Here is a 56745-nt window from a genome sequence, read left to right as displayed (position 1 = left end):
ACCTGGGGCAGCGCGCGCCGTATGGCTTTGCTGGCCGCTATCGCCGAACAGGGCTCGATTTCTGCGGCCGCTCGCCATATTGGCATCAGCTATAAAGCGGCCTGGGACGCCATCGACATCATGAACAATATGGCCGGCGAGCCCCTGGTGTTGCGCAGCACTGGCGGCCATCGCGGCGGTGGCGCCACCCTGACACCCAAAGCCATCGAGTTGCTAGAGCTGTACCAAACCTACGACCGGCTGCATCAGCGTTTCATGAACCGCATCGGCCGCCTTATGCCTTCCGTGGCTACCCAGATGGAGTTACTTCAAACCATGATTATGCAAACATCAGCTCGTAACCAACTGCCCGGCATTGTCACCACCATCAAGACCGGTGCCGTCAACGATGAGATTCATGTTGATATTGGCCAGGGCCAAACCGTTGTGGCGTCCATTACACGAGAAAGCACGGAAAACCTGGGCTTGCGCGAAGGGCAGAAAGTTTTGGCCTTTATGAAAGCGTCCTCGATCATGATTGGCACGGGCGACACCCGTAATTCCTTGTCGGCCCGTAACCAGTTGCCCGGCACCATTACCGATGTGATTACTGGCGCAGTGAATGCAGAGGTACGTTTGGAACTGCCCCAAGGACTGACCCTGACAGCCAGCATCACCTTGGACAGCACACAGCGTTTGCAGCTGGAAGCAGGCCAATCCGCTTATGCGCTATTCAAGGCATCCAGCGTGATGATCGCTACGCTGTAACAAGGTCCAGATCGGCGCTGGTACAGCACTCGATAATGCGACCATCGCGAATGCGATAGACCTCTTGGGCCAAGGCCCTGGCATCTTCAGGATCGTGCGTGATCAAGATAGTAGGAATGTCGATCTGGCTTTGCAATTGAGCCAGTTCGGCCCGCAAGCGGGTACGCAAATCCTGATCCAGGGCCGCCAAGGGCTCGTCCAGCAAGAGCAGTTGTGGCTTGATCGCCAAGGCACGCGCCAAGGCACAACGCTGCTTTTGCCCACCCGATAGCTGGGCAGGGTAGCTGTTCAGCACAGACTCCAACTGAAACGCCTCTACCCATCGCTGGGCAGCCGCAGGCATGTCCCGCACCGAGCGATTGAACAAGCCCGTATTCAAACCAAAGCAAATATTTTGTGCGGCAGTCAGATGCGGAAACAGCCCGTAGTCCTGAAACAGATAGGCCACCCGGCGCTCGCGGGGCTTCAGGTTGACGCCCTTTTCAGAATCAAAATAGACCTGATCACCAATTTGAATACGGCCATGATCAGGCCGTAACAAACCCGCCACACTTTGTACCGTCAAGGACTTGCCCGAGCCCGAAGGCCCGTACAAGGCAATATGCCGGGCTTCGGTTTGAATCTGGATATTCAACTCGAAGTGACGGGATTCACTGATTACGGTGCGTTGAATCTGTACATTCAGGCTCATTGCATCCCTCTTTTACGACGTACATGGCGTGGTGACAGGGCACTGGTGCTCCACAAAACCAGCACGCAGGTAATCGAAATAATCGCCACCAGCACCAAAGCCTGCTGATCCTCACCCGCCTGCACCGCCTCATAAATGGCAATAGACATAGTCTGAGTCCGCCCAGGTATGCTGCCTGCAATCATCAAGGTGGCCCCGAACTCGCCCAAAGCGCGTGCAAAGGCCAACAAGACACCCGCCATAATGCCACGCGCCGCCAAAGGCAGACTGACACGAAAAAAGATGGCCAAGGGCCTCAAGCCCAATACGCTGGCGGCATTTTCCAGACGCGTGTCCACATCCTCAAACGCCGCACGGGCGGCTTTCAGAATCATGGGGAAGGCCACCACCGTTGCGGCAATAACCGCCCCCTGCCAGGTAAAGACCAACTCAATCCCTATGCTGGACAGCCACTGACCCAAGGCACTACGCCGACCCAACAAAACCAGCAGGTAATAGCCGATCACAGTGGGCGGCAAAACCATGGGCAAGGTCAAAATCGAGTCGAGCAGGTCACACCAGCGCGACTGCCAACGCGACAAGGCATAAGCAATGCCTATGCCCAGCACGCAAGCGAACAAAGTCGCCCAAGCGGCGACCTTGAGCGACAACCACAAGGGAATCCAAAGTGAAGTCATCCTGCTATCAAAATCCTATCTATCAAGGTTTGGCAAAACCGTATTTTGCCAGCACTTGTTGACCGGACTCGGACATAACGAAATCCTGGAAGGCCTGAGCCTTGTCATGACGACCTTCACGCTGGACCAAAGCGATCGGGTACGTAACCGGTTCTGTGGTCTTGAGCACTTCCAGCACGTCTACTTTGTCTTTCATGATGGCTGCGTCGGTAGCGAATACAAAACCGGCTTCCACTTCGCCACGAGCCACGTAATCCAGCACCTGACGCACGTTCTGACCCAATATTTCGCGCTGTTTAACCGCCTCCCACTGACCCGCTTTTTCCAGGGCAGCCTGGGTGTAACGGCCAACAGGCACAACAGCCGGATTCCCCAAAGCCACGCGTTTGACTTCCGGTTTGCCCAGATCGCCAGCATTAGTCACTTTGGCGGGGTTGTCGCTAGGCACAATCAGCACAACCTGATTCTGCACAAAATTCTTGCGGGTGGCAGGATCCACTGCCTTGGCTTCCTCGGCCTTGTTCATGGCTTTCTGGTCTGCCGAAGCAAACACATCGACTGGCGCACCATTGACGATCTGCTGCAGCAAAACGTCCGATGCCGCAAAACTGGTCAACACTTTGGTGCCAGGATTGTCTGCCTCAAACTGACCGGCCAATTCCTTGAACGCATTAGTCAGACTGGCGGCAGCGGCTACAACCAGCTCATCAGCTTGGGCAGTACCTTGCAAAAACAGGGATAAAGCAGCGACGGATACGACACGTTTGAACATTATTTTCTCCTCCGGGACAGGTGTAACGAATGAGTATAATCAGGAAATATATATAGGTATATAGCGTATGGCCCGTAAACAGCTGAATGAAGCTCATCATCCTGGAGTGATAGCATGATGGCTTTCCCGCTCTGCTCCCGTAATAAAGCTCCCTGTAACTTCGGCTTTATGACTCCCCCATCCCCATGACGCAAGCCAGCCTGATTTCTGATTTCATCACCATGCTCTGGTTACAGGACGGCCTGGCCGCCAACACGCAGCAAGCGTATCGGCAGGATCTGGAGCGTTTGGCTGAATGGGCCCAAGCAGAACGTGCAGACAAAACCCTGGATCAATTGGGCCCCAGCGACTTGCGAGAATGGATGGCCAGCCAGTCCGGCCACAGCAAAGCCAGCACCGCCAATCGCAGGCTAGCCACCTTGCGCCGCTTTTACGATTGGACGGTACAGGAAGGCATGCGTCAGGATGACCCTTGCCTGGAGCTGAGCAGTGCCCGCCAGGCCCCGCGCGTTCCGCACACCTTATCCGAAGAGCAGGTAGAACGCCTACTGGCGGCACCAGACATACATAATCCCTTGGGGCTACGCGATCGCTGCATGCTGGAAACCTTGTATGCCAGCGGCTTGCGCGTCACCGAACTAACAGAACTGCCCTTGCAAAACCTGAGTCTGAGCGACGGCGTACTACGCATTGATCAGGGCAAAGGCGGCAAAGACAGACTGGTTCCTTTGGGACAGGAAGCCCTGCACTGGATCGAACGCTATATGCAGGAATCCCGTCCAGCCTTGCTGGGCCAGCGACGCAGCGACTTTGTATTTATTACCGGGCGTGGCACTTGCATGAGCCGCCAATCCTTTTGGCTGATCGTCAAAAAACACGCCGTCCAGGCCGGAATACTGGCGCCCCTGTCTCCCCACGTCTTGCGTCATGCCTTTGCCACCCATTTGCTCAATCACGGAGCAGACTTACGCGTGGTGCAAATGCTGCTGGGGCACGCCGACATTTCTACCACTCAGATTTATACTCATGTGGCCCGTGAGCGCCTGAAAGCCTTGCACGCTGCCCATCATCCACGCGCCTGAGCGCACAACACCGATATGGCTAAAGAAAAACACGTTAGCGAAACACCAGCCACGCAATGGCTGCGTAAAAATGGCATTGCCTTTACCGAACATAGCTACAACTATGTCGATCATGGAGGAGCCATGGAAGCGGCGGCCCAGTTGGGCCTGGACCTGCACCGGGTGGCCAAGACCCTGATCATGGAAGATGAAAGCGCCAAGCCCTTAATCATCGTGATGCACGGCGACCGTGAAGTCTCTACCAAGAATCTGGCTCGTCAAACCGGCGCGAAAAAAATCGCGCCCTGTAAACCGGATGTAGCCCAACGCCATTCTGGTTACATGGTTGGCGGCACCTCGCCTTTTGCGACCCGCAAGGCGATGCCTGTGTGGTTGGAAGAGGAGCTGCTGGAGTTCGACACTATTTATATCAACGGTGGTCGACGTGGTTATTTATTGGGTATTAATCCCCAGGTTCTGATCGACAAGCTAGGGGCGCGCCCAGTACAGGCCGGCCTGGAAAAAGGCTGATCTCATTGAGCGGCAAATATCAAAAAGACGGAGCTGCCAGCCCGTCTTTTTTACGCCCTTCACAGCTTGAACCATCAAACACAGCACTGAACAGCCCGCAATTTCCATCCGCACCTGGTGGCACTGAGTAGCGGCGTTCTACAACACTGTCCGCCCAGTCGCTTCCCACAAGACAAGGTGATTGCAGCTCCATCGCGTTTCGCCAGATAATTCAAACCTGAATAATAAGAGGGGACCCCATGTTTCAATCCTTGCGCCAGCCCGCTGTTATGACGGTGACTCTGGCAGCCGCTGGCATCTTGATGGTCACCATGGGGATACGCCAATCCTTTGGTCTGTTCATTGGCCCAATTGATAAGGCCACAGGCATGGGCATTATGTCCATCAGTTTTGCCATGGCCGTTGGCCAGCTTGCCTGGGGTGCGATCCAGCCTATTGCCGGTGCGTGCTCCGACCGTTGGGGTCCCGACCGTGTTCTGATCGCTGGCCTCTTGATCCTGGCTTTAGGCTGCGCCGTCACCCCCTTTATCGGCACGGGTTTAGGTTTGACGTTGACCCTGGGCCTATTGGCCAATATCGGTTCAGGCGCTGCCAGCTTTTCCACCTTGATTGGTGCTGCCGCCCAGCGCTTGCCAGACCATGCTCGTGGTCAGGCTTCAGGCTTGATCAATGCGGGCGGCTCCTTCGGGCAATTTGTTTTTGCTCCCCTTGTTCAAAAACTGATCGCCTTGGTAGGCTGGATGTCTACCTTCTGGGTGTTGGCTTTGACTGCCCTGCTGACCTTACCCTTGATCCGCAAGCTAAGCCCACGCGAACACAATAAAAAAACCACTGTCGCCGCCGCACCCGTAGCCAGTGGCCCAGGCTTAAAACAAACCCTGAAAACAGCCATGACAGACCGCAGCTATTTGTTGCTGAGTCTGGGCTTTTTCACCTGCGGTTTTCACATTGCCTTTCTCGTCACGCACCTACCGGGGGAAATTGACCTGTGCGGACTGCCCCCTTCGGTAGCCAGCTGGTCACTGGCATTGATCGGTCTAGCCAATATTTTTGGCAGTATCGCTGCCGGTTCCTGCATTGCCCGCTGGCGCAGCAAATACGTGCTGGCGCTGATGTATGCCTCGCGAGCCGTGCTGATTCTGTGGTACTTGATGATGCCCAAGACAGATCTGGTGTTCTACATCTTTGCCATTGGCCTAGGCCTGACCTGGCTAGCCACCGTGCCGCCCACCGCCAATATCGTTGCCAAGCTGTTTGGCACGCGCTATCTGGCCACGCTGTTCGGCCTGGCGTTGTTCTCCCACCAGATTGGCGGCTTTCTGGGGGCCTGGTTAGGTGGCATTTCACTGACCCGCTTTGGCGACTACAGCTGGATGTGGTGGGCTGATATTGCCTTGGGCGTGATGGCAGCTATCGTCAACCTGCCTATTCGCGAAGCCAAGATTAAGATGCAGACGGCTTAGGCGATCAAGCCAGGGCTGAACCTTACGCAAGAATATTCACGCTACAGCCGCAAAGCTCAACAGCCCCGCCATCATGCTTTTCCAGCACCTGGATAAATGTCCAAGCTCCTGGAAATAGCTGATCACCGGCGGGGCTTTTGTTAGGCGTAAACATAAGTCCTTTTTACACGGGATTAAGAAACTATCTCAGCCTAAAGGCGGCAATCCTAGAACATGGTATTGCTATTGGCCGCCTGTTCCGGCACGGCCTGAATCACATCCCAGTGCTCCACAATCTTGCCGTTTTTCACCCGGAAGATATCAATCACCGCCTGCCCGCGATCTGCCTTGCCATTGGTCGAATGCACGTGCAAATAGACCAGATCGCCATCCGTCGCGCTACGCACAATGCGGGCACGGGACTGCGGATTGTCTTTGAAGTAGCCACCAAAATAGCCCACAAACGGGGACTTGCCATCAGGCACTTCGGGGTTGTGCTGAATATAGTCCTCAGCCACCACCGTCGCAGCTTGCTCTACCTCGTGCTTATTAAAGAAGCGATCGTAAAAATCGACCACCAGCTTGCGATTGCTTTCCTCCTGAACCAGATTGCGCGCCTGTGAATCCGCAGCCGACGCTACATTTGTGCCCAACAAGAAAGAGCCCGCCAACAACACTGGAGATACCCATCGGATTATGCCTTTCATCAGTCAAACCCCTAGTTAATAACCTACTGTGAATCGCTGGCGCGAGTGTGAAGGACGCTCAATCTCGTCCACCAAGGCGATAGCGTAATCCTCATAAGAAATCTTGCTGCCCTGGTCTGAGACTAGCAGGCTGTCCTTACCAAGACGGAACTTGCCCGTGCGCTGTCCAGGACCAAACTCCGCCGAGGGAGACAGGAAAGTCCAATCCAGCTCCTGCTCCTTACGCAACTGATCCAGGAAAGCAATGCCGCCCAAGGCCTCCGTACGGTACGCGTCCGGGAAGGCGGGCTGATCAATCAAACGCTGGCCGGGAGCCACTTCAAGGCTGGCTGCACCGCCCACAAGCAGATAGCGCTTCACACCTGCAGCCCGAACCGCCGTGATCAGTTTGGAGGGATCGGTAGACACAAAACGAACTGCGCTAATCGCCACATCGTGCCCTTGCAAGAGCGCGATCAAACCGTCCAGATCATTCACATCACCTTGAACAGCAGTGACATGGGGCAGGCTGGCAATTTTTTCAGGATGGCGGGCAATCGCTGTCACCGTATGACCACGATCAGAGAGTTCTTTCAAAAGGCGCGAACCGACTTCGCCAGAAGCACCTATCAATGCAATACGAGACATAACAGCTCCTTGTGTGCTCAAATTAAGACCTGGTCTATAAAGTAGACCATTAAACGTAATGCTAGATAGTTTTTTGACAGTCCACAAGAAGTCACGCAGGCCATACCAGGTCACACGGAAGTGACTATTGAACCCAAGAAGGCGATGACAAATGTCCTCATCAAGCGCAGCAGCACTAGTTTCCAGTCCACTACAGGAAGAGTTTGAGCAACCCTGTCCTATTCGTGACGTGCTGGATCGAATTGGCGACCAATGGAGCCTGCTGATCCTGGAATCCCTGGCGCCGGGCACCCTGCGCTTTAACGAGCTGGGCCGGGAAATTGGGGATATTTCCCGCCAAATGCTCTCGCGTACGCTCAAGCGACTGGAAACTGATGGATTTGTACAACGGACCTTGTATGCGGAAGTGCCCCCGCGTGTGGAGTACACGCTGACCGAACTGGGACAATCCTTTCTGGTGCCCATGAGGGAACTGGTGAAATGGGCGGATGTACATCATGCGCGTATTTGTCAGGCGCGCCGGGAGTCACAAGCAGAGTAATTGTTTACCCAAGTGCAGCCTGCCTTGTTGGCAGCTACGGCTTGCCTCTTACTATCTGCCATAGAAAAAGCCGCTATCACGCGGCTTTTTCTATGGGTAGGCGCAAGGAGTTCAAGCCGCACTGGCTGGCAAACCAAACACCCGGTCAAAGGTCCAACTGAAGATAAAAGAGTAGATCAGGAAGAACACCAAAATGGCCACTTCCATCCGTAGGGCTTCCATCAAACCGACCTGATACCACCACATATACAAAGGCACGATGGCAAGTACCAGACCAGCCTCAAAGCTGACTGCATGCACGCCGCGTCGCAACAGGCTGCGACCCTTGACACTTTGACGGGATTCCCAATGCTCGAAAGCCGTGTTGAACACATAGTTCCAAACAATCGCAATAACCGAGATTGCGACGGCAATCGGTGCGGACTCGGACGCCTCGCCACCGGCAAAGTACGCCAGCAGGAACGAGGAAAAAACAATGGCAAAAAATTCAAATAAACCCACGTAAAAAGCGCGGCGTTTCCAACCTTGGAGTGTCATGACTAAGCTGCTTATGCGCACGCCCCACAGCCCCACATCAAGGAGCCCGGAGAACGTTACGATTAAAAATACGATGGCGGGCCCAGCAGGAATCGAACCTGCAATCTTCCCTTAGGAGGGGAAAGTTATATCCATTTAACTATGGGCCCGGTGGGCTTTCTGTGGAGTGGGCCTATAAGGCCAGACGCCACATACACCGCAGGAATACAAGCTTTTTCCCGCCAGGTGCAGCCGGAAGTGCCACAGCAAAAGGACTGTTCGAAGCCCTTACCCTACTGCTGCGCGCTTCTCAGAAAAGCAGCCGCAAAGTGTACCAGCTAGACCGCAGGGACGAAAGGATTGAAACAGCGAAACAAACCACCCCGCATTGCATGAAAAAAACCCCACAAGAGCAACGCTCATCCTGACGGTTCAAGCAAGCTTCAAAACCCACACCCACATCCCAAAAAACAGGTACTAAAACGGCCAATCCCTGCCGAACGTCACCCAAAAAACCCACCTAAACCCAATCGGCATGCCGTCCCCAACGCCTTCTAGGACAAACCCCAATCTAAATATGTTGTTAATATATTTATAAAATATTAAGATGCTTTCCATGCTCTCGCCCTGGCCGCTGGCCTCAGACAGAGCTGGACTATAAAAAAACCACCGGAGACAAATATGAAATCCAAACTTGGTGCATCACGAATTGCTGGTTTGTTTTTGTTATGCGGTATGGCCTCGGTACAGGCCGCTGATATCAGCTGGCGCGTCCCCACTTCTGTACCGGAGGGCTCACCCTTTTATCAGAACTTCCTGGAGCGTTTCGCCAAGAACGTGAAGCTCATGACAGGAGACCGGGTTGAAATCCAACCCTTTGGGGCGGGGGTCATTGTTCCAGCCCTTAAAGTATTTGAGGCGGTAGAAACAGGTGTAGTCGAAGCTGGACACTCAACCTCCAGTTATCTGGTCAATCAAGATCCGGCCAATGCCATTTTTGCGGGCTATCCCGGCGGCATGGGGCCTGATGCCTATCGCGTCTGGCTGTACGAAGGCGGCGGCAAAGAAAAGCTGCAGGAGCTGCGCTCCAAAAACGGCCTTAAAACCATGATTGTCGGTTTGGGTTCCACTGAAGTGCTGGCCCACTCCAACACCCCCATTCGTAATGCAGAGGACTTGAAAGGGCTGAAGTACCGTACCTCCGGTGCCTGGGCCGACGTAATGAAAGACTATTTCGGCGCTGTTCCCACGGTTGTGCCGCCTGGCGACACCTACACCCTCTTGCAGCGCAAAGGCGTCGATGCCGTGGAATGGGCCACGCCGTCCTCCAATACTCCCGAAGGTTTTCATCAGGCCGCCAAATACATCGTGGTCCCCGGAGTGCATCAACCCACCTTTATGTGGGAAGTGGTCCTCAAACAAGACACTTGGGATAAAGTGCCGGCCGATTTGCAAAAGCTGATCGAGGCCGCTGCCGAACTGACTACTCATCAATCCCTGGACTACTTCTACAACGCCGATATCAAAGCGATGGAAAAGTATCGTCAAGGACGCAATGAAATCATCACCCTGGATCCTGCCTTTATCAAGCAATTGGCGCAGGCAGGCAATGACTGGGTGCATAAGAAAGCTGAGGCACAAGCTCAATCAGGCAACGACTACATGAAAAATTTGCTGACTGATTACGACGGCTTCCTGAGCCGCTGGCGCAGTGAAAGCAATTACTTGATCCGAGACTAAGCCCCACTTTCTGAAGGAGAGCTGCCATGCTGCAGCCTATTTCAAAACTGATCGACTTTATCGCCCTTGTCAGCTCTCGGCTGGCGGAAATGGCGGCAGCAATCCTGGTCACAGCCATGGTGTGGGAAGTTTTTGCTCGCTACGTCCTTCACGCCCCTACGGTCTGGGCGTTCGATGTCGCGTACATGATGAATGGTGCTATTTTCCTGCTAGGCATGGCCTGGGTGATGCGTCAGAACGAGCACATCAGCATTGATGTGGTGCGCAAGCACTTACCCAAATCACTTGCCGGTATATCAGACTTGGTCCTGTATCTGCTGGTGCTGTTTCCCTTGTTTGCTGTTTTAAGCAAGGTCAGCATCTACAAAGCCTGGACAGCCTGGAAGCTGAATGAGGTCGAGATGGTCAGCCCTTGGGCTCCGCTTATGTGGCCGTTCTACGCCTGCATTGCCGTTGGCCTGATCGCTTTTACCTTACAACTGCTGGCACATGGTTTGCGCTGTGCGGTCAACGAAAATAACCATGCTGAAGCCGAGGTGAGCCCATGAATTTATGGATCGCCGGACTAATGTTTCCTGCTCTGTTCCTGCTGATTTTCCAGGGCATGCCAGTGGCTTTTGCTCTTATCCTGCCCGCTTTCCTGGCCGGTTGGTACGCCTTTGGCCCCATGGTTTTTGACCAGATGTATGGCGCTTTATATGGCGCTGCCACCAACCATATCCTGTCAGCGATCCCCATGTTTGTCTTGATGGGAGCCCTGCTGGAACGTTCGGGTATCGCGGCACGCTTATTTCGCACCATGCAGTTATGGCTGGGTGGGCTGCCAGGCGGGCTAGCGATCGCCACAATCGCCATGGCAGCCACCTTTGCCGCTGCGGCAGGCGTGGTTGGGGCGGTGGAAATCATGGTGGGGCTGATGGCTATTCCGGCCATGAAGCGCTTTCGCTACAACAACTCGCTGATTGCTGGCACGATCTGCGCCGGGGGTTCTCTGGGCACCATGATCCCTCCCTCGGTGGTCGCGGTCGTCTATGCCTCCCTGGCCCAGGTTCCGGTTGGAGAGCTGTTTGCTGCCATGCTCTTTCCAGGTTTGTTGATGACAACGCTCTTTGTCGCTTACATCCTGATCGCCACCACGCTCAAGCCGGAGTTGGGGCCGCGGGTGGATGACGAGGATATGCGTAGACCTTTGGGTGAAAAAATCAGTATTACCATGCGTGGTCTAGTGCCCATGATGCTCCTGATCATCGCCGTTCTAGGCTCCTTGATGAAAGGGATTGCATCGCCTACTGAGGCTGCTGCCTTAGGTGCCGCGGCCGCTGCTGTCCTGTGCATTTTCTACCGCCAATTCAACTGGGAGGTTTTCAGTGGGGCCTTGCGGATCACGGTGCGCATTACCGCGATGATTATGCTGATTGTGGCCGGAGGTACCATGTTCACCGGGGCCTTCGCAGCCAACGGTGGGGCCAAGCTGGTGCAAATGCTAACCAGCGATCTGGGTCTGGGCAGTACCGGTACGATCATCCTGTTCTTGGGTATCGTGTTTCTGCTGGGCTTTGTGCTGGACTGGACAGCGAACGTGCTGATTTGCGTTCCTCTTTTCCTACCCTTTATTGTGGCAACAGGATTGGACCCTTTATGGTTCGGCGTCATGGTGATTGTCGTCATTCAAACCAGCTACCTGACACCGCCTTTAGCCTCATCCATTTTTTACCTCCTGTCCATTGCCCCTAAAGACATGACATACGGACAAGTATGTCGAGGGGTCGTGCCATTTATTCTTGCCCAACTGCTGACTTTGCTAATCGTCGCTTTGTTTCCTGCGATTGCAACGTGGCTGCCTCAGCAAGTATCCGGTTTTTAATGCCATTTTTATATTGGAGTCTCTGTGAGTAGCGCCCCCACCCCTTCTTCTCGTGCCGCTGAAACCGCTTATCAAGCGATTGAGCAGTTAATTGCCACACTCAAACTGGAGCCTGGTCAGGCCATTGTAGAAAGTGATCTGGTGGAAATGACAGGTTTGGGACGCACCCCCTTGCGCGAAGCTTTGATGCGCATGGTGGCCTTGGGATTGATCGAACAGCAGCCACGCCGAGGTCTGCGTGTCAGTGAAATCCGCGTGGCTGAACATCTGACTCTGATTGAAACGCGCCGGGTTCTGGAGCGCTTGATTGTGCAAGGGGCCGCCCGATGGGCGACTCCCTCTCAGCGCAGCACCTTGCTCGCCCACGCCCAGGCCATGGTGGATGCCGCCAACGCCAAAGATATAGACGCCTACATGCTAGCTGATCAGCACCTGGACGAGGTCATCCACCAAGCCTGCCGCAACACCTTTGCTGTACAGGCGGTCACTCCCATGATCGTTCAGTGCAGACGATTCTGGTACGCCTACCAATACGAAGGCGACCTGGAAGCCGGAGCCCAGGCTCATTTGACCCTGGCCGAAGGGATACAGGACGGAAATCCCGATATGGCTCTGCAGGGATCCGAGACGCTGATGGCCTACCTCAGCGCCTTCACCCGCAAAGTCATCGAATAAACCCATAGATCAACTATTAATAAGCTGGAGACAACATGAATCTGAACGGCATTCTCGTTCCTATCGTTACCCCATTTGACGCCAATAATCAGTTGAATGAAGAGGCCCTGGAGCGCCTGGTTGAGTGTTTTATTGAAGCCGGAGTGGGCGGTATTGTGGCTTGCGGAACCACGGGCGAATACTACGCCTTGAGTGCGCAAGAGCGTCGCCGCGTGCTGGAAATCGTTGCCAAGACCGGGCGTGGTCGCACCACATTGATTGCCGGTGTGAACTCTCTGTCCCCGGCCGAAGCCATCAGCCGGATTCGTGAAGCCGAGGAGTTGGGTTATGAAGCTCTAATGCTTTCTCCCACCCCCTACAGCTTGCCTGGGCAGAATGAGGTGGTGGCGTATTTCAAGGAAGTGGCGGCAGCCACCACGCTGCCCATCGTCATGTACAACTTCCCTGCACGCATTGGCATCCAGATTGAACTGGAGTCCGTCTACGAACTGGCCAAGGTCAAAAACATTGTGGGCATCAAGGAAAGCAGCGGCAACTTCAGCCGGGTGGTTGCCATGGTCAATGCCGATCTGCCCGACTTTCAAGTCATTTGCGGTTGTGATGACCAAGCGGCCGACTTCCTGTTCTGGGGCGTTCGTAGCTGGATCAGCGGCGGAGCCAATGTGTTTCCTGCCGAACAGGTCCACATGCTAAAAGCGGCCGAACAGGGAGACTGGGCCAACGTGCGTCGCATGATGGGCGCCATGCTGCCCGCGATTGCCGCGATGGAGTCCGGCAACTACAACCAGAAAGCCAAGCTGGGCTGCGTCCGTCACGGCATTGATGTCGGTTCGGTACGTTTGCCCCTGCTACCAGTCGATCAACAAGAACGCGACAACTTTCTGGCACAGATCAACGCATACAAAATTGAACAGGAGGCCTGAATGCCCCAGCAGAAAGACACTGTATTTGACTTGGCTCGTGCAGGAAAACTGCATGCCTCGCACCTGATCCCCGGACATCAGGCAGCCAATCACATTCAGCTCGACAACATCAGCCCTATTGATGTGGCCGTGATTGGCAAAATTGCCGCCGGTGATGCCTCTGACGTTCAGGCTGCCGTTAAAGCCGCCCGTGCCAGTTTTGAATCCGGTGAATGGTCTGGCCTGTCTCCCGCAGACCGCAAAAAAATTATGCTTAAGTGGGTGGCCTTGCTGGAGCAACACGCTGAGGAACTGGCCGCACTGGATTGTGTCGATGCAGGTAAACCTATCACCGAATGCCTGAACACCGACATGCCAGCCACGATTGACACCTTTAGCTGGTATGCAGAAACCGCTGATAAATGCTTTGGCCGCATTTCGCCCACTGGCCCAGATGCCTTGGGTTTGATCATGAAAGAACCGATTGGGGTAGTTGCTGCGGTGCTGCCCTGGAACTTTCCCGCTCAAATGTATGCGTGGAAAGTGGCACCAGCCTTGGTCTGCGGGAATTCCGTGATTGTTAAACCTTCGGAACTAACCAGCCTCAGCGCGTATCGCATGACGCAGTTGGCGCATCAGGCCGGCATTCCAGAGGGGGCCTTAATCCTTATTACCGGCACCGGCGAGCAGGTAGGGGAACCTCTGGGCCGACATGAGGATGTAGATATCGTGTCTTTCACGGGCTCTACCGAAGTTGGGCGACTGTTCCTGAAATACTCCGCCGAAAGTAATTTGAAGGAAGTGGTTCTGGAGTGTGGCGGGAAAAGCCCCCAGGTCGTTTTTGAGGACGCCCAGCTAGACGAAGCGGTTCCTGCCATTCTGGCAGCAGCCTTCTGGAACATGAGCGAGAACTGCAGTTGCGGCTCCCGCCTGCTCGTACATAGCAGCCTGAAAGACAGCCTGTTGCAAAAGCTCCAGGTGGGACTGCGCGACTGGAAAGTGGGCTTGCCCACAGACCCCGATGTCTCTATCGGACCTATGGTCGAACAGGCACACTTTGAAAAGGTAGCCAGCTTTTTGGAGAACCCAGGCAAAAATGCCAAATTGGTTCATGGTGGCCGAATTCACAAAGAACTGGGTAGTGGCTGGTATATCGAACCCACTATTTTCGATCACATCACCCCCGAAGACCGCCTGTTCCAGGAAGAAGTGTTCGGCCCCGTGCTAGCTGTGACGACCTTTGAGACAGAGGAACAAGCCATCGCTCTGGCGAACGATACCCAATACGGTCTGGCCGCATCCATCTACACCCACGATGTGCGTCGAGCACAGCGGGTCGCACGCAAGATCAAAGCGGGCACAGTCTCGATCAATGGCTTTTCAGAAGGCGATATCACCGCTCCCTTTGGCGGTTTCAAACTGTCCGGCTTTGGCGGTAAAGACAAGGGAATGGAAGCCCTGGATCAATACCAACAGACCAAGACGGTTTGGTACGTAAACCAATAAGCTATCCCAGTTTTCAGTTTGCAATAAAGGCAAGCTGAACCTTGCTCCTCCACATTCCAAGCGCAGATCAGCGCCTGGTGTGGGGGCAGTCCTTAGAGTAGGCCGGCCAGGCAAGACTAATAAAAAAACGCCCCCCGCTCCAGCGGCACCGTCTTATCCGTACACACCCTTTTCAACTCCTGCGCAAACAATTTATCCACCGGGCGCTGCGGGCCTGCCATTCTGGTAAACAGGGCGATGGGCGACAACCCCCACTCGAAGGAATACGGCACGATCGCCACCCCGGATACGCGCACCAGCTCCTCGGCGATTTCGGTGGGAACTACGGACACCGCACGGGCATGGTTCACGATCAATTCCCCAATCAGCTTGGGAGACGAAGTTTCCACGCTAGGCACGGGCTCCAGCAAACCGGCCCTTAAAAACAAGTTGGCGACTTGTCGCCGCATCGGCGTGTTACGTGGCCCCAAAATCCAGTCCAGATCCTGTAACTGCGCCCAATCCAGCTTACGGCGCCCCAATCGACCGGCTAACTCTCGGCTGGCGATCAGGCGGGGTTGCTGCGCATAGAGGGCTTCATGGCGCAAGCCTTTCATATTCAATTCAGGCGAGCTACGAGCCACGACCGCATCCAAGGCATGATCGCGTAATTGTTCCAGCAGCGTTTCGGTCAGACCTTCGGTAATACTGACCGAGACGACCTGTCCTTGGGGACGCGTAGCTCGCAACGCGGTTGAAACCAGCTTGCCGGACACCAAAGGAATGACTCCCAAGCGCAAGTGAGCCTGCCGCCCCATGCTGTGCGCCTGCAAGTCCAGGCTCAGCAACTCCATATCCTGCACCATCGCCCGGGCACGTGAAATGACAATCTGCCCTTGCGCTGTTGCCTCCATGCCACGCGACGAACGCAGAAACAGGGGTGTGTCAAATACTTGCTCGACCTCAGCCAAAGCCTGGGTGACAGCAGGCTGGCTCATCGCCATTAAATCCGCCACTTTGGTAAGTGAACCCAGGCGATCGATCTCGATCAGCAAGGCCAAATGGCGCAGCTTGAGCCGTTGCACCAATCTATGGGCGATATCGTTTGTTTCCAAGCCTTTATCTCTATCTATAAGCAATTACTAATGGGGTAATAATAAGCCCTAATACCCAGGCCTGTTTAATTATCTACACTTGTTGAAAAGCGGCGCTGGTGCCTACTTCCCACGCCATCCCCGGATTCCACCAAACACCTGTTTGACGCCTGAGTAAGAGGAAACTATGAGTTCACCCGTAGATCGACAAGCTGCACTGGATTATCACGAGTTCCCGATTCCCGGCAAAGTCACGATTGCCGCGACCAAGCCCTTGGTCAGCCAACGTGATCTGGGCCTGGCCTACTCGCCTGGCGTCGCCGCCGCATGTGAAGAAATCGTTATCGACCCACAAAATGCCTTCCGCTATACCGGTCGCGGCAATCTGGTGGGTGTGATCTCCAACGGTACTGCTGTGCTGGGTCTGGGCAATATTGGTGCGCTGGCCTCCAAGCCCGTGATGGAAGGCAAGGCCGTTCTGTTCAAGAAGTTTGCCGGTCTGGACGTGTTTGATATCGAGATCAACGAAACCGACCCGGACAAGCTGGTGGACATCATTGCCGGTCTGGAGCCTACCTTTGGTGGCATCAACCTGGAAGACATCAAGGCACCCGAGTGTTTTGAAGTGGAGCGCAAGCTGCGCGCACGCATGAATATTCCCGTCTTTCATGACGATCAGCACGGTACCGCCATTTGTGTGACGGCTGCCTTCCTGAATGGCCTGAAAGTTGTCGGCAAAGACATCAAGAAGATCAAGGTTGTAACCTCCGGTGCCGGAGCTGCTGCTCTGGCATGCCTGGACTTGATGGTGGACATGGGTCTGCCTGAAGAAAACGTCTGGGTGACTGACATTGATGGCGTGGTTTACAAAGGCCGCCCTGGTCATCAAGTGCCTGAACTGGCCCGTTTCGCCAAAGAAACCGACGCCCGCAAGCTGGCTGACGTGATCGAAAACGCCGACGTGTTCGTAGGCCTGTCCGCCGGTGGCGTGCTGAAAGCAGAAATGCTGCAGAAAATGGCAGACCGTCCCTTTGTGATGGCGCTGGCCAACCCGACACCGGAAATTTTGCCTGAAGTGGCCAAAGCCGCGCGCGATGACGTGATCATGGCGACCGGCCGTTCGGACTTCCCGAACCAGGTCAACAACGTGCTGTGTTTCCCTTACATCTTCCGCGGTGCATTGGATGTGGGTGCAACCACGATTACCCGTGGCATGGAAAAAGCCGCTACCCGCGCCATTGCTGCCTTGGCGGAGGAAGAGCAGGACGAAGCGGTGGCCGCTGCTTACGGTGGCTATGGTCTGAGTTTTGGCCCCGACTACTTGATTCCCAAGCCCTTTGATCCCCGCCTGATCGTGCGCATCGCTCCTGCTGTAGCCCAAGCTGCCATGGAAGAAGGCGTGGCAACCCGCCCTATCGCCGATCTGGAAGGCTATATCGCCAAGCTGCAACAGTTCGTCTACCACTCCGGCGCTTTCATGAAGCCCGTATTCGCGATTGCCAAGCAATTGGTGCGTGAAGGCGGCAAGGCTCGCATCGTCTTCACTGAAGGTGAAGAAGAGCGTGTTCTGCGTGCGGTGCAAGTGATCGTGGACGAGAAGCTGGCCCAACCCATTCTGGTAGGCCGCCCTGCTGTCTTGCTGTCCCGCATCAAAAAGTTCGGCCTGCGCCTGCGTTTGGGCGTGGACGTGGAAGTGACCAACCCCGAGTCCGATGACCGTTTCCACCAGTACTGGACAACGTACTGGGAAAAAATGTGCCGTCGCGGTATCAGCAAGGAAATGGCTCGCGTGGAAATGCGCCGTCGCCTGACTCTGATCGGCTCCACCATGGTGCATCTGGGTGATGCCGATGGCATGATCTGCGGCACGATCGGCTCCTATCACAACCACCTGCGCTACGTTGATGAGATGATCGGTCGCAAGCCCGGCTCCAGCGTCTACGCCGCCATGAACATTCTGCTCTTGGGCGAGCGCACCGTGGCCCTGACGGATACGCACGTCAACGACGACCCGAATGCGCAGGAAATTGCGGAATACACCATTGAAGCGGCTCGCATGCTGAGCACACTGAGTCTGGAGCCCAAGGTTGCCCTGCTGTCGCGCTCCAACTTCGGTTCGGACTCGGCTGCCTCGGGCCCCAAAATGCGCGAAGCACTGAAACTGATTCAGGAACAGGCACCAGACCTGCAAGTAGACGGCGAAATGCACGCCGACTGCGCGCTGGACGAGTCCTTGCGTAGCCGCACCTTGCCTAACTCGTCCCTGAAGGGCTCAGCCAACCTGTTGGTTTGCCCGAACGTAGACGCTGGCAATATCAGCTACAACCTGCTGAAAACAGCAGCAGGCAGCAACGTAGCAATTGGTCCCTTCCTGATGGGTGCCAACGCTCCGGTGCACATCCTGACTTACAGCTCGACCGTGCGTCGTATTATCAATATGACCGCTCTGACGGTGCTGCAAGCTAACCGTGGTTAAGCCTTAGGGCTGAACAAAAAAACCGGCCTGTGAAGGCCGGTTTTTTTATGGGTAAAACATACCGTCAAACGCTTATTCCAGCTTGATATTGCCTTTCTTGACCACGTCATGCGCCCAGTCGTATTGCTCTTTAATTTCCTTGGCAAACTCTTCAGGCGAATTTCCCGATGGCGTAGCACCTTGCTTCTCCAAAGCCGAAATAATCTCGGGCTTTTTCAAGGCCTCAGCAGCGGCTTGATGCAGTTTGGCGACGATTTCAGGAGGCGTGCCTTTAGGAGCCAACAGACCGTACCAAGCTGGGCTGTTCAACTGCGGATAGCCCTCTTCAGCCAGTGTAGGCACATCTTTCAACGCCGGTAGACGCTCGGGCCACGCAATGGCCAAGGCGCGCAAGTTGCCCGCCTGGATCTGGGCCATGGACGAAGGCAGGTTATCAAACATAGCGTTGATCTGGCCACCCACGGCATCGGTCACAGCCGGGCCGGCGCCACGGTAGGGAACGTGCACGATATCTGTGCCGGTTTCCAACTTGAAGGCTTCGCCAAACAAGTGCAGAACCGAGCAAGTGCCCGAGCTACCGTAGGAGTATTTGCCGGGATTGTCTTTGAGCTGCTGCACAAACTCCTTGAAGTTCTGTGCCGGGAATTTGGGATTGACCTCGATCACGTTGGGCAGGTTGGCAAAGTTGCTGACCGGCATGAAGTCTTTCAGAGGATCGTAAGGCAAATCATTGGGACGGCAAGCGGGGTTCACCGCAAGGGTCGAAATAGTGGCAATCGACAAGGTATAGCCATCGGGTTTAGCGCGAGCCGCTTCTGCTGCTCCAATTGCGCCACCGGCACCACCTTTGTTTTCAACAACCATTGTTTGGCCCAGCACTTCGCTCATGCCCTTGGTGACAATACGCGCCACAATGTCAGTGGAGCCGCCAGGAGCGAAAGGAACGATTACTCGGATCGCCTGATTGGGGTAGTTAGCTTGAGCCTGTGCAACCGTCGCGGTGCCAATCATCGCCAAACTTGCACAAAGGGATAGCAGCGCAAATTTTTTGGGAAACTTCTCTATCATGGGAACATCTCCTCTTTAGATTTTTTTGTAGATCCGTCCCCTGGGTAAGGGGAGTTAACTAATAATAGCGCAGCTAAACCTCATTCATTGTTAATTCTGAAAGCAGATACCTACAGGGGATATACCTATATCTGCTTCTATTTACCGTCATCATGACCACAATATTCCCGCTGATTCTGCCCGATTTCTTATTGATTGCGCTGGGCGCTTTATTGCTGCATCGCTTTGGTTTCAGCCGGGAATTTTTCCAGGGTGCCGAAAAGCTGGTCTATTACGTTCTGTTTCCAGCACTGCTCTTTGACTCCATTACCCGCATCCCGCTCAATCTGGGGGATACCTGGCCACTCTTGGTCGCTGCGGCTGCCCTGATTGCCGTCGGGACCGCCCTGGCCTGGCTGGCCTTGCCCATCCTCAAGCCCGAACATCTGCAACATGCTGCCCTGACCCAGTGCGCATTCCGCTTCAATACCTATTTAGGCATGTCCCTGGCCAGTGCGATTGCCGGGCCGTCAGGCGTGGCCGTCATGGCTTTGCTGGTGGGTTTCTCTGTTCCGATGGCGAACATGGTGGCTGTCACTGTATTGGCACGAGGACAACAAGGCCGTATTGCCATCGAGCTGCTCAAAAACCCCTTGATCCTGTCCACTGTGGCCGCCCTGGGCTGGAATCTGGCGGGCTTATCTGTCCCCGGCCCCGCTCAGTTGGCATTTAGCCGCCTGGGAGCTTGTGCCTTGGGCATCGGTTTGTTGTGTGTAGGCGCCACTTTATCCTTGCAGGGTTCGCGCCAGGCCGGTGCCTTAATCAGTTGGATTACCGCTATCAAATTGCTGGCCTTGCCGGTAGCGGCGCTGGCGATTGCCTGGCTGCTGGACATGAGCACACTAGAGCGTCAGATGTTACTGGTCTTTGCCGCTCTGCCCACCGCTTCCTCTGCCCATGTACTGGCTGCCCGCATGGGAGCGGATAGCCGTCTGGTCGCGCTGACCATGTCGATCGGCACTATACTAGCGGGCTTGACCATTCCATTGTGGTTATCCCTCGCTACCTGATTTGCGCCTATGAATCCGCATTCCTTGACCCTGTCCTTGCCTGACGAGGACGCCACCACGGCTTTGGCCGAGCGCCTTGCCCCGCTGCTAAGCGGCCAGGTTCCCGGAGTGCCTACAGGTGGCCGAATTCATCTTCATGGTGACCTGGGCGCCGGTAAAACTCACTTCGTTCGAGCCCTGTTGCGGGGCTGCGGCGTTACCGGTCGTATCAAAAGTCCTAGCTACGCTTTACTTGAAAGTTATAAAGTTTCTAGCTTATACTTCTATCATCTTGATTTTTATAGATTTAGCGATCCACGAGAATGGGTCGACGCTGGTTTTCGCGATATTTTGCAAGACAATGCTGTTGTGCTGATCGAATGGCCCGAGAAAGCAGGGAGTTTATTACCCGAGCCCGATCTGGATTTACACCTGGATTATTGTGGTGACGGTCGCTTGGCCACCCTGGATGCACGCAGCGCCAAAGGAACGCTATGGATTACGACACTCGCCCCCAGCCAGCAGAAGTAGCCCCAGCCGGCAAGGCCCGTCGCCGATTCGTCGCCACGGCCACTACCCTGTTCCTGCTTCCCGTCATCCCGCGGCTGGCTCATGCCAGCACGATCGTGGCCGTCCGTACCTGGCCGGCAGACGAATACACCCGCGTCACCCTGGAGATGGACAGCGAGCTCAAGGCCGAGCACTTCACACTGGAAAATCCGCACCGCATGGTGGTGGATATCCAGGGCTTGACCATGAACCGCACCATTGAAGAACTGGTCTCCAAGGTTCGCCCTAACGACCCGTACATTCGATCTGTGCGTGTGGGCCAGAACCGCCCCGACGTCGTGCGCCTGGTTCTGGACCTGAAACAGGCCGTCGCCCCCCAGATTTTTACCCTTAAGCCCGTTGGCGAATACAAATACCGTCTGGTACTGGATTTGTATCCTCGCGTGGCTCAAGATCCACTGCTGGCCCTGCAAATCCAGGACGACAATGACCCGCTGGCTTCCGTACTGGAAAGCCTGGCTCAAAACTCGCCCGACGTTCCTGTACCCACCGTACAAGGACAAACCTTGCCGCCAGTAGTTCGCAACACGCCGCCCCCCGTCACCACGCCGCCGCGTACGGCGACGCCATCGGCCACACCTGGTACACCCAATCGCCCCTTGCTGATTGCGCTGGACCCAGGCCACGGTGGTGAAGATCCCGGAGCCATCGGTCCCGGCGGGACACGTGAAAAAGATGTAGTGCTGAACATTGCCCGACGCTTGAAGCGTTTGATCGATGCACAGCCCAATATGCGCACCTACCTGACCCGCGACTCGGACTTCTTTGTACCGCTGCAAGTGCGCGTACAAAAAGCGCGCCGGGTAAAAGCAGATCTGTTCATCAGTATTCACGCCGACGCCTGGATCAAACCTAGTGCACGTGGCTCGTCCATCTATGCCTTGTCCCAAAACGGTGCCACCAGCTCGGCTGCCCGTTGGCTGGCCAAAAAAGAGAACGATGCCGACTTGATCGGTGGCCTGAACCTGGGCTCTCATAACCGCCAAGTGGCGCAGATTCTGCTGGACCTGTCTACGGCAGCGCAGATTAATGATTCCGTTAAAGTAGGTGCTCACCTGCTGGGCGAAATTGGCAAGATCAACCGTTTGCACAAACGCAGCGTTGAACGAGCCGGTTTTGCCGTGCTCAAGGCTCCTGACATCCCGTCCATCCTGATCGAAACCGCCTTCATCAGTAACCCTGAGGAAGAGCGCCTGCTGCGCAGTTCCTCGCACCAGGACAAGATTGCACAAGCGATTTTTACAGGGATTCGAGGGTACTTTGCCGAGTTCCCGGCATTGGCCAGCCGTAGCTAAGCTTGGGACAGGGTTACCAGAAAAGCGCAGCAATTGTATGCTGCGCTTTTTTTATGCACCTTGGAGATTGGCATAAAGAGACAATATCCCAGTAGCAAGGATCTGTCTGAGCCTTGGGAAGGGAGTATCTCAGTTTTCTTGAGGTGGGGACTCAAACAGGGTCAGCAGTGGCAAAACTCTATGCAAACTCGCTAAACCTTTAGCCCTCATAGCCTGCATCGCACCACCACTAGGTCCTCCTTCATCTATAACCACCGCACAGATCACTTCTGCCACGACAGTCATCAAATCAGTATCCAGCAAGAGTTACAAAACCCAACAAAAAAGGACATCCTCAGACGCCCTTTTCTCCTCGACCTTAGCGGCCTAGACAGACCTCAAATCCTACAAGGCCGTATCAGCCTTGCGCTTGAATATCTTCCACAAAGCCCCCACCACAACAGGCACTGCCGCTGCCGCAATCCCGATCAGCACAATGGTGTTCAAATGCGCTTTGATGAACGGCACGTTTCCAAAAAAGTAACCCAGCGTAATCAGGCTGCAAATCCACAGCAAAGCACCCGTAATGTTGTACGCCTGAAAGCGCATCGCATTCATATGCCCCACACCGGCGACAAAGGGTGCAAAGGTACGGAACAAAGGCAGGAAACGGGAGATCACAATGGTCTTGCCGCCATGCTTCTCATAGAAAGCATGGGTCTTGACCAGGGCACGGCGGTCCAGAAAGCGGGACTCCTGCGTAAAGACTTTTGGCCCTATATACCGCCCAACGTAATAATTAACGGTATTACCCAGCACGGCCGCCACAATCAGGATTGCGCCCAGCATGACCGGGTCCAGCATGCCCGACGCCCCAAAGGCACCGGCAATAAACAGCAAGGAATCACCCGGCAGAAAAGGCAAAACCACAAGCCCGGTCTCGCCAAATATAATCAAGAACAGAACAAGGTAAATCCAGGCTCCATACTGCTCGACCCACACACCCAGGTATTGGTCGATATGAAGGATCATGCTGAGTAACTCGGGCATAGTTCCACACCAAAATAACAAAACAGCCAGTCCGATACTGACCAGACCGACACCATAGATCAAGCGGTTAAAATAAGCCGCTACCGTTTGAAACCCGTTGAACCTGCCAGACAGGTACAACACTGAATACACACAAGGCCAGCCGCCCTATGTCATCAAGACGCCGTATTATCCCACTCCCCGACCTGCTTGTAAGCCAAATTGCGGCCGGAGAAGTTATCGAGCGCCCGGCATCGGTCCTGAAAGAACTGCTGGAAAACGCCATTGACGCCGGAGCCAGTGCCATCGAGATCCGCCTGGATGGCGGTGGCATACGCCGCATCTCCGTCAGCGACGATGGCCACGGCATCACTCAGGAAGAATTGCCCCTGGCGCTGCTGCAACACGCCACCAGCAAAATCCGTTCGCTGGAAGAGCTGGAATCCGTCGCCTCCATGGGTTTCCGGGGAGAGGCTCTGCCCTCCATCGCCTCCGTCGCCCGTTTGACGATCAACTCGCGTACACAGGACGATTCCCACGCCTGGGAATACTCGCTGGGCCAAGGCGAACCGCAACCCGCCTCCGGGCAGATCGGCACTCATGTGGATGTACGCCAGCTCTTTGACGAGATCCCTGCCCGTCGCAAATTCCTGCGTACCGAGGGCACCGAATACGGTCACTGCGTAACCGCTCTAGAACGCATCGCCCTGGCCCAGCCACAGATAGCCTTTCGCCTGTTCCACAACGAGAAACCTCAGCGTCACTGGCGCAGCGGCACGCTGGAGCAACGCCTGCTGGACATCTTGGGTAAAGAGTTTATTGAGCAAAGCCTGCCCGTTGCCCAAGAGCAAGGCTTGATCAGCTTGCGCGGCCTGGTGATCCACCCGGCCCACGCTCGCCCCAGCGGAGACAAGCAGTTCCTGTTTGTGAATGGTCGCTTTGTACGTGATCGCACCGTGTCACACGCCATTCGCAGTGCCTATGCCGATGTGCTGCACGGCGACCGCCAACCCGCCTATGCCCTGTTCCTGGACATCGCCCCTTCGACTTTGGATGTGAACGTACACCCCGCCAAACACGAAGTGCGTTTCCGGGACAGCGGTGCCGTCTACCGTTTTGTGCTGCAAAGTGTCGGTCAGGCCCTGGCCCAAGGCAGCATGGCCGGGGAAACACCCGTGGCCGCGATGCCCTTGCCCGAAGGTGCGACCCCGCCCCCCATGCCCGGCTTTCCCCCGCCAGCCCCTGGCTCTACAAGCAACCCTTACGCCAGCAGCGAACCGGCCTTGCCCTATAGCCACCCGGCTCGGCAAGGTTGGCAATCCAGCTTCAGCCTGCGTGAACCATCCGGTGGCAGCGCAGACTGGAAAAGCATGTACCGCCCGATTGAGCCGGCTTCCAGCAACACGCCGGTCACTAGCTATCAAAGCGAGGCGGACAATGCGACAGACGAGTTCCCCCTAGGCATGGCACTGGGCCAATTGCATGGCATCTACATTTTGTCTGAAACCCGCCAGGGCATGATTCTGGTGGACATGCACGCGGCCCACGAGCGCGTGGTTTACGAGCAATTGAAGCAGGCTCTGGATGGCCGTGAACTACCTCGCCAGGATTTGCTGGTCCCGGTTGTCTTTAGTTGTTCAGAAAGCGATATCGCTTTGCTGGATGAACACCAGGAAACCCTGGCTGACCTGGGCCTGAGCCTGAACCCGGCGGGCCCCACGACCATGGCCGTGCGCGCCGTCCCCGCCCTGCTGGCCCAGGGCGATATCGAATCCCTGGCCCGTGCCGTCCTGCGCGATTTGGCCCAAGTAGGTTCATCCCGCCATCTGGACGAACAACGTAACGAGCTGCTCTCGACTATGGCCTGCCATGGCTCAGTACGCGCCAACCGCCGCCTGAGCATTCCCGAGATGAACGCGCTGCTGCGCAAAATGGAACAGACTGACCGGGCCGACCTGTGCAATCATGGCCGCCCCACCTGGTTCCAATGGAAGCTGAGCGAGCTGGACAAACTTTTTATGCGTGGACAATGAACGATTTACCCATTCTGTGCCTGGCCGGTCCAACCGCCAGTGGCAAAAGCGCCACCACGCACACCCTGGCTCAACACTGGCCGATTGAAGTGATTGTGATGGACTCGGCCACGATTTATCGTGACATGGACATTGGCACCGCTAAGCCCAGCGCCGAGGAGCAAGCTGCCATCCCCCACCACTTGTTGGATATCCGCGACCCGGTGGAAAGCTATTCAGCGGCCGAGTTCGCGACCGATGCAACTTGCCTAATTCAGGAAATCCGGGCGCGGGGTCATTACCCGGTCCTGTGTGGCGGCACCATGCTGTATTACAAAGCCCTGCGCGAAGGCTTGAACGACTTACCCCAGGCCGATCCTGCCATTCGTCAGCAGCTGGATGAACGCGCCCAAGAAGTAGGTTGGCCTGCCATGCACGAAGAGCTAGCTCGCATTGACCCCATCACTGCAGCCCGCCTGGCCCCCCGGGATAGTCAACGCATTCAGCGTGCTCTGGAAATTTTTCATATCAGTGGCAAAAGCATGAGCGACTGGTTGCAGGAAAAAACCCAGCCGCAAGAAAGCAGCCATCGCTACATCACCATGAGCCTGGAGCCGGAAGACAGATCCTGGCTACATCAGCGTATTGCAGCCCGCTACCACGACATGATCCAGCAAGGTTTGCTGCAGGAGGTCGAGAAACTCCACCAGCGCCCTGATCTGCACCCAGGGCTGCCTTCTATACGTTGCGTAGGCTACCGACAAATCTGGTCCTATCTGGACGGACAAGTCGACCTGGATCAGGCCATTGAGCAAGCCATTGCCGCCACCCGACAACTGGCCAAACGCCAATTAACCTGGTTGCGCTCTGAGCCTGAGCGGCTGCAATTTAATTGCCAGGCCCCGCAAGCAGCCGAGCACATTGTGCAAGCAGCCCGCCAAATCTGGCCCAGCTGATATGCCACCCAAACAAAGGCCGCCTGTTAAAGGCGGCCTTTGTGTTTTGGGCTATTACTAGAACTAAACGGAAGCACTACCCTGCTTAGGCACTATCTGGGCACGCATTGCCAGATACTGGAAGGTACCGCCCAGCAAAGCACCAATCAACCAGCCATAGCCAGCCAGATTGGCCAAGGCAGGCACCCACACTGTGGCTACCGAGAACACCGCGGCCAGGAAAAACGCCGCCATCGCCCGCTTGTTCCAGCCATTCTGGAAGTAGTAAGTACCACTTTCCTCCAGACTAAACAGATCCGCTACCACCACACGCTGTTTGCGGATCAAGTAGAAGTCCACAATCATGATGCCGTATAGCGGAGCCAACAAAGCCCCCAAGGTATCGACAAAGCCAGTAATGCCAATGGCGCTGATCAAGGGAAGCCACAAGGCGCCAATGAAAAATGCAATTACAGCAGTCAGAATGCCACCCATCTTGGCGGAGATAAGCTCAGGTTTCAGATTGGCCAAGTCAAAAGCGGGAGGAATAAAGTTTGCTACCAGGTTGATACCCACGGTGGCCGCAAAAAAGGTCAGGGCCGCAATCACGGTCAGCACCAGACTATCAACGCGATCCACAATATCAGTGGGGTTCGTCAGGGTCTCGCCAAACAGCACGGCCGTACCGGCGGTAATGAACAAGGCCAGGAAGGAGAATATGGCCAAGCTAACAGGCAAGCCCATGAAATTACCGATCCGCATACTGCGCTCGTCTTTGACAAAACGCGAGAAGTCACCGTAATTAATCACGACCGCGGCAAAGTAAGCCACCATTGTCCCGACCACAGCACCAAATGCCATCAACGGCCCGCCTTCGTACGTGCCTTTACCTGCAAAAATTTCGCCCACTTTGTCCAGCAGGCCATCGCCCGCCTTGTACCAGATCACGGCTAGCAGCGCGAACATGACCAGATACACCAAAGGACCGGCCCAGTTCAGGAAGCGCGTAATCCACTTCATACCCATCAGAAAAATACCCAGTTGCATCACGCAGACCAGGACATAAGACAACCAGCCCACCCAGTCCAGGCCTAAAAACAGAGCTCCCCCGGGGTGATCCAGCAAGGCATTGAACAACAAGGCCAAGGCGGTAGAGGCAAAGTAGGTCTGCACTCCGTACCAGAAAATAGCCACAATCCCACGCACCAGCGCAGGGAACTTGGCACCCTTCACCCCCATGCTGATACGGGCAATCACAGGGTACGGCACGCCATACAACACACTGGGTTTGCCACTGAGATTGACCAGCCCCATCACAATGAAACCGGCCAGCAAAATACCGGCAAACACCGCCCAACCATTTAGCCCGTACGAGATAAACAAAGTGGCGGCCAGGGTATAGCCAAACAGGCTTTGTATGTCGTTGGACCACACATTGAAAATTTCAAACCAACCCCACAAACGCTTTTGGCGTGGCAAGGGTGCCAAGTCTTTATTGTGCAAAGACGGGTGTGGGTCTTTTAACGATAAATCCGAATGTTCCATGTCCTTCCCCTCAGAAATTGCTTCTAACATTTCAGCTGATATTTCTACGTTCTTGCCTTTAATGTAGGGGCCTTACTGAACCAGGAACATTATGGAATGTACGAGTAATATCCGAATTCGGATTGCCTCGAAAACAAACATAAGAAAATAGATATAACCTTTATTTGAAAATCAAATACAGTGAATTCGCTGTGGCAATACTGAATCGAAAATGAAGGCCGAAGCTCTTGGAAATCCTGACAAAAACAAAACAGCTTCGACTCTAAGCGGTCGGGTCAAGACATAAAAAAAGCCAGCTCAATGAGCTGGCTTTTTTACAACGGTAAGATCGGAGTCTTAGACCACTTCGGTCTGCGCCTGACCTTCCTGACGTTCCACGATCTCGCCCAGGTTGTAGACGGTTTCGCCTTGCTCGGACAAAGTCGCGCTGATGGCCTCTGCCTTATCAGCAGGAACAATGATGATCATGCCGATACCGCAGTTAAAGACACGGTACATTTCTTCGTCGGCCACGTTGCCATTGGTTTGCAACCACTGGAACAAGGCGGGCATGGTCCAGGAATCACGCTTCAACCGTGCGGACAGATGCTTTTGCAGGATGCGAGGTACGTTTTCCAGCAAGCCACCGCCGGTGATGTGAGCCAGGCCCTTGATGTCCGCACCGTGGGCAGCCAAGGCGGCCAGCACGGATTTCACGTAGATGCGGGTAGGTTCCATGACCACGTCTGCCAAAGGACGGCCATCCAGCTCGTCAGTAGGCTTGGCGTTGGCGTGCTTCAGAATCTTGCGAATCAGCGAGTAGCCGTTGGAGTGGGCACCGCTGGAGGCCAGACCTAGGACGACATCACCAGGAACAATGGATTTGCCATCAATGATGCGCGATTTTTCCACCGCACCCACTGCAAAACCGGCCAGGTCATATTCGCCTTCGGGGTACATGCCGGGCATTTCTGCCGTTTCGCCACCGATCAGGGCGCAAGCGGAAAGCTCACAGCCTTTGGCAATACCGCCAACTACTTGAGCGGCCGTGTCGACCGACAGCTTGCCGCAGGCAAAGTAATCCAGAAAGTACAAGGGTTCTGCGCCCTGGACTAGAATGTCGTTGACACTCATGGCCACCAGGTCTATACCCACAGTGTCGTGGCGCTGCCAATCAAATGCCAGGCGTAGTTTGGTACCAACACCGTCGGTGCCGGACACCAGAACGGGCTCTTTAAGGTGGGTAGGCACTTCAAACAAAGCGCCAAAGCCTCCGATTCCAGCCATGACGCCTGCACGCATGGTTTTGGCAGCCAGTGGTTTAATACGATCGACCAGGGCGTCGCCCGCGTCGATATCCACGCCTGCATCGCGGTAGGTCAAGGAAACAGAAGTAGTGTTTTTCATGGGAAAAGCCGTGGGATATGTGAAAATTGCGAGTTGGACGAAATTGTACGACACATGACCGAGCAACTGATTCTGGATATATCTCCAGCACCGCCTGCCTCTTTGGACAACTTTGTTGCCGGAGCGAATCAGGCTGCGTTGCAGGCTCTGCGTCAGTGCTCTCCAGGACGCGCGGTTTACCTGTGGGGACCGCCCGGCGCAGGTCGAACACATCTGCTGCGGGCGATGGCCAGTCTAGACGACAGCCGCTATTTTAGTTCAGATACTCCCTCCCAGCCCATCTTTGACATCGCCACCGATGACAAAGCCCCTCCCAGCCTGCTGGCCATCGACGATATCGAACGTTTTGATGAGCACGGACAGGCTGCCGTATTTGCGCTGTACAATCGCTGGCGCGAGTCGGCCACCCGGCCAGACGCCTTCACGCTATTGGTCTCCGGCGACCGGGCTCCTAAAACCATGTCAGTACGCGAGGACTTGCGCACACGACTGGGCTGGGACCTGGTGTTCAGACTGGAATACCTGTCGGACGCCCACCGGTCCGAAGCCATGCAACAACGGGCTGCTGCCCGTGGTCTGCAGCTCCAGGCGGAAGTGCTCAGCTGGATCCTGACTCATTACGATCGCGATATGAACCGCTTGAGCGCATTGATCGATGCGCTGGACAACTATTCACTGGTAAAGAAACGTCCCATCACTTTACCCCTGCTCAAAGAACTTCTGGCCAATAGCCAGACCCAATCTTCTCGCTGAGTCATGACTGCTTCCTCTTTTATTGCCCTGTTTGATCTGGACCACACTCTGCTTCCTTTAGATAGCGATTACCAGTGGGCTGATTTTTTGGCCCGCACTGGCCGCGTCGGAGATCCGGCCGAAGCCATCCGTCTTAATGAAGACCTGATGGAGCGCTATAACCAAGGATTGCTGACGGCCGAAGAATCGGCCGAATTTATGTTGGGCCTGCTGACCAACGCCAGCCAGGAAGAATTGCTGGCCTGGCAAGACGAGTTCATGCAGGCCATAATCCTGCCCTCGATCAGCCCGGCTGCCCGCGAACTGCTGGCCAAACACCAGGAACAAGGCCATCTGGTGGCCATCGTGACCGCCACCAACGAATTTGTGACTCGCCCGATTGCGGCGGCCCTGGGCGTGGAACACCTGATCGCTACCACTCCTGAAATGAAAGATGGCCGCTACACCGGCAAGATCAGTGGCGTGCCCAGCTTTCAGGCTGGCAAAATCACCCGTGTAAACCAATGGCTAAACACCATGGGCAAATCCCTGGCGGACTTCGAGCGCAGCTGGTTCTACAGCGACTCGCCCAACGATCTGCCCTTGATGGAAGTGGTAACAGACCCCGTTGCAACCAACCCCAGCGACAGGCTGCGTGCCGTCGCTACCGAACGTAATTGGCTTGTCATCGATTTGTTCGCTGACATGATGGACAGCAAATCGTAAAATCAGACGCATGCTTAAGCGAACAATAAAAACATTTGTCGACCGGCTGCTCAAACCAGCCAAAAGCGTGCGTCCCAAAGGGTTGCGCCGCTACACACGAGAAGAACATGGCATAGACCGACGTCTGGTCTCACGTCATGCGATCAAAGTGTGCGAGGTCTTGAACCACGCAGGCTACCAGGCCTATGTCGTGGGTGGCGCAGTGCGCGATTTGCTAGTGGGCCTGGAGCCCAAGGACTTTGACGTCGCAACTGACGCCACGCCCGAGCAAATTCGTCCCCTGTTTCGCCGCGCCCGTATTATTGGCCGGCGTTTTCGGCTAGTACACGTGGTGTTCGGCCAGGAAATCATCGAAACCTCCACGTTCCGGGCCGACGATAGCGGCAAACAGACGGACGAACATGGCCGTATTTTGCGCGATAACGAATTTGGCACCATCGAAGATGACGCTGCTCGCCGCGATTTCACGCTTAATGCGCTCTATTACGATCCGCTGACCGAAACCGTCATCGACTACCACAACGGGGTTGCCGACCTGAAAGATCGTCAGGTGCGCATTATTGGCGATGCGGAGACCCGCTACCGGGAAGATCCGGTCCGTATGCTGCGCGCGGTGCGTTTTGCCTCCAAGCTGGACGCAACCATCGAGCCGAAAACGGATGCGCCTATCCGCTCGCTGTCGCGCCTGATTGAAAATGTGCCCGAATCCCGTCTGGCTGATGAAACGCTGAAGCTGCTCAATTGCGGCCATGCCATGGACTGCATCAAGCGTCTGCAAGCTCTGGGCCTGCACAACAAGCTGCTGCCCATGGTCGAGCCAGTGCAGCGCCTGCCCGGTGGCGCAGAGTTTCTGGATATGGCCCTGGCCCGCACCGACACCCGCGTACGTGCTGGCAAATCCGTCAGCCCCAGCTTTATCTATGCCTGCCTGCTCTGGAAGTTGGTGCAAAAAGAGTGGGAAAAGCTCATCGCGCAAGAAATGCATCCCCAGCAAGCGCTATTGGAAGCCGCCGATCTGGTTCTGGAAAAGCAAAGCCGCATCATGCCTATCCAGAAGCGTTTCCAGTCGGACATGCGCGAGATCTGGTTTATGCAGCCTCGCTTTGAACGCATTGCCAACCGAGCTATCTGGCGCATGACGGAACAACCCCGCTTCCGTGCTGCTGTGGACTTTTTACAACTTCGTGCCGAAGCCAAAGAAGTCGATAGCGTGCAGGCGCAATGGTGGATGGACTTGGCCGACGCCGGTGATGAAGAGCGCAGCACCATGATTGCCGTGCGCAAACCGGCCAGCACTACAGCCACGGCTACACGCAGTGGGCAACGCCGCACCCGTCGTCGTCGCCCTAATGCCAAACGCAGCCCAGCATCGACGAGCAGCGAAACGTGATCCCAGCCAGCACCACGGTGTATGTAGCAATGGGGGCCAATCTGGGTGAAGCACGACAAACACTGGAAATAGCGGCTACTGAACTGGCAGCCACGCCCGGCATCCAGGATCTGACGCTGGCGCACTTCTATCGCACCGCTCCGGTGGATTCCAGTGGGCCAGACTACGTCAATACGGTAGCCCGGTTTCTATGTACACTTAGCCCGGAAGCCCTGCTGGACCGCCTGCAAGACATCGAGCAAGAGCACGGCCGTACCCGCCTGTACCGCAATGCCCCCCGAACGCTGGATCTGGATTTGTTGCTCTACGACCAAGAACGCATCGATACCCCACGCCTGACCGTGCCGCACCCCCGCATGCATGAACGCGCTTTTGTGCTTGCTCCTCTGGCGGATCTAGCCCCTGAGCTTGAACTGGCTCAAGGCAGCATGAGCGCACTGCTGGACACGGTCAAAGACCAGGAGATTGGGCGGCTGGAGTAATTGCCGCTTTTTTCTACCTTGTTTTTGCTTGCTCACGCTTTGCGGCAAAAGTCCTTCAGCAAGGCAACACGACCATCAACAATGACAGCTTCCCTGCCTAGCCTTCGTGCTTAGGCGGGGAAGTATCTGTAGAGGACGCCGCAGGCAGTTCCTCTTGCAGCATCTGCCCTTCCGCATCTAAACCCCGCTGCCGGTCAGGCAGAGCCAGCAGGCGCTGCGCCATCTGTAGAGCTTCGGTAATACCGCCTAACACTTCCTCGCGACGGGCGGCATCAGGTACTCGCAAGACATACGAAGGATGCCACGTAGCGATAAGCCAAGTTCCCCCCCACTGAAATGGCTTGGCCAGATAGCTGCTTAGCCGGGCTTTAGGCCCCAACAAGGCAGACAGAGCCGTCGCCCCCAGGGTGACAATAACCACAGGCTTAACGCGCACCAGCTCCTCCTGCAACCAATGTCCACAGGCCTGAACCTCGGCAAACGAGGGGCTGACATGTAAGCGCTGCTTGCCGCGCCCTGTCCATTTGAAATGTTTGACCGCATTGCTTAAATAAAGCGCATCACGCTCAATGCCAGCACGCTGCAATGCCTGATCCAGTATCTGCCCTGCCGGCCCGACAAAGACACGCCCCTCCAGATCCTCATAGTCACCAGGCTGTTCGCCAAGCAACATCATGCGTGCAGTGGCAAGCCCTTCACCCGGCACCGCCTGCGTAGCGTGCTCCCATAAGCCGCAGCGACGACATAGATCCAGCGAAGAGGGCTCACTACGTTGAGGCTGCGCACAACTGGCTTCTACCGCCACCAGCTTGCCTGGCATCTGAGCAACGCCGCTGAACTGCCCGACTCGCCGTGCCCCATTGCGCGCTTCACTGATCATGGCAGGAATTAAGCGGGCCTCGGGCAGCCCCTTCCAGAACCGCACGGGCATGCTCTGCTGCAAGGCAGTTTCATTCAAGCGCGCTGGGTTAAAAATACTCTGGTAATACCGTAGCCACAGCGCTTCCACCTGATCGCCTGAAGGTCCAGCGCGTAATGCCTCCACATTCTCAGGCGCATCCAGAAACTGCAATTTTTGACCATCCCAGAGCGCAACACGCTGCGGCGTTGCAATGCACCACGACGTCCCGCCCATACGCTTGGCAAAATGCTCGGCAATCCACTCCAGTACCTCGTGCTCGGGTTCAAACCATGCCCAGTACTCCGGCAGGCTGCCTTCCTCGCAACGACGAAACCGCACATAAGCCATCATGTCGTGCTTTTCCTTGCGCACGGCTTTGGCCATCTCATACAAACGGGCACCATCCTCGTCGGCTACGGACTCCACACTGCGATCACCTTGCTGCCAGCGCCATAACACCCGATACAGCAAGGCCCAGCGCTCCGGCGTTCGGCACAAGGCGGCGTCATGCAGCAAGCTGTTAAGCACTCTCGATATACGGACGGAAGGCAGTGGCTCGCGAGCTTGCGGCTCTTGCAAGGAGACAGGCGCTAAGGGGGGAGGATTAACAACGGCATAGTCCAGCCCAATTTGCCGAGACTGACCACCCGACTCCAGGCTAGGCTCAGTCCAGCAAAGCCGCTCTGGCGGCCAAGCGGCGGTCAAGGCCAGCAAGGCTTGCTCGCGCCACGCCGTATAACCGCCTTCCACCATAAGGGTGACCATGCCCAGCTGATCCTGCTTGGTATCAGGAACAAGCGGGGTCATCGTCAGACCGGCACTCATATCAGGCTCAGTTGCTGCGGATTCGTAGACAACATACGGTGCAGTTTTTCGGAGGCTACATCGGCCAGCCTAGGCCGGTAGTCCTGCACCACCACAAAAGGCTGCAACGTCTTGATGGAGCACCGTAAACGAATTAAATCCTGGTAGCGAATAGCACGTAGCTGACGCAATTCGACCAGACGTTTGGCATTGCGTATGCCAATCCCAGGCACGCGAGCAATAATCCGTTCTGGCGCACGGTTCAGGTCTACTGGAAATACGGCTCGATTAGCCAGCGCCCATGCCAACTTGGGATCAATATCCAATGGTAAGTCGCCCTTATCCTGGAAAAGCTCCTCGGCCTGAAAGCCATAGCTACGTAGCAGAAAATCAGCTTGATACAGGCGGTGCTCCCGTAAGAGTGGCGGGGCTTGGGCAGGGAGTACTGATGAGCTATCCGGAATAGGGCTGAAAGCGGAGTAATACACCCGCTTGAGCTTATACGCCCCATACAAGGTCTGCGCGGTTTGAAGAATATTGCGATCGTCCGCCGCATCCGCGCCCACAATCATCTGCGTGCTCTGCCCTGCAGGCACTTTGGGCCGCTTTTCCTCTTGCGCCTGCTCTTGAGCCAGACGGATCACCCCCATAGCTCGCTTGATCGTATGGCCACTTTTTTCCGGGGCCAGACGCGTTAGGCCATCCTCAGTGGGAAGCTCGATATTGACGCTGAGTCTATCGGCGTAATGCCCGGCAAGCGTAATCAGCCTGGGATCAGCATCAGGGATAGTTTTAAGGTGAATGTAACCACGGAAATGGTGGTCCTCGCGCAAGGAGCGCGCCACCTCGACCAGATTTTCCATGGTGTAATCCGAGCTGCGTATGATGCCCGAGCTCAGGAACAGGCCGTCGATGTAATTACGACGATAAAAATCCAGCGTCAGATCGACAACTTCACGTGGCCGAAAGCGGGCTCGCGGCACATTGCTGGAGCGCCGGTTCACGCAGTACAGGCAGTCGTACTGGCAAAAGTTGGTCAGCAGTATCTTGAGAAGAGACACACAACGCCCATCGGGCGTAAAGCTGTGGCAGATACCAGCCCCGGTACTGGCACCTAAGCCGGCACGGCCGCGGGAATCCCGTTTAGGGGCGCCACTACTGGCACACGAGGCATCGTACTTTGCCGCATCCGCCAGAATGTCGAGTTTGCGTGATAGCTCCATACCGAGAACACTGTATATAAAAACAGCATTATACAGTTTGCGGGAACGGCGTCACGGGGCTCGTACAAAATCAAACAAATACGCGGAAAGCAGAGTTGTCTGACAGCGAGTAAGGCTGGCAGACAAGCGCCGCCGACTGAATCAAGCGTCTAGCAATTTGATCAAAGCATCCTGATGGCTGGAGCGAGTTTCCAACAAGAGTCGTCCCTCTTCGGTCAGCATGGCGATCAAGGGAGCAGGAAATGGAGTGGGAGTCTGCGTCGTTTGTGGAATTGCCTCAACCAGCCCTAAGGATTTTAGTTGTTCAAAAACGGCTTGGTTCTTGTGCCAGGGAGTTTGGCGTAAACGGACGAGCTCGAGAGCGTTCCAAATAGTTGGGTTAAGCTGCGGTACGGTCGTGGAGCGCTGAAGTTGCGTCATACAAGGCCCTTAATTAAGACCACAGAGATCGAGGCTTCTTATTTCGATCCTGTGTTCAGCCAGAAAGCATCCCTATACCTTACACCGTAACGATGTACAGAATATTTCAAGGAATCCTAACAAGTATCCTCGCAGCGCTCTGGCAAGACTCCAATAAGCAATAACCCGCAGTAACACTGCCCGCAAGCCAGGCCAGCTATAGTTTTCCGGCTTGGCAGCGTTGACGCAGCCCCAATCCCAAAAGCAGCAAGAAAGCAACAAACGCCCCTGCCCCCGCCACCCAAAGGTTCGCCGTGACACCATAAGCATCCACCGTCTGGCCTCCCAACCCTGATCCCAGCGCAATTCCTATATTAAAAACAGCCACATACAAAGCCGTGGCGATTTCTACGGCATGGGGTGCAGCTTTCATCATCCAGCTCATCAAGCCCACCGACACCCCACCGTAAGCCAGCCCCCAGAACAAAAGAACCAAGCCACCGCGCCAGGGCGACCCACCCACTGTCAAGAACAGCAAAGCTGTCAGAATTAAGCCAACAGCAATCGCCATCAAGCTCAGTTCCGTACGACGAGCAGCCGACATGCCAATCAGAAAATTACCCACAATTCCGGCTATTCCGTAGGCAAAAAGCAAAGCCCCTATCCATGGGGCCTCAACACCGGAAACCGACAGCAAAAGAGGTCGTACAAAGGTGAAGGCGCTAAAATGTCCGGCCACTAAAACAAAGGTCAGCAGCAGTCCCAGCATTAATTGTCGATTGCGCACTTGCTCGACAAACTGCCCCCAGGAAGCAGAGCTGGAAACTGACAAAGAAGGCAGCACGGCCAGATGGAAGGCTAGCACCAGAGCGCTGAACACAGCCATTGCACCAAAGGCCCAGCGCCAGCCGGCCCATTCCCCCATCAAGGCACCTAAAGGCACGCCCAATACGGAGGCGGCTGCGACACCACCAAAAATGATGGATGTCGCTAAACCTATCGATGGGGCGGGGACCAGACGGGAGGCCAAACCACCGGCAATCGCCCAAATGCCCCCCATACAAAAACCCACCAGGACGCGTGCTACCAACATCCAGGCCATGCTCGGCGCCAATGCTGAAGCAATATTTGCAAGCACCAACAAGCCCAGCAAGGCACACAAGATTCGCCGCCTATCCACACCGCCAGAGCCCAACACCACTAAAGGTGCAAACAAAGCAGCCAGCAAGGCGGGTAAGGAGATCATCAGGCCAGCGGCACCCGTAGAGGTCTGCAAGTTCTGCGCAATGGGAGTCAGCAAACCAACCGGCAACATTTCTGTGGTGACCACGGAGAAGGTCGCCAGACCCACCGCACTGACGGCTAGCCAGGACTGCCGCTTGCTGGTCTGCCCAGTCATCGATAGAGAAGTATTCATCGTTTCAAACTTTAGAAAAGAAACCTTAGAAGGCACAGGAAGGCGTGGCAGCAGATTGACGCAAGCGTTGATAACCGCAGCCGGCAAGCAGCAAGACCCCTGCAGCGGCGTACAACGCGACAGTGAAACCTGAGCGCGCTTCACCCATATCCACAAGCTGCCCCGATGCCGCCCCGCCCATTGCCACACCGACGTTCAGCCCCGCCAGCAACCAGGTCATGCCTTCAGTCAACTGTTGCTCGGACACCAGACGCTCGACCAAAGACATAGCCACAATCATGGTCGGAGCGAAAAACACCCCTGCCAGCAAGACAGCGGCAGCCAGTTCCAGCACACTGCCGACAAACAACAAGGGCAAAGTCGTGGCTGCAGTCGCCAACCCGCCCAACAAGAGCAGACGGTGCAACGGTGTGCTCAATTTCAATGCGCCAAAAGCCAGCCCAGCCAAACAAGAGCCCAAGGCATAGGCCGACAGCACCACACTGGCCGCCCCCGGCTGCCCTCTTTCCTGAGCAAAGGCCACACTGACAATATCGACGGTGCCGACAATGACGCCCATGGCCACCATGAGCAACGCCAACAAACGCACACTGTGGATCCGAAGAACTGAACGGCGGGCGCCCTGCCCCGGCTCGCGCACTTGAATTGCGGGTTCGCTCTCTTTTTGCAGCAACAAAGCCAGAACACCCGCAATCAGTAAAACAGCTGCCGCCAGCAAGCCTGCCTGCGGCGCTACCATGACGGCCAACCCCACCGACACGGGTGGACCAGCAATAAAGGTGACTTCGTCCAGTACGGTTTCCAAGGAATAGGCCGTCTGCAACTGGGTTTTTCCGCGATAGATTGCCGTCCAGCGGGCACGCACCATGGCCGACATACTGGGCATGAAACCAGCCAGCACCGCCCCAACAAACAGCAGCCAGTCGGGTGCCTGCCACCATGTCGCCGCCAGCAAGACCAGCAAACCCAAGACACTGATCGCCGTTGCAACAGGCAGAACGCGACTTTGCCCGCGCAAGTCCACCCAACGGGACACCTGGGGTGACAAGAGTGCGTAACTCAACACAAAGGTGGCGGACACCGCGCCCGCTAAGGCGTAGCTGCCGCCCAGTTGCGACAACATGGTAATGATTCCTATCCCAATCATGGGTAAGGGAATCCGGGCCAACAGCCCGGCCAGGGCAAAACCCCGTGTGCCCGGCGCGGCAAAAAGTTCTCGATAAGGCTGAGCCATCTCATTCTCCGTGAACGCCCGCTTGCCATGACACGGTGTTGCATCAACAATACATACAAGACGTATGTTTAAAATGATATATACATACGCCATGCATGTAAATATACATTCAGTCCGTATGTAAGGAGAAACTATGGCTCGCCGTACCCGTGCCGAGATGGAAGAGACCCGCGCCACCTTGCTTGCCACCGCTCGCACTTTCTTTGCAGAGCGTGGCTATGCCGAGACATCGATGGATGAACTGACGGCCCAGGCGGGCTTGACCCGTGGCGCGCTCTACCACCATTTCGGTGACAAAAAAGGCTTGTTGGCGGCGGTAGTCGATCAGATCGACGCGGAAATGGATGAACGCCTGCAGGCTATTTCAAACAATGCCGACGATGCCTGGGAAGGGTTTGTGCGCCGCTGCCATGCCTATCTGGAAATGGCGCTGGAGCCGGAAATGCAGCGCATTGTGTTGTGCGATGCCAAGGCAGTACTGGGAGGCGCATCACCCGAATCGCATCAGTATTGCGTGGGCTCCATGGAAGGTTTGATTCTGGCGCTGATGAATCAAGGCCGGATTGAACAGGCAGATCCCCACGCCCTAGCTTCCCTGATTTACGGTAGCCTGGCTGAAGCCGCATTCTGGATTGCTCAGGGAGAGGACGGCGATGCTCGCTTAGTGAAAGGGCTGGCAGCACTGGATTTGCTGCTGCGCGGATTGCTGATCAAGTCCTGAACGAGCAACACCAGAAAAAGCGAGGTACCTAGCAAAGCATAGGCTACGTAAGGGCTACACCAACGCCAGACAAAAAACCCGCATTAAATGTTGTACTGACTCTGCTTTTACAAGTAGACCAGGAACACTCATGCGGGTTTTTTATCTACAGCACCGGGAAGCCGGAGCCTCCCGATTCACGTCTTACACAGCGACCAAAGAGATCTCTGCAATACGCTTGCGCCACTCGGCAGGGCCGGTGTTGTGCACCGACACGCCTTGCGAATCTACGGCTACCGTCACAGGCATATCCTGGACATCAAATTCGTAAATGGCTTCCATGCCCAAGTCCTCAAAGGCCACCACTTTCGCGTTGCGAATTGCCTTGGAAACCAGGTAAGCGGAACCACCCACGGCCATCAGGTAAGCCGATTTGTGAGCACGGATCGCTTCAATCGCAGTTGGGCCACGTTCAGCCTTACCGATCATGGAGATCAGGCCGGTTTTGGCCAACATCATCTCGGTGAACTTGTCCATGCGGGTAGCGGTGGTTGGGCCTGCTGGGCCAACCGCTTCGTCACGCACGGGATCAACTGGGCCCACGTAGTAAATCACGCGGTTGGTGAAGTCCACGGGCAGGGACTCGCCCTTTTCCAGCATGTCCTGAATGCGCTTGTGAGCCGCATCACGGCCGGTCAGCATCTTGCCCGACAGCAGCAAAGTCTGGCCTGGAGTCCAGGAAGCGACTTCTTCAGGGGTCAACTCGTTCAGATTCACCTGGCGGGACTTGTTGTAGTCCGGTGCCCAGTGAATATCAGGCCAGGCCGACAGCGGTGGCGGTGTCAGCTCGGCAGGGCCATTGCCGTCCAGCGAGAAATGCACGTGCCGAGTGGCCGCACAGTTAGGGATCATGGCCACAGGCTTGGAGGCGGCATGGGTTGGGAAGGTGTTGATCTTCACATCCAGCACGGTCGTCAAACCGCCCAGGCCTTGAGCACCAATGCCCAGGGCATTGACCTTCTCGTACAACTCGATACGCAGCTCTTCCAGCTTGCTTTGCGGGCCGCGTTGCAGCAGCTCGTACATATCGATGTCTTCCATCAGGGCTTCTTTGGCCATCAGCATGGCTTTTTCGGCCGTGCCGCCCACGCCAATACCCAGCATGCCGGGAGGACACCAGCCCGCCCCCATCGTAGGAACGGTCTTGAGCACCCAATCAACCAGCGAGTCACTGGGGTTGAGCATCACGAACTTGCTCTTGTTTTCCGAACCACCACCCTTGGCTGCAACTTGAATGTCGACCTGATCCCCAGCGATCAATTCGACATTCACAATACAGGGCGTGTTGTCGCGCGTGTTTTTACGCGTGAACAAAGGGTCATTCAAGATCGAGGCACGCAGCGGATTGTCTGGGTTCAGATAACCGCGACGTACGCCCTCGTCACAGAGTTCCTGCAAGGAGCGCTTGGTATCAAAGCGCACATCCATGCCCACTTTCAGGAATACGTTGACCACCCCGGTGTCCTGACAGATGGGGCGGTGCCCCTCGGCACACATGCGCGAGTTGGTCAGGATCTGGGCAATGGCATCTTTGGCCGCCGGATTCTGCTCGCGCTCGTAAGCGCGGGCCAGGTGCACCAGATAGTCGGTGGGATGGTAGTAACTGATGAACTGCACCGCATCAGCGATGGACTGAATCAGATCGTCTTCTTTGATCGTGGTCATGGTGGCGTCTATATAAAAAACGAGATGAACAAGGGGAAACTATTTGCCCTGCCAGACAGGTTCGCGCTTTTCAGCGAAAGCCGTCGCGCCTTCTTTGGCGTCTGCAGAGGTGAAGATGCCAGCGATACGAGGGCGCTGCAGATCAAACAGATCCGACTGACGCCAGTCGCGCGACTGGGAAATAATGCTCTTGGCGGTCTGCACGGCCAAAGGACCGTTGGCAGCAATCTGGGCAGCCAATTCCAACGCCTGCTCGGTAGCCTTGCCTGGCTCGGCCAGACGGCTGACCAAACCGAGTTCTGCCATGCGGGCTGCGGGGTACATACCGCCGGTCAGCACCATTTCCATGGCCATGTGGTAAGGAACGCGGCTAGGCAAACGCACCATGCCGCCCGATCCGGGGACAATGCCGCGTTTCACTTCAGGCAGGCCAAAGTTGGCGCTATTGGCAGCCACAATCAGGTCGCAGGACAGGGCAATTTCAAAACCACCGGCCAGGCAATAGCCTTCCACAGCAGCAATCAGGGGTTTGGCAGGCGGACGCTCGCAAATACCGGCAAAGCCACGGTCGCCCACATAGGGACGCTGGCCTGTCTTGGCAAAGGCTTTCAGATCCATACCAGCGCAGAACGTATTACTCGCGCCCGTCAGCACGCCCACGGCAATACTGGGGTCGGCATCGAACTCATCCAGAGCCTGGGCCAGAGCCTGCGCGGTTTCCAGGTTGATGGCATTACGTGCCTCGGGACGGTTCAAGGTAATCAACATTACCTTGCCGATGCGTTCAAGCGTGACAAGTTCACTCATGGACCTAGCCTCCTTTAGACTGCTGCCCAAGCCTCGATTTCAAGATCAGGTCAGCAAATAAGCAGTATTTGGACAAACGCATATGATACGTCTAAAAACAACTTGACCGCCCGGTACACAGCGGCCTTGCCCATGCCCCGGACGGCCTAAAGTGGGCACTGTGGGCGCTTTTCTGCTGCTAGGGCGCAGTTCACGCTAAAATAGAAAAATTTTGCAGATTCTCGCTTTACTGGCCATTGCTCATGCTCACCTTTCAGCAAATCATACTTACGCTCCAGCAATACTGGGACAAGCACGGATGCGCTCTGCTTCAGCCCTACGATATGGAAGTCGGTGCCGGAACCTCTCATACGGCAACTTTTTTGCGGGCCATCGGCCCCGAACCTTGGCGCGCCGCTTATGTGCAGCCTTCGCGTCGCCCCAAAGACGGGCGTTACGGGGACAACCCCAACCGCCTGCAACACTATTACCAGTTTCAGGTCGTGCTCAAGCCCGCACCTGAAAACATTCTGGACTTGTATATCGGCTCGCTGGAAGCATTGGGTATCAACCCCAAAGCGCACGACATCCGTTTTGTTGAAGACGACTGGGAAAACCCGACATTGGGTGCCTGGGGTCTGGGCTGGGAAGTCTGGCTCAATGGTATGGAAGTCACTCAGTTCACTTACTTCCAGCAAGTAGGCGGCCTGGACTGCACGCCGACCACGGGCGAAATCACCTATGGTCTGGAACGTCTGGCCATGTACTTGCAGGGCGTGGAAAGCGTCTACGATCTGGTCTGGACCGAAGGCCATAATGGTCAGCGTATTTACTACCGCGACGTGTTCCACCAGAACGAAGTGGAGCAATCCACCTACAACTTTGAACACGCCAGCACCGAAATGCTGTTTGCGCATTTCAACGACTACGAAGCCGAAGCCAAGCGCATCATTGATGTTCCGCTGGCCCTGCCCGCTTACGAGCAGACGCTGAAAGCCGCGCACACCTTCAATATGCTGGACGCCCGCGGTGCCATCAGTGTGACTGAACGCGCTGCCTATATTGGCCGTATCCGCAATCTGTCCCGCGCGGTCGCACAGGCTTACTACGACTCTCGCGAACGCCTAGGTTTCCCCATGCTGAGCAACACATCCTCGGAGGCCAAATAATGAGCGCCTCCACGACACAGCCTTTGTTGATTGAACTGTTCACCGAAGAGCTGCCTCCCAAAGCGCTGCAACAGCTGGGTCAGGCTTTTAGCGAAGGTCTACAGAAAGTATTGGGTGAACAAGCCCTGCTGGCGCCGAACTGCGAAGTGCGCGCTTACGCGACGCCACGCCGTCTGGCCGCCTGGTTCAGCGCTGCCTACTCGCAAGCGGAAGACCAGCCTTACACCGAAAAACTGATGCCCGCCCATATTGGCCTGGATGCCAATGGCGAGATCGCTCCGGCCCTGGCCAAGCGTCTGGCCTCTAAAGGCTTGGGGCATCTGAAAGCCAGCGACCTGCTGCGCGAATCCGATGGCAAGCAGGATTACCTGTACGCCAGCGGCATTGCCACCGGCGCGGCCCTGAAAGACGGCTTGCAAGAAGCCCTGGAATGGTCGATTACCCACCTGCCCATCCCAAAAGTGATGCGCTACCAGTTGGCTGACGGCGTCAGCAGCGTGCGCTTTGTGCGCCCGGCGCATGGCCTGATCGCCTTGTGGGGTTCGGAAATCGTGCCGATCAGCGCCCTGGGTCTGCAAGCCGGTCGTCAGACACACGGCCACCGCTTCATGTGCGATGCCCCCTTCGACATCCGTGATGCCGACAGTTGGGCCACACAAGTCCAGGAGCAAGGTTGGGTCGTTCCGTCCTTCGAGGTTCGCCGCGAACAAATCCGCACCGATCTGGAAGCCGAAGCCAAACGCCTGAACGCCACCTTGGGCGACGATCCTGAAGTGGAAGCGCTGCTGAACGAAGTAACCGCCTTGGTCGAATACCCCACCGTGTACGTGGGTCAGTTTGACGAGCAGTTCCTGCAAGTCCCTTCCGAATGCCTGATTCTGACCATGCGTCTGAATCAAAAATATTTCCCGCTGTTTGACCCCGCCACGCAAAAACTGACCAATCGCTTCCTGATCGTCAGCAATATGAAGGTGGATGATCCCAAGAACATCATTGAAGGTAACGAGCGCGTGGTCCGCCCCCGTCTGGCGGACGCCCAGTTCTTCTTTGAAACGGACCGCAAACAAACCCTGGCCGAGCGCGTCACTACTTTGGCAGGCAGCGTTTACCACAACAAGCTGGGTTCGCAACTGGACCGTATCGAGCGTCTGCAGTCCGTCGCTGGCTACATCGCCCAGCAACTGGGTGCCAATGAAGAACACGCCCGTCGTGCCGCTCTGCTGGCCAAGGCCGATCTGAATTCCAATATGGTGGGCGAATTCCCCGAGCTGCAAGGCGTCATGGGTGCCTACTACGCACAAGGCGACGGCGAGCCCGAGGACATCGTGCTGGCCATCCGCGAACAGTATCGCCACCGTCTGGACCAAGCCGTCACAGCGGCCAGCCTGACCCAAGCCATTCTGTTCCTGGCCGAGCGTGCCGAGGTGCTGGTCGGTATCTGGGGTATTGGTCTGGCCCCCACGGGCGAGCGTGATCCTTACGCCCTGCGTCGTGCAGCTCTGGGCCTGATCAGCGCCTACGAACAACTGCAAGCCGGAGCCCAATTGAAGGCCAACAGCCTGAATCTGGATACCCTGCTGAACACCACAGCCTCTTTCTTCAAAGATGGCGTGCTGGCAGAAGACACCGTGCCCGCTGTTCAAGCTTTCATCTACGAACGCTACCGTAACCAGCTGAGCAATGATTACGAACGTAGCGTGGTTGATGCCGTGCTGGCTCTGCGTCCCCCACTGGAACAAGTTCACTCCCGTATCCAGGCTTGCGCCTCTTTTGCACAGCGTCCTGAAGCCGAAAGCCTGGCGGCCGCCAACAAGCGCGTCAGCAACCTGCTCAAGAAAGCAGAAGGCGAACTGGCTCCTCTGGACACTGCCCTGCTGGTCGAGCCTGCCGAGCGTGAACTGGCTGCCAAAATTGAAGCACTGCAACCAGTAGCTCAAGCTCAATTTGAAGCCGGCGAGTTTGATGCCTCCCTGGCCACCTTGGCCCAGGCCCGTGGTGCCGTGGATAACTTCTTCCAGGACGTCATGGTCATGGCTGAAGACCCGGCCATTCGCGCCAACCGTCTGGCCCTGCTGGCCAAGCTGCATGCTTTGATGAACCAGGTAGCGGATCTTTCCAGGCTGGCTAACTAGTGAAACTTGCCATTATTGATCGGGACGGTGTCATCAACCAGGACAGCGATGCCTTTATCAAGAGCCCGCAAGAGTGGGAGGCCATTCCAGGCAGTCTGGAGGCCTTGGCCCGCCTGACCGAAAACGGCTGGAAGGTGGTGATTGCTACCAACCAGTCCGGTCTGGCTCGTGGTTTGTTCTCCATGACTACCCTCAATGCCATCCATGCCAAGATGCGCCGCGAGCTGGCCCTGTTAGGTGGTTTTATCGACGCCATCTTTATTTGCCCGCATGGCCCCAAAGATGGCTGCACCTGCCGTAAACCTGCTACCGGCATGTTTCACGACATTGCTCATCGCTATGAAGTGAACCTGCAAACGGTCCCTTCGGTGGGCGACTCCTTGCGTGATTTGCAAGCAGCGTCCGAAGCGGGTTGTGCGCCCTGGCTGGTACAAACTGGCAAGGGCATGCGCACCTTGGAAAAAGGCGGCTTGCCTGAAGGCACTCGCATCGAGGCCGATCTGGCGGCTGTTGTCGACAAATGGCTACACGGAAACTGATATGGGCATTATCCGCGCTTCACTCTATCAACTCTTTTTGTTGATAACTGTTATTCCCTTTGCCATCCTTAGCTTGATATGCGCCCCCCTCCCCCTGGAATGGCGCTATCGCATTACGGCAGGCTGGCCACGTCTGGCTGTACTCGGAGCACGGTTCATTCTTGGCATACGTTGGCAGACCAAAGGCTGGGAAAACCTGCCCACGGGCAAAGCCATCATCCTGTCCAAGCATCAGTCTGCGTGGGAAACCTTGTTCTTTCCCGCCTATATGCCGCGTCAGGTCTGTTTTGTCTACAAACGCGAACTGCACAAGGTGCCCTTCTTTGGATGGGGGCTTGCCTTACTACGCATGATTCCGATTGATCGCGCCAAAAGCCGCGATGCCTTCGAGCAAGTCGTCAAAGTTGGGCAGCAGCGTATTGACGAGGGGCGCTGGCCCTTGCTGTTCCCCGAAGGTACGCGCACAGCGCCGGGTTCTACCGGTCGCTACAAGATGGGTGGCGCCTTGCTGGCCAGCCGCACCGGCACCCAGGTTATTCCTGTCGCTCATAACGCGGGCGAGCTCTGGCGTCGTAATGCCTTTATCAAGACGCCCGGTCTGGTTACTATCTCTTTTGGTCCCCCCATCGATCCTGCTGGACTGACCCCTGAAGAATTGAACCAGCGCGTGCAGACATGGATTGAAACCGAAATGCGCGTCTTGAACCCGGAACGCTATGACGGTCCCCCCGCAACTGGCTCTGTTTCCTGACACGGCCTTTCCCCACCCGGCGCAGCGGCCCGCAAAGCCGCCCGCTGGTTCTGCCTTGCCGCCCAACCGGGCCTTGACCATCCGGCCTGACACCTTGCCTGAAGGCGTTCAGTGGCAACAAGTCGAACTGGATGGCCACACTATTGGCTATCAACTCAAACGCTCTCGACGCCGTACCCTGGGTCTGACGATTAACGACAGCGGCCTGACAGTCGCCCTGCCTTCCTGGGTAAAGCTCAGCCAGGCTGAACAAGTCCTGCACACCAAAAGCGCCTGGATACTGCGCAAGCTGCATGAATACCAGCAGCGTCGCGAGCAACTGGCCTTACAAAGCCTGCAATGGGTCGATGGCGATATGCTGCCTTTTATGGGCGTACCCATCCGCCTGAGCCTGAACCCACAGATTCAGCAAGTTCAGTTTGAAGGCCAGATCAGCCAAGCTCAGCATGGCCAGCGCTTGTGCCTGCCCTTACCGGTGGATGCCGAGGCCCAGCGCGTCCAGGAACTGACCCAAGCCTGGCTGCAAAAACAGGCCCGGCTCTGGTTTGAGCAGCGCTTGGCGCACTATCTGGACTTGTCAGGCTTGAGCGCCAGAAAACTGCGCCTGGCGGCCCCCGCCAAACGCTGGGGCTCCTGCAATAGTGACGGCACCATTATGCTGAACTGGCGCCTGATACACTTTCACCCATCCATTATTGATTACGTCGTGGCTCACGAAGTCGCGCATCTGCAAGAGATGAATCATGGCCCTCAGTTCTGGGCTTTGGTCGAGGCTCTTTACCCTGACTTTGTCAATGCGCGCAATCAGTTACGACAATATGATCCAGGCACCCTGCCCCTGCTTTAAGGCAGGTTGAACTCTAGGAGCTCTACCTTATGCGTATCCTGCACACTATGCTGCGTGTCGGCAATCTGGACCGTTCGCTGGCCTTTTACACCGACGTGCTGGGCATGAAACTGCTGCGCAAGTCCGATTACCCGGATGGCCGCTTCACACTGGCCTTTGTGGGCTACCAGGACGAAGCCGAAGCCGCCGTACTGGAACTGACCCACAACTGGGACACCCCTTCCTACGATCTGGGCGACGGCTACGGCCACATCGCGCTGGAAGTGCCTGATGCCTACCAGTCCTGTGAGGACATCAAGGCGCGTGGCGGCAAAGTAGTTCGCGAAGCTGGCCCCATGAAACATGGCACAACCGTGATTGCTTTTGTGGAAGATCCGGACGGCTACAAGATTGAACTGATCCAGGCCAAAGGGCGAGTGGACTAAATCAAACAAAACCGGCCACAACACAGGCCGGTTTTTTTATGCTCCCTGGCTAATCCCAATGAATGGCTGCATCAACTCAAGCTGGTCCACACTAAGCTCAATTGCCGCAAATCACTCCAACCACCTGAAGTACTTTTTCGCTCCATACACTTTTCGCACTTGAAGGCTGGCTTCCCAAAACGATCACCTTCAGTTCATAAAGACTTCCATTCACTCGCTATCAGCTAATTTCAAGGTCAGAATCAGAGCAAGCTTGCTCGCTTCTTGCTTTGCGACTATTTGTGCCACTGACTTTACATACCGTAGCCGCTAAAACACGCCTGGATTCTGCGACAATCTAGCTTGGCTTTTCACTGCCCTGCCTACTGCCAACACTATGCTCAATACTCTTTGGCTGTTTTTCTTCCTGATTGCCGCCGTAAGCGGCTTTTACCAATGGTTGGTCGGGGGAAATAGCGAAATTTTTGCGCAGATGGTGCGCAGCCTGTTTGATATGGCTGCCCTGTCTGTCCAACTGATGCTACTGCTTTTTGGCACGCTGACGCTATGGCTGGGCTTTTTGAAGATTGCCGAGAAAGCCGGCTTGATCGATACCCTGGCCCGCTGGCTGGGGCCCCTGTTCAGCCGCTTGATGCCCGGCGTCCCCGCCGGCCACCCTGCTCTGGGGCTGATCACGCTGAACTTCGCAGCCAATGGCCTGGGCCTGGATAATGCTGCCACGCCTATTGGCCTGCGGGCCATGAAGTCGCTGCAGACACTGAACCCGCATCCCGATACGGCCACCAATGCCCAGATTCTGTTCCTAGTCCTGAATGCCTCGTCCCTGACACTGATCCCTATCAGCATTTTCATGTATCGGGCTCAGCAAGGGGCGCCGGACCCGACCATGGTGTTTTTGCCTATTCTGTTGGCCACCACCGCCTCGTCTCTGGCTGGCCTGCTTAGCGTCGCACTAGTCCAGCGCCTGCGTCTGTTTGATCCAGTCCTGATGCTGTGGTTTGGAGTGTTTGCCCTGATTCTGGGCTCCTTCATGGCCCTGCTAGCCACCTTGGGTGCCGCCGCCATCCAGTCCCTCTCGTCCCTGATGGGCAACCTAACCTTACTGTCCATTATCTGGTTGTTCTTGCTGCTGGGCTGGCGACGCAAAATTCCGCTCTACGAAACCTTTGTAGAAGGGGCCAAAGAAGGCTTTGGCGTGGCTCGGGACCTGTTGCCCTATCTGGTTGCCATGCTGTGTGCTGTGGGCGTACTGCGCAGCTCTGGCGCGCTGGATCTTGTGCTGGACATGATCCGCTGGCTGGTGAACCTAAGCGGGCTAGATACGCGCTTTATTGATGCCTTGCCCACTGCGCTAGTCAAACCTTTTTCAGCCGGTGCTGCGCGCGCCTTGCTGATTGAAACCATGCAGCATCATGGCGTGGACAGCTTCCCAGCACTATTGGGTGCAACGGTACAAGGCAGCACAGAAACCACCTTTTATGTCTTGGCGGTATATTTTGGTGCAGTAGGGATACAACGCGCCCGCCATGCCGTTTCCTGCGCCTTGATTGCTGATCTGGCAGGCGTGCTGGCCTCAATCGCGGTCTGCTATTGGTTCTTTGGCTAAGAACCTTGAACTCAGCGTGGGGATAACAAGCGTTATCCCTGCAGGCTCGATCAAGAACTCCTTAACACTCCAGTAGCGTGCCGCCTCACCGCCGCTCACCATGAAAAACACCCCAAAACTGGATCAATATCCAATTCTTGGGGTGCCGTTCATCACAAAATTTTGTCTATCAGGCGGCTTTTATGACACCTTTGTCCATCAAGTGATCCGCCAAGGCGATGTAATTCACCAACGACAAATCAGCAGGACGGCTGGTAGGTGCAATCTCCAATGCTTCCCAATCGATATGCGCCGCCCAGTCACCCAAACCACCACGCAGCATCTTGCGTTTTTGCGAGAAAGCCCGCGCCACCACCTGACTGAACACTCGGGCATCACGCGCCTGAGGACGGTCAGCAGCCAAGGGCACCATGCGCACCACGGCAGACACTACACGCGGTGGTGGATTGAAGGCCTCGGGTGGCACCTCAAACAACTTCACCATGCGATAGCGCGACTGCAACATTACCGACAAACGGCTGTAGTCCGATGAACCGGGCTTGGCCACCATGCGGTCAATCACTTCCCGTTGCAGCATAAAATGCTGATCCAGCACGGCGTCGGCATAGTCCAACAGGTGAAACAACAAAGGGCTGGAGATGTTGTAAGGCAGGTTGCCAACAATACGCAGGTCCGGGCCCAAGGCTCCGAAGTCTACCTTGAGCGCATCTGCCTCAATAATTTCCAGCTTGCTGGGTGAGTAATTGTTCCGCAACCGTGATGCCAGATCACGGTCAATCTCAACCACCCGCAAGCGCTCCAGCGCCTGCGTCAACGGCTGGGTCAAGGCCGAGAGGCCCGGACCAATTTCAACCATATTATCGACAGGCCTGGGGTCAACCGCACGGATAATCTGGTCGATGATGCCCTCATCTTCCAGAAAGTTCTGTCCAAAGCGCTTGCGCGCCTGATGCTGGGCCATGCTTATCCTTAGCGACGACGAGTGCTGGATTCAGGGTCCAGGCGGTTATCAATATAAGCGCGACCGCGCAGGCTGTTCAGCCAATCTTCAAAGGCAGGTTCAGCACGTTGCTGGAACAAAGCCTGACGGGCCTGCATACGCTTGTACTCGCCTTCCATATTGCGAGTGCGGCGTTCGACCACTTGAATCAAGTGCCAGCCAAACTGCGACTCCACCATCACGCTGTCGCTGCCCGGTTGGAGCTTGTCCATGGCTTGCTCGAAAGGAGGCACGGTCTCGCCAGGCGAGAGCCAGCCCAGATCACCGCCTTGCGGGGCGCTGCTGTCTTCCGAGTAACGCTTGGCCAGATCCTCGAAGGACTCGCCATTGCGCAAACGGACTTGCAATTGCTCAATACGCTGACGAGCTTGCTCCGAAGTCATTACCTTGGAGAGCTTGACCAGAATATGACGAGCATGCGTCTGGGTGACCATCATGGGGCCCGCCTGGCTTGCACCAGCACTTGCCACTGGGGACGTATTGGCCGGGGCGCTGCCGCCACGTTCCAGAACCTTCAGAATATGAAAGCCTTGGCCGCTACGGATCAGATTAGAAACTTGGCCGGGCGCCAGCTGATGAACCGCTTGAGCGAACAAATCAGGCCAGTCCGACAAGGGACGCGTGCCCATCACGCCACCATTCAGCGCTTCCTGACCGTCCGAGCTGGACGCTGCCAAACCCGCAAAGTCGGCACCAGAACGAGCCTGAGCCAGCAGACCCTCGGCTTTCGTGCGCAAACGAGACTCTTCACTTGAGTTCGCACCTTCTGGCACACGCACCAGAATCTGCGCCAGGCTTACGGGTGCATCCTGGCTCTGTGCCGCAGACTGCCCCAGATTGCCCAGACCCGCGCCACCTTGCGAGCGCAGATAGATATCAATGTCGGCATCGGTAATATTGATGCTGCTATCAACCGCGCGCATGCGCAATTGATCCAGCAAAATTTCCTGCTTAAGGTTGGAGCGGTACTGCTCCCAGCTAATGCCGTTTTTCTCGATCTCGGCGCGCAGCTGAGCTTCGCTCATGCCATTGCGCGAGGAGATCATGCGCACACCCTCGTCCACTTGCTGAGGGCCCACCGAAATACCCATGGCACGCGCTTCTTGCTGTTCCAGACGCTCGTTGATCAGGCGCTGCAAGACTTGCTTGCGCAACACGTCCTGGTCAGGAGCAGGGATTTTCTGATGCTTTAACTGGTCCAGAACCTGGGCGGCTTCCAAATCAACCTGACGCAAAGTAATGACTTCGTCGTTGACCACGGCAGCGATGCCATCCACAAACTGCGGTGCGGCGGTAGCGGCTGCCTTATTGGATGCGGCGGGCTTGGACTGCGCCTGAGCCATTTGGGCCGTGCCCAGACCCATTACGGCCATCAAGGCCAATGACAGGGTACGGTTTTTCAAGCTGAAACGCATATTATTCATACCTCTCATGAATCATTTTTTCCTGTACGGGGTCCGAGACGGATTCATAGCCGATCACGCGATCACGCAGCATTTTGATTGGGTCGTTGCCAATCCCGCCCAGGCCGGAGAGTTCCAGCTGGAAGTAGATGGCTTTATTGGTTTCTCTGGCTGAAACAGCATAGCGTTGCATTACCACTCGCGCTGCCCAGCAACAGTCCCCTTTGTATTCCAGCCCCATCACAGTTTGCGTACCACGGCTTTCCTGGATGGAGTAATCGTAACGCCCCACGGCATACAGCTTATTGCTCAATGGCCATTGGCCAGTCATGGAGACGTATTCTTTCCCGCGATGATCCTCATCACCAGGAGTGAAGGTGGGATCAACAACCTGACGCGGGTCACGCTCATAACGATAGTTCACGCCCAGCGTTGCCAAGCGTTTCGGACGCCAGCGTACACCGGAGGCAAGTCGATTGCGGCGCTTTTCATCCGGATTGAACTGAGCATCAAAGTTAACCGAGAACGTATTGGTCAAAGCAGCACTGGCCCCGACCAGGTAATCGGAACGGGTGCTGGTGCGGGCTTTTTCATCGCCCAAAGTAACGGTTTGCTTATCAAAATACAAACGTTGCGCACCTTGCAGCACCAGACGCTCAAAGCCCGTGTCGGCGTCCAGCCAGCGCGAGGTCAAGCCTACGGTTATCTGGTTGGCGTTGGAAATACGGTCCCAGCCGCCGGAGAAGATGTTTTCACTAAATGCCTGGGCAAAGTTGAAGCTGGCCAGACTGGTGTCATACAAAGGCAGCGAAGACTGATCCCGGTAAGGCACATACAGATAGTAAACACGCGGCTCCAGGGTTTGGATGGAGTCGTTGCCAAACAGGGTGGTGTCACGCTCGAACGTCATGCCCGAATCGACCGACAAAATTGGCAACACACGGCTTTGGGTACGGGAGCGGCCATCAAACTTGGCCATATTGGGGTCCCCCACATACCAGTCCGTCTGGTATTGGCTCATGTGCACACCCGCTTTAGGGGTGATGTACCAGCCTGGACGAATGACGGGATACGCCACGGTGGTGTAGGACGAGAAGCGCGAACCATCAGGCGCCTGACGCGTATAGCGCATATTGTCGAACTCATTCAGATTGCCACTGTAAAACGGCATACGGAAACGAGTTGCGTAATTGTCGCTGACCACATCAAAGCCACCCCAGTTATAACGGGAGGCACCCAAATACCATTCAGGTAATTTGTCGTACTGTGGCTGACGGTAGCCCGTCGAGGAATCCTGCAAGGTCTGATAGCGTGTCGCACTGACGTGGGAGCGGAAGTACTTGGAGCCGCCCCAACCCAGAGTCACCGTGCTGGCCAGATCCTGGATCGTGGAGTCGTTCAGACCAAAGCTGCTGAAATCGCGGAAATAGTCGTCGTCCGACACCCGACGAATATCAGCATTCAAATACAGATTGGCTGGCAGGCTTTGGCGGTACTGCCCCATGAACATCCAGCGCTTATAGCCCAGTTCCTTGTCATCGGGCAGGTAGTTACCCGTTAGCTCGCCCGAGAAACCATCGCCCAGATAACGGAACTCGCCGCCCAGCATGGCGCCCCGCTTGCTCATGAAGCGAGGGGTCAGCGTGGCGTCATAATTGGGGGCCAAATTCAGGTAATACGGTACGCTCAGATCCAGACCGCCCCGAGTCGTCATGCCATAGGTAGGCAGCAGGAAACCGGATTTACGCTCTTTGCGCAGCGGGAAGGTCAAGTAGGGGGAATACAACAAAGGCACGCCCTTAAAGTACAAGACGCCATTGCGTGCTACCCCTTCGTTTTCCTTAGAATACAGATCCACCTTGGGTGATTTGATATACCAGGCCGGTTCGGGACATGGGCAGCCCGAGTAATTCACATCGGACAGACGCATATGGTTGGAGCTGAGAATATCAGCCTGCGTGGCTGTTCCGCTGCCGCCAGTAGCACCCAGCCAGAACTCCGGGTTCGTCATGCGCCCCGTGTCCGCATCCAGGTTGTAGTCAAACTCCGGGCTACGCACCAAGGCACCATCACGCATGATCAGGCCATTGCCACGTACTTCCATCTGGCCGGTTTTTTCCTGATAGTCGATCCGGTCTCCTTTGACGACCGAATCAATACGCCGCACCTGGGCTCCGCCTTCCAGACGCATGGTGCCGTCTTCCAACGTTTTCATCTGGTCGCCTATCAGGTAGACGGCCATATCTTCTTCCTGGAGCTTGCGCACTTGCAAACCGGGGGACGTCTTTAAAGACGGACGCACGGACGACTGAGCCTGGGCTACCCCCATCCCTGTCATCATCAACACGATATACCACGCCGCAACTCGCACTAAGACTGCGCCTCCAGTTGTGTCCTGCATTTGCTCGTACCAGGTGAAAAACCCTGGCGACCCGGTATTATAGTTAAGCCTGCCGTTTAGCGGCACTGCTAAACACTAATCCGTTACGATCTTCTGCGTCCCTTTATTTATGTCTGCTTCTATTTCTGCCGCTTCCGACCCTCGCCTGCAGCAAGCAATCACGTGGTTAAACACCCTGAAATCCAGCTTTGGGCTGGATCTGGACACCTTGCAAGCGGCCTCCAGCGACGCCAGCTTTCGTCGTTATTTTCGCCTGAAAACTCAGGACCGCACCGTTATTTTGATGGATGCGCCCCCTGCTAGCGAAGACTGCAAGCCATTTGTCCACGTTACCCAACTGTTAGCCCCCACGGGAATTCATGTTCCCGAGATCCTGGCGGCAGACACCGAGCAAGGCTTTTTGCTGCTAAGCGATCTGGGCAAGGACAACTTCCAGCACGCGCTGAAAACACCAATGGCACAAAGCGAGCTGGACAAACTGTACCGCAGTACTTTGCTAACCTTGGTGAAATTGCAACAAGCCGACACGACCGGCCTGCCTCCCTACGACGAACAGCGTCTGTTGGAAGAGCTGCAAGTGTTCCCCGAGTGGTATGTACAAAAGCACCGCCAGTTTGAACTCAGCGAGCAAGACAAGAGCATGCTCAGCGACACCTTTGCCCAGTTGGCCCAGGCCAATGTGCAAAGCGCCACCGTGCTGGTACACCGCGACTTCCACAGCCCCAACCTGATGATGCCTCTGCCCGGACAGACTGAACCTGGCGTTATTGATTACCAGGACGCCTTGGCCGGTCCCATCACTTACGATATTGCCTCCCTGGTGATGGACGCCCGCCACACCTGGACTGAAGAACAGCAGCTGGACTGGGCGATCCGCTACTGGCAGGCCGCCATGGAAGCCGGGCTGGACGTTCCCGCCGACTTCGCCATCTTCCATCAGCAGTATGAATGGATGGGCCTGCAGCGCAATCTGCGTATTCTAGGGGTTTTTGCCCGCCTGTCCCTGCGTGACGGCAAACATCACTACCTGGATCACATGCCCCGTCTGCTGGGCTATGTGCATCAGGTAGCCAGCCGCTATGAATGTTTTAATGCCCTGCTGCGTCTACTGAACCGCCTGGAAGGCCGTCAAACCATCTTGGGCATGACCGTCTGATGCGTGCCATGATTCTGGCTGCCGGTCGAGGCGAGCGCATGCGCCCCTTGACCGACACTTGCCCCAAACCCCTGATTCAGGCAGGCGGCCAACCACTCATCGTCTGGCATTTGCGGGCTTTGGCCAAGGCCGGCATTCGCGAGGTCATCATCAACCACGCCTGGCTGGGTGAGCAGATCGAAGCCACGCTGGGTGATGGCAGCCAATGGGGCCTGCAACTAAGCTATTCGCCAGAGCCATCAGCCTTGGAGACGGCAGGCGGTATTGCCAAAGCCCTGGATTTTTTTCAGGGCCAGCCTTTTTTAGTGATGAATGGGGATGTCTGGTCTGACTGGGACCCGGCCCAAGCTTTTGCCATGGCCGAACGCCTGCAAGAGGGGCCAGAACTGGCCTGGCTGGTACTGACGCCCAACCCGCCGCACCACCCTGCCGGTGACTTCGGCATGCAAGATGGGCAATTGCCGCTATGCACCCAAACGGCTGCGGGAGCCCGCAGTGCCACCCTAAGCGGTATCGGCGTGTACAAACCCGAGCTGTTTGCGCACTTGCCCAAAGACCAGTCCGCCAAACTCGCACCCCTGCTGTATGCCGCTATTGAGCATCAGCACGTTCTGGGCACCTTGCACCCGGGCTTCTGGATGGATGTCGGCACCCCCGAACGACTGGCTCAGTTAAACCAACACTTGGAATCGTTAGCACCCTCACAGTAAACTGATATTTTTCAAGGCTAGCCGGCACACGTTTCCAAGCACAACAAAGGGCAACAAAGCCAGCTATACCGCCTCCATAGCCCCAATGACGTCTATGCTAATGGGTTTTGTAATCGGGACTTAATCTGCCTTAAGTCCCCTGTCTGACAGGAACGTCTGTTCTCATGCTTGGTTCCTCCAAACGCACCGTATTCAAACCCACCGCCTACGGCTCAAGCCGTCGAAAACGCCGCATTCCACGTTGGTTTGTCCTGCTTTTGACCGGCATCGCCCTAGGCGCAGGTGGCCTGCTTTTCTTGCAGAAAAGTTATGGCCCCACTCGCTTGACCGTAGAACAGTCAGAACAGCTGCACTATGACTTGAACAGCGCCAATGCCGACAAGCAGCGCTTGCAAGGCCAGTTAAACCAAACCAGCCGCGATCTGGAAGAAGTCAGCCAGAAAGAAGGCAAGCTGGGTCAACAGACCGGCGACCTGCAAGCCATGGTCACCAAGCTGGAAAAAGATGTCGCGCTGTTTGCCGATGCCATGCCCCCAGATCCCCGTGGCACCTCGCCGGGAATCCGGGCGGCCGAGTTCACGATCAATAACGGCCAGCTAAACCATTTTGTGCTGCTGATGCAGGACAAGGGCAAAGAGGCTGAATTTAGCGGCACCATGGAATTTGTAGCCGCAGGTCGCTACACCAATGGC

53 protein-coding genes and 1 tRNA gene (2 of these 54 only partly in view) are annotated in these 56745 nt (G+C 55.9%); 32 read left to right on the top strand and 22 right to left on the bottom strand.

Going from position 1 to position 56745, the window contains the following annotated elements:
* Positions 1 to 747: the 3' portion of a TOBE domain-containing protein gene (locus IE156_RS07885; RefSeq protein ID WP_189391973.1), read on the top strand. The gene continues 66 nt to the left of window position 1, outside the view; the window shows 747 of its 813 coding nt (coding positions 67-813); its start codon lies off the left edge, out of view; the stop codon is at positions 745 to 747.
* Here the strand turns inward: IE156_RS07885 and IE156_RS07880 are convergent.
* Genes IE156_RS07880 through modA form a run of 3 tightly spaced genes read right to left on the bottom strand, consistent with a single transcriptional unit; the run spans position 737 to position 2887 of the window.
* Positions 737 to 1438, bottom strand: a complete 702-nt coding sequence (locus IE156_RS07880) for a sulfate/molybdate ABC transporter ATP-binding protein (protein WP_189391972.1) — start codon at positions 1436 to 1438, stop codon at positions 737 to 739. The two genes, IE156_RS07885 and IE156_RS07880, sit on opposite strands and share 11 nt — an antisense overlap.
* Complete coding sequence (gene modB / locus IE156_RS07875) at positions 1435 to 2115, bottom strand: molybdate ABC transporter permease subunit (protein ID WP_189391971.1); 681 nt, start codon at positions 2113 to 2115, stop codon at positions 1435 to 1437. The genes IE156_RS07880 and modB overlap by 4 nt, the downstream gene beginning before the upstream one ends.
* 22 nt (positions 2116 to 2137) lie before the next feature.
* Positions 2138 to 2887: a molybdate ABC transporter substrate-binding protein gene (gene modA, locus IE156_RS07870; protein WP_189391970.1), complete on the bottom strand. Its 750-nt coding sequence runs from the start codon at positions 2885 to 2887 to the stop codon at positions 2138 to 2140.
* A gap of 185 nt (positions 2888 to 3072) precedes the next feature.
* Here modA and xerD point away from each other — a divergent pair, with 185 nt between their 5' ends.
* From xerD to IE156_RS07855, 3 genes are all read left to right on the top strand, one after another.
* Entirely contained in the window at positions 3073 to 3969 is an 897-nt protein-coding gene (gene xerD, locus IE156_RS07865; RefSeq protein ID WP_189391969.1) for a site-specific tyrosine recombinase XerD, read from the top strand.
* Between the two features lie 15 nt (positions 3970 to 3984).
* Positions 3985 to 4479 carry a Cys-tRNA(Pro) deacylase gene (gene ybaK / locus IE156_RS07860; protein WP_189391968.1) on the top strand — a complete coding sequence of 165 codons (495 nt, stop codon included), beginning with the start codon at positions 3985 to 3987 and terminating at the stop codon, positions 4477 to 4479.
* 239 nt (positions 4480 to 4718) lie between these two features.
* Positions 4719 to 5942 carry an MFS transporter gene (locus tag IE156_RS07855; protein ID WP_189391967.1) on the top strand — a complete coding sequence of 408 codons (1224 nt, stop codon included), beginning with the start codon at positions 4719 to 4721 and terminating at the stop codon, positions 5940 to 5942.
* Between the two features lie 206 nt (positions 5943 to 6148).
* Here the strand turns inward: IE156_RS07855 and IE156_RS07850 are convergent, their stop codons facing one another.
* The gene (locus tag IE156_RS07850) at positions 6149 to 6628 is read right to left on the bottom strand and encodes a nuclear transport factor 2 family protein (RefSeq protein ID WP_189391966.1); all 480 of its coding nucleotides are present in this window, start codon (positions 6626 to 6628) and stop codon (positions 6149 to 6151) included.
* Between the two features lie 15 nt (positions 6629 to 6643).
* Positions 6644 to 7255: an NAD(P)-dependent oxidoreductase gene (locus IE156_RS07845; RefSeq protein ID WP_189391965.1), complete on the bottom strand. Its 612-nt coding sequence runs from the start codon at positions 7253 to 7255 to the stop codon at positions 6644 to 6646.
* Between the two features lie 151 nt (positions 7256 to 7406).
* Here IE156_RS07845 and IE156_RS07840 point away from each other — a divergent pair, with 151 nt between their 5' ends.
* Entirely contained in the window at positions 7407 to 7796 is a 390-nt protein-coding gene (locus IE156_RS07840) for a winged helix-turn-helix transcriptional regulator (protein ID WP_189391964.1), read from the top strand.
* Positions 7797 to 7907: 111 nt separating this feature from the next.
* Here IE156_RS07840 and IE156_RS07835 read toward each other — a convergent pair whose 3' ends face one another.
* Entirely contained in the window at positions 7908 to 8333 is a 426-nt protein-coding gene (locus IE156_RS07835) for a PACE efflux transporter (protein ID WP_189391963.1), read from the bottom strand.
* Positions 8334 to 8407: 74 nt separating this feature from the next.
* Positions 8408 to 8482, bottom strand: a tRNA-Arg gene (locus IE156_RS07830).
* Between the two features lie 511 nt (positions 8483 to 8993).
* Between IE156_RS07830 and dctP the strand changes: the two genes are divergently transcribed.
* Genes dctP through IE156_RS07800 form a run of 6 tightly spaced genes read left to right on the top strand, consistent with a single transcriptional unit; the run spans position 8994 to position 14999 of the window.
* Positions 8994 to 10052 (top strand): TRAP transporter substrate-binding protein DctP, encoded by a 1059-nt coding sequence (dctP, locus tag IE156_RS07825; RefSeq protein WP_189391962.1) that lies wholly within the window; start codon positions 8994 to 8996, stop codon positions 10050 to 10052.
* A 26-nt stretch (positions 10053 to 10078) separates the two neighbouring features.
* Entirely contained in the window at positions 10079 to 10600 is a 522-nt protein-coding gene (locus tag IE156_RS07820) for a TRAP transporter small permease subunit (RefSeq protein ID WP_189391961.1), read from the top strand.
* On the top strand, positions 10597 to 11916 hold the full coding sequence (locus tag IE156_RS07815; protein WP_189391960.1) for a TRAP transporter large permease: 1320 nt from the start codon (positions 10597 to 10599) through the stop codon (positions 11914 to 11916). The genes IE156_RS07820 and IE156_RS07815 overlap by 4 nt, the downstream gene beginning before the upstream one ends.
* A 24-nt stretch (positions 11917 to 11940) precedes the next feature.
* Positions 11941 to 12591: a GntR family transcriptional regulator gene (locus IE156_RS07810; protein WP_189391959.1), complete on the top strand. Its 651-nt coding sequence runs from the start codon at positions 11941 to 11943 to the stop codon at positions 12589 to 12591.
* A gap of 35 nt (positions 12592 to 12626) precedes the next feature.
* Positions 12627 to 13514, top strand: coding sequence for a 4-hydroxy-tetrahydrodipicolinate synthase (dapA, locus tag IE156_RS07805; protein ID WP_189391958.1), 888 nt, complete (start codon positions 12627 to 12629; stop codon positions 13512 to 13514).
* On the top strand, positions 13515 to 14999 hold the full coding sequence (locus IE156_RS07800; protein WP_189391957.1) for an aldehyde dehydrogenase: 1485 nt from the start codon (positions 13515 to 13517) through the stop codon (positions 14997 to 14999). It begins immediately after the preceding gene.
* A gap of 116 nt (positions 15000 to 15115) precedes the next feature.
* Here IE156_RS07800 and IE156_RS07795 read toward each other — a convergent pair whose 3' ends face one another.
* Positions 15116 to 16093: a LysR substrate-binding domain-containing protein gene (locus tag IE156_RS07795; RefSeq protein ID WP_229841107.1), complete on the bottom strand. Its 978-nt coding sequence runs from the start codon at positions 16091 to 16093 to the stop codon at positions 15116 to 15118.
* Positions 16094 to 16259: 166 nt separating this feature from the next.
* Here IE156_RS07795 and IE156_RS07790 point away from each other — a divergent pair, with 166 nt between their 5' ends.
* Positions 16260 to 18548 carry an NADP-dependent malic enzyme gene (locus tag IE156_RS07790; RefSeq protein WP_189391956.1) on the top strand — a complete coding sequence of 763 codons (2289 nt, stop codon included), beginning with the start codon at positions 16260 to 16262 and terminating at the stop codon, positions 18546 to 18548.
* 72 nt (positions 18549 to 18620) lie between these two features.
* On the opposite strand, the gene IE156_RS07785 is transcribed toward IE156_RS07790, so the two are convergent.
* Entirely contained in the window at positions 18621 to 19559 is a 939-nt protein-coding gene (locus IE156_RS07785) for a tripartite tricarboxylate transporter substrate binding protein BugE (RefSeq protein ID WP_229841168.1), read from the bottom strand.
* A 209-nt stretch (positions 19560 to 19768) separates the two neighbouring features.
* Between IE156_RS07785 and IE156_RS07780 the strand changes: the two genes are divergently transcribed.
* Genes IE156_RS07780 through IE156_RS07770 form a run of 3 tightly spaced genes read left to right on the top strand, consistent with a single transcriptional unit; the run spans position 19769 to position 22509 of the window.
* A complete protein-coding gene (locus IE156_RS07780) occupies positions 19769 to 20665 on the top strand; it encodes an AEC family transporter (RefSeq protein WP_189391954.1) in 897 nt (298 codons plus the stop codon).
* A 9-nt stretch (positions 20666 to 20674) separates the two neighbouring features.
* Positions 20675 to 21175 carry a tRNA (adenosine(37)-N6)-threonylcarbamoyltransferase complex ATPase subunit type 1 TsaE gene (gene tsaE / locus IE156_RS07775; protein ID WP_189391953.1) on the top strand — a complete coding sequence of 167 codons (501 nt, stop codon included), beginning with the start codon at positions 20675 to 20677 and terminating at the stop codon, positions 21173 to 21175.
* Positions 21139 to 22509: an N-acetylmuramoyl-L-alanine amidase gene (locus IE156_RS07770; RefSeq protein WP_189391952.1), complete on the top strand. Its 1371-nt coding sequence runs from the start codon at positions 21139 to 21141 to the stop codon at positions 22507 to 22509. Before tsaE ends, IE156_RS07770 begins: the two co-directional genes overlap by 37 nt.
* A gap of 384 nt (positions 22510 to 22893) precedes the next feature.
* On the opposite strand, the gene IE156_RS07765 is transcribed toward IE156_RS07770, so the two are convergent.
* The gene (locus IE156_RS07765) at positions 22894 to 23538 is read right to left on the bottom strand and encodes a VTT domain-containing protein (RefSeq protein ID WP_189391951.1); all 645 of its coding nucleotides are present in this window, start codon (positions 23536 to 23538) and stop codon (positions 22894 to 22896) included.
* A 149-nt stretch (positions 23539 to 23687) separates the two neighbouring features.
* Here IE156_RS07765 and mutL point away from each other — a divergent pair, with 149 nt between their 5' ends.
* Together mutL and miaA are read left to right on the top strand one after the other, a co-directional pair.
* The gene (gene mutL / locus IE156_RS07760) at positions 23688 to 25550 is read left to right on the top strand and encodes a DNA mismatch repair endonuclease MutL (protein ID WP_189391950.1); all 1863 of its coding nucleotides are present in this window, start codon (positions 23688 to 23690) and stop codon (positions 25548 to 25550) included.
* On the top strand, positions 25547 to 26485 hold the full coding sequence (gene miaA / locus IE156_RS07755; protein WP_189391949.1) for a tRNA (adenosine(37)-N6)-dimethylallyltransferase MiaA: 939 nt from the start codon (positions 25547 to 25549) through the stop codon (positions 26483 to 26485). The genes mutL and miaA overlap by 4 nt, the downstream gene beginning before the upstream one ends.
* 63 nt (positions 26486 to 26548) lie before the next feature.
* Here the strand turns inward: miaA and IE156_RS07750 are convergent, their stop codons facing one another.
* Together IE156_RS07750 and purM are read right to left on the bottom strand one after the other, a co-directional pair.
* Positions 26549 to 28009, bottom strand: coding sequence for an NCS1 family nucleobase:cation symporter-1 (locus IE156_RS07750; RefSeq protein WP_189391948.1), 1461 nt, complete (start codon positions 28007 to 28009; stop codon positions 26549 to 26551).
* A 336-nt stretch (positions 28010 to 28345) separates the two neighbouring features.
* Positions 28346 to 29395 (bottom strand): phosphoribosylformylglycinamidine cyclo-ligase, encoded by a 1050-nt coding sequence (gene purM / locus IE156_RS07745; protein ID WP_189391947.1) that lies wholly within the window; start codon positions 29393 to 29395, stop codon positions 28346 to 28348.
* A gap of 54 nt (positions 29396 to 29449) precedes the next feature.
* Here purM and hda point away from each other — a divergent pair, with 54 nt between their 5' ends.
* Genes hda through folK form a run of 4 tightly spaced genes read left to right on the top strand, consistent with a single transcriptional unit; the run spans position 29450 to position 32725 of the window.
* Entirely contained in the window at positions 29450 to 30148 is a 699-nt protein-coding gene (gene hda, locus IE156_RS07740) for a DnaA regulatory inactivator Hda (RefSeq protein ID WP_189391946.1), read from the top strand.
* Positions 30149 to 30151: 3 nt separating this feature from the next.
* A complete protein-coding gene (locus IE156_RS07735) occupies positions 30152 to 30853 on the top strand; it encodes an HAD family hydrolase (protein ID WP_189391945.1) in 702 nt (233 codons plus the stop codon).
* A gap of 10 nt (positions 30854 to 30863) precedes the next feature.
* On the top strand, positions 30864 to 32243 hold the full coding sequence (gene pcnB, locus IE156_RS07730) for a polynucleotide adenylyltransferase PcnB (protein WP_189391944.1): 1380 nt from the start codon (positions 30864 to 30866) through the stop codon (positions 32241 to 32243).
* Between the two features lie 29 nt (positions 32244 to 32272).
* A complete protein-coding gene (folK, locus tag IE156_RS07725; RefSeq protein ID WP_189392245.1) occupies positions 32273 to 32725 on the top strand; it encodes a 2-amino-4-hydroxy-6-hydroxymethyldihydropteridine diphosphokinase in 453 nt (150 codons plus the stop codon).
* Between the two features lie 97 nt (positions 32726 to 32822).
* On the opposite strand, the gene IE156_RS07720 is transcribed toward folK, so the two are convergent.
* The 5 genes from IE156_RS07720 to IE156_RS07700 form a co-directional block, all read right to left on the bottom strand.
* Complete coding sequence (locus tag IE156_RS07720; RefSeq protein WP_189392244.1) at positions 32823 to 34391, bottom strand: UdgX family uracil-DNA binding protein; 1569 nt, start codon at positions 34389 to 34391, stop codon at positions 32823 to 32825.
* A 56-nt stretch (positions 34392 to 34447) separates the two neighbouring features.
* On the bottom strand, positions 34448 to 35653 hold the full coding sequence (locus IE156_RS07715; RefSeq protein ID WP_189391943.1) for a putative DNA modification/repair radical SAM protein: 1206 nt from the start codon (positions 35651 to 35653) through the stop codon (positions 34448 to 34450).
* 141 nt (positions 35654 to 35794) lie between these two features.
* Positions 35795 to 36073 (bottom strand): hypothetical protein, encoded by a 279-nt coding sequence (locus IE156_RS07710; RefSeq protein ID WP_189391942.1) that lies wholly within the window; start codon positions 36071 to 36073, stop codon positions 35795 to 35797.
* 196 nt (positions 36074 to 36269) lie between these two features.
* Positions 36270 to 37469, bottom strand: coding sequence for an MFS transporter (locus IE156_RS07705; protein WP_189391941.1), 1200 nt, complete (start codon positions 37467 to 37469; stop codon positions 36270 to 36272).
* A 25-nt stretch (positions 37470 to 37494) separates the two neighbouring features.
* The gene (locus IE156_RS07700) at positions 37495 to 38703 is read right to left on the bottom strand and encodes an MFS transporter (protein ID WP_189391940.1); all 1209 of its coding nucleotides are present in this window, start codon (positions 38701 to 38703) and stop codon (positions 37495 to 37497) included.
* 133 nt (positions 38704 to 38836) lie between these two features.
* Here IE156_RS07700 and IE156_RS07695 point away from each other — a divergent pair, with 133 nt between their 5' ends.
* Positions 38837 to 39424 carry a TetR/AcrR family transcriptional regulator gene (locus tag IE156_RS07695; protein ID WP_189391939.1) on the top strand — a complete coding sequence of 196 codons (588 nt, stop codon included), beginning with the start codon at positions 38837 to 38839 and terminating at the stop codon, positions 39422 to 39424.
* Between the two features lie 183 nt (positions 39425 to 39607).
* On the opposite strand, the gene IE156_RS07690 is transcribed toward IE156_RS07695, so the two are convergent.
* Positions 39608 to 41128 carry a fumarate hydratase gene (locus IE156_RS07690; protein ID WP_189391938.1) on the bottom strand — a complete coding sequence of 507 codons (1521 nt, stop codon included), beginning with the start codon at positions 41126 to 41128 and terminating at the stop codon, positions 39608 to 39610.
* 39 nt (positions 41129 to 41167) lie between these two features.
* Positions 41168 to 41935: a crotonase/enoyl-CoA hydratase family protein gene (locus IE156_RS07685; RefSeq protein WP_189391937.1), complete on the bottom strand. Its 768-nt coding sequence runs from the start codon at positions 41933 to 41935 to the stop codon at positions 41168 to 41170.
* A 242-nt stretch (positions 41936 to 42177) separates the two neighbouring features.
* Here IE156_RS07685 and glyQ point away from each other — a divergent pair, with 242 nt between their 5' ends.
* The 7 genes from glyQ to IE156_RS07650 all read left to right on the top strand — a co-directional run bounded on the left by glyQ (position 42178) and on the right by IE156_RS07650 (position 49383).
* On the top strand, positions 42178 to 43083 hold the full coding sequence (gene glyQ / locus IE156_RS07680; protein WP_189391936.1) for a glycine--tRNA ligase subunit alpha: 906 nt from the start codon (positions 42178 to 42180) through the stop codon (positions 43081 to 43083).
* On the top strand, positions 43083 to 45215 hold the full coding sequence (gene glyS, locus IE156_RS07675) for a glycine--tRNA ligase subunit beta (protein ID WP_189391935.1): 2133 nt from the start codon (positions 43083 to 43085) through the stop codon (positions 45213 to 45215). Before glyQ ends, glyS begins: the two co-directional genes overlap by 1 nt.
* A complete protein-coding gene (gene gmhB / locus IE156_RS07670; protein ID WP_189391934.1) occupies positions 45215 to 45754 on the top strand; it encodes a D-glycero-beta-D-manno-heptose 1,7-bisphosphate 7-phosphatase in 540 nt (179 codons plus the stop codon). The genes glyS and gmhB overlap by 1 nt, the downstream gene beginning before the upstream one ends.
* 1 nt (position 45755) lies before the next feature.
* Positions 45756 to 46505, top strand: coding sequence for a lysophospholipid acyltransferase family protein (locus IE156_RS07665; RefSeq protein ID WP_189391933.1), 750 nt, complete (start codon positions 45756 to 45758; stop codon positions 46503 to 46505).
* The gene (locus IE156_RS07660) at positions 46471 to 47352 is read left to right on the top strand and encodes a M48 family metallopeptidase (RefSeq protein ID WP_189391932.1); all 882 of its coding nucleotides are present in this window, start codon (positions 46471 to 46473) and stop codon (positions 47350 to 47352) included. Before IE156_RS07665 ends, IE156_RS07660 begins: the two co-directional genes overlap by 35 nt.
* Before the next feature lie 29 nt (positions 47353 to 47381).
* Entirely contained in the window at positions 47382 to 47777 is a 396-nt protein-coding gene (gloA, locus tag IE156_RS07655; RefSeq protein WP_189391931.1) for a lactoylglutathione lyase, read from the top strand.
* 376 nt (positions 47778 to 48153) lie between these two features.
* Positions 48154 to 49383, top strand: a complete 1230-nt coding sequence (locus IE156_RS07650) for a spore maturation protein (RefSeq protein WP_189391930.1) — start codon at positions 48154 to 48156, stop codon at positions 49381 to 49383.
* Positions 49384 to 49552: 169 nt separating this feature from the next.
* Here the strand turns inward: IE156_RS07650 and rsmA are convergent, their stop codons facing one another.
* From rsmA to IE156_RS07635, 3 genes are read right to left on the bottom strand one after another with little or no spacing between them, the layout of a single operon-like run.
* Positions 49553 to 50344: a 16S rRNA (adenine(1518)-N(6)/adenine(1519)-N(6))-dimethyltransferase RsmA gene (gene rsmA, locus IE156_RS07645; protein WP_189391929.1), complete on the bottom strand. Its 792-nt coding sequence runs from the start codon at positions 50342 to 50344 to the stop codon at positions 49553 to 49555.
* Between the two features lie 8 nt (positions 50345 to 50352).
* Entirely contained in the window at positions 50353 to 51807 is a 1455-nt protein-coding gene (locus IE156_RS07640) for a peptidylprolyl isomerase (RefSeq protein ID WP_189392242.1), read from the bottom strand.
* A complete protein-coding gene (locus IE156_RS07635; RefSeq protein WP_229841099.1) occupies positions 51800 to 54187 on the bottom strand; it encodes an LPS-assembly protein LptD in 2388 nt (795 codons plus the stop codon). The genes IE156_RS07640 and IE156_RS07635 overlap by 8 nt, the downstream gene beginning before the upstream one ends.
* Before the next feature lie 109 nt (positions 54188 to 54296).
* Between IE156_RS07635 and IE156_RS07630 the strand changes: the two genes are divergently transcribed.
* From IE156_RS07630 to IE156_RS07620, 3 genes are all read left to right on the top strand, one after another.
* The gene (locus tag IE156_RS07630; protein WP_189391928.1) at positions 54297 to 55343 is read left to right on the top strand and encodes an aminoglycoside phosphotransferase family protein; all 1047 of its coding nucleotides are present in this window, start codon (positions 54297 to 54299) and stop codon (positions 55341 to 55343) included.
* The gene (gene murU / locus IE156_RS07625; RefSeq protein WP_189391927.1) at positions 55343 to 56053 is read left to right on the top strand and encodes an N-acetylmuramate alpha-1-phosphate uridylyltransferase MurU; all 711 of its coding nucleotides are present in this window, start codon (positions 55343 to 55345) and stop codon (positions 56051 to 56053) included. Before IE156_RS07630 ends, murU begins: the two co-directional genes overlap by 1 nt.
* Positions 56054 to 56217: 164 nt before the next feature.
* Positions 56218 to 56745, top strand: partial view of a hypothetical protein gene (locus tag IE156_RS07620; protein WP_189391926.1) — the 5' portion only. It continues 180 nt past the right edge of the window; the window shows 528 of its 708 coding nt (coding positions 1-528); the start codon lies at positions 56218 to 56220; the stop codon falls past the right edge of the window.

This window comes from Alcaligenes pakistanensis (genome assembly GCF_014652815.1).
GTDB classification, from domain to species: domain Bacteria; phylum Pseudomonadota; class Gammaproteobacteria; order Burkholderiales; family Burkholderiaceae_B; genus Alcaligenes; species Alcaligenes pakistanensis.
Note: the sequence above shows the minus strand (reverse complement) of the source record. Positions and strands in the feature narration are given on the sequence as shown.

Excerpts from the sequence above, each read along its gene's own strand:
- IE156_RS07690 (WP_189391938.1), bottom strand. The coding sequence starts at position 41,128 with ATGACCACGATCAAAGAAGACGATCTGATTCAGTCCATCGCTGATGCG.
- IE156_RS07765 (WP_189391951.1), bottom strand. The coding sequence starts at position 23,538 with ATGCCCGAGTTACTCAGCATGATCCTTCATATCGACCAATACCTGGGT.
- IE156_RS07650 (WP_189391930.1), top strand. The coding sequence starts at position 48,154 with ATGCTCAATACTCTTTGGCTGTTTTTCTTCCTGATTGCCGCCGTAAGC.
- IE156_RS07850 (WP_189391966.1), bottom strand. The coding sequence starts at position 6,628 with ATGAAAGGCATAATCCGATGGGTATCTCCAGTGTTGTTGGCGGGCTCT.
- IE156_RS07780 (WP_189391954.1), top strand. The coding sequence starts at position 19,769 with ATGACCACAATATTCCCGCTGATTCTGCCCGATTTCTTATTGATTGCG.
- IE156_RS07735 (WP_189391945.1), top strand. The coding sequence starts at position 30,152 with ATGACTGCTTCCTCTTTTATTGCCCTGTTTGATCTGGACCACACTCTG.
- xerD (WP_189391969.1), top strand. The coding sequence starts at position 3,073 with ATGACGCAAGCCAGCCTGATTTCTGATTTCATCACCATGCTCTGGTTA.
- glyQ (WP_189391936.1), top strand. The coding sequence starts at position 42,178 with ATGCTCACCTTTCAGCAAATCATACTTACGCTCCAGCAATACTGGGAC.
- glyS (WP_189391935.1), top strand. The coding sequence starts at position 43,083 with ATGAGCGCCTCCACGACACAGCCTTTGTTGATTGAACTGTTCACCGAA.
- modA (WP_189391970.1), bottom strand. The coding sequence starts at position 2,887 with ATGTTCAAACGTGTCGTATCCGTCGCTGCTTTATCCCTGTTTTTGCAA.
- purM (WP_189391947.1), bottom strand. The coding sequence starts at position 29,395 with ATGAAAAACACTACTTCTGTTTCCTTGACCTACCGCGATGCAGGCGTG.
- IE156_RS07855 (WP_189391967.1), top strand. The coding sequence starts at position 4,719 with ATGTTTCAATCCTTGCGCCAGCCCGCTGTTATGACGGTGACTCTGGCA.
- IE156_RS07880 (WP_189391972.1), bottom strand. The coding sequence starts at position 1,438 with ATGAGCCTGAATGTACAGATTCAACGCACCGTAATCAGTGAATCCCGT.
- IE156_RS07835 (WP_189391963.1), bottom strand. The coding sequence starts at position 8,333 with ATGACACTCCAAGGTTGGAAACGCCGCGCTTTTTACGTGGGTTTATTT.
- IE156_RS07820 (WP_189391961.1), top strand. The coding sequence starts at position 10,079 with ATGCTGCAGCCTATTTCAAAACTGATCGACTTTATCGCCCTTGTCAGC.
- IE156_RS07715 (WP_189391943.1), bottom strand. The coding sequence starts at position 35,653 with ATGGAGCTATCACGCAAACTCGACATTCTGGCGGATGCGGCAAAGTAC.
- IE156_RS07845 (WP_189391965.1), bottom strand. The coding sequence starts at position 7,255 with ATGTCTCGTATTGCATTGATAGGTGCTTCTGGCGAAGTCGGTTCGCGC.
- hda (WP_189391946.1), top strand. The coding sequence starts at position 29,450 with ATGACCGAGCAACTGATTCTGGATATATCTCCAGCACCGCCTGCCTCT.
- IE156_RS07635 (WP_229841099.1), bottom strand. The coding sequence starts at position 54,187 with ATGCAGGACACAACTGGAGGCGCAGTCTTAGTGCGAGTTGCGGCGTGG.
- IE156_RS07750 (WP_189391948.1), bottom strand. The coding sequence starts at position 28,009 with ATGGAACATTCGGATTTATCGTTAAAAGACCCACACCCGTCTTTGCAC.
- miaA (WP_189391949.1), top strand. The coding sequence starts at position 25,547 with ATGAACGATTTACCCATTCTGTGCCTGGCCGGTCCAACCGCCAGTGGC.
- IE156_RS07660 (WP_189391932.1), top strand. The coding sequence starts at position 46,471 with ATGACGGTCCCCCCGCAACTGGCTCTGTTTCCTGACACGGCCTTTCCC.
- IE156_RS07785 (WP_229841168.1), bottom strand. The coding sequence starts at position 19,559 with ATGATTGGCACCGCGACGGTTGCACAGGCTCAAGCTAACTACCCCAAT.
- folK (WP_189392245.1), top strand. The coding sequence starts at position 32,273 with ATGGGGGCCAATCTGGGTGAAGCACGACAAACACTGGAAATAGCGGCT.
- IE156_RS07840 (WP_189391964.1), top strand. The coding sequence starts at position 7,407 with ATGTCCTCATCAAGCGCAGCAGCACTAGTTTCCAGTCCACTACAGGAA.
- dapA (WP_189391958.1), top strand. The coding sequence starts at position 12,627 with ATGAATCTGAACGGCATTCTCGTTCCTATCGTTACCCCATTTGACGCC.
- IE156_RS07700 (WP_189391940.1), bottom strand. The coding sequence starts at position 38,703 with ATGGCTCAGCCTTATCGAGAACTTTTTGCCGCGCCGGGCACACGGGGT.
- modB (WP_189391971.1), bottom strand. The coding sequence starts at position 2,115 with ATGACTTCACTTTGGATTCCCTTGTGGTTGTCGCTCAAGGTCGCCGCT.
- IE156_RS07815 (WP_189391960.1), top strand. The coding sequence starts at position 10,597 with ATGAATTTATGGATCGCCGGACTAATGTTTCCTGCTCTGTTCCTGCTG.
- IE156_RS07770 (WP_189391952.1), top strand. The coding sequence starts at position 21,139 with ATGGATTACGACACTCGCCCCCAGCCAGCAGAAGTAGCCCCAGCCGGC.
- IE156_RS07685 (WP_189391937.1), bottom strand. The coding sequence starts at position 41,935 with ATGAGTGAACTTGTCACGCTTGAACGCATCGGCAAGGTAATGTTGATT.
- murU (WP_189391927.1), top strand. The coding sequence starts at position 55,343 with ATGCGTGCCATGATTCTGGCTGCCGGTCGAGGCGAGCGCATGCGCCCC.
- IE156_RS07640 (WP_189392242.1), bottom strand. The coding sequence starts at position 51,807 with ATGAATAATATGCGTTTCAGCTTGAAAAACCGTACCCTGTCATTGGCC.
- dctP (WP_189391962.1), top strand. The coding sequence starts at position 8,994 with ATGAAATCCAAACTTGGTGCATCACGAATTGCTGGTTTGTTTTTGTTA.
- IE156_RS07720 (WP_189392244.1), bottom strand. The coding sequence starts at position 34,391 with ATGGTCACCCTTATGGTGGAAGGCGGTTATACGGCGTGGCGCGAGCAA.
- IE156_RS07695 (WP_189391939.1), top strand. The coding sequence starts at position 38,837 with ATGGCTCGCCGTACCCGTGCCGAGATGGAAGAGACCCGCGCCACCTTG.
- IE156_RS07710 (WP_189391942.1), bottom strand. The coding sequence starts at position 36,073 with ATGACGCAACTTCAGCGCTCCACGACCGTACCGCAGCTTAACCCAACT.
- IE156_RS07665 (WP_189391933.1), top strand. The coding sequence starts at position 45,756 with ATGGGCATTATCCGCGCTTCACTCTATCAACTCTTTTTGTTGATAACT.
- IE156_RS07705 (WP_189391941.1), bottom strand. The coding sequence starts at position 37,469 with ATGAATACTTCTCTATCGATGACTGGGCAGACCAGCAAGCGGCAGTCC.
- ybaK (WP_189391968.1), top strand. The coding sequence starts at position 3,985 with ATGGCTAAAGAAAAACACGTTAGCGAAACACCAGCCACGCAATGGCTG.
- mutL (WP_189391950.1), top strand. The coding sequence starts at position 23,688 with ATGTCATCAAGACGCCGTATTATCCCACTCCCCGACCTGCTTGTAAGC.
- gloA (WP_189391931.1), top strand. The coding sequence starts at position 47,382 with ATGCGTATCCTGCACACTATGCTGCGTGTCGGCAATCTGGACCGTTCG.
- IE156_RS07630 (WP_189391928.1), top strand. The coding sequence starts at position 54,297 with ATGTCTGCTTCTATTTCTGCCGCTTCCGACCCTCGCCTGCAGCAAGCA.
- IE156_RS07790 (WP_189391956.1), top strand. The coding sequence starts at position 16,260 with ATGAGTTCACCCGTAGATCGACAAGCTGCACTGGATTATCACGAGTTC.
- pcnB (WP_189391944.1), top strand. The coding sequence starts at position 30,864 with ATGCTTAAGCGAACAATAAAAACATTTGTCGACCGGCTGCTCAAACCA.
- tsaE (WP_189391953.1), top strand. The coding sequence starts at position 20,675 with ATGAATCCGCATTCCTTGACCCTGTCCTTGCCTGACGAGGACGCCACC.
- IE156_RS07800 (WP_189391957.1), top strand. The coding sequence starts at position 13,515 with ATGCCCCAGCAGAAAGACACTGTATTTGACTTGGCTCGTGCAGGAAAA.
- rsmA (WP_189391929.1), bottom strand. The coding sequence starts at position 50,344 with ATGGCCCAGCATCAGGCGCGCAAGCGCTTTGGACAGAACTTTCTGGAA.